The organism is Nitrosomonas sp. JL21 (assembly GCF_009833095.1).
Classification (GTDB): domain Bacteria; phylum Pseudomonadota; class Gammaproteobacteria; order Burkholderiales; family Nitrosomonadaceae; genus Nitrosomonas.
In genome coordinates this window covers 1-41,183 of the sequence record NZ_QRCB01000008.1, presented here as the reverse complement: position 1 = coordinate 41,183, position 41,183 = coordinate 1, and the positions used below count along the sequence as shown (strand labels likewise).

The 41,183-nt window shown below is 46.8% G+C and carries 43 protein-coding genes, 1 tRNA gene and 1 pseudogene; 24 read left to right on the top strand and 21 right to left on the bottom strand.

Translation table 11 applies throughout. The features are described from left to right. Positions 1 to 364 precede the first annotated feature (364 nt). Positions 365 to 640: pseudogene (locus ABF87_RS14735) on the top strand (ISKra4 family transposase); the annotation flags it as partial. A 238-nt stretch (positions 641 to 878) separates the two neighbouring features. On the opposite strand, the gene ABF87_RS03620 reads toward ABF87_RS14735, so the two are convergent. From ABF87_RS03620 to ABF87_RS03600, 4 genes are all read right to left on the bottom strand, one after another. Next, positions 879 to 1,955 carry an HAF repeat-containing PEP-CTERM protein gene (locus ABF87_RS03620; RefSeq protein WP_160827775.1) on the bottom strand — a complete coding sequence of 359 codons (1,077 nt, stop codon included), beginning with the start codon at positions 1,953 to 1,955 and terminating at the stop codon, positions 879 to 881. A gap of 329 nt (positions 1,956 to 2,284) precedes the next feature. Continuing rightward, positions 2,285 to 3,244: a tyrosine-type recombinase/integrase gene (locus ABF87_RS03615; RefSeq protein ID WP_160827774.1), complete on the bottom strand. Its 960-nt coding sequence runs from the start codon at positions 3,242 to 3,244 to the stop codon at positions 2,285 to 2,287. 1,282 nt (positions 3,245 to 4,526) lie between these two features. Then, the gene (locus ABF87_RS03605; protein WP_036526706.1) at positions 4,527 to 4,829 is read right to left on the bottom strand and encodes a helix-turn-helix transcriptional regulator; all 303 of its coding nucleotides are present in this window, start codon (positions 4,827 to 4,829) and stop codon (positions 4,527 to 4,529) included. A 19-nt stretch (positions 4,830 to 4,848) separates the two neighbouring features. After that, positions 4,849 to 5,151 carry a type II toxin-antitoxin system RelE/ParE family toxin gene (locus tag ABF87_RS03600; protein ID WP_160827772.1) on the bottom strand — a complete coding sequence of 101 codons (303 nt, stop codon included), beginning with the start codon at positions 5,149 to 5,151 and terminating at the stop codon, positions 4,849 to 4,851. Positions 5,152 to 5,252: 101 nt separating this feature from the next. Between ABF87_RS03600 and ABF87_RS03595 the strand changes: the two genes are divergently transcribed. After that, on the top strand, positions 5,253 to 5,522 hold the full coding sequence (locus ABF87_RS03595) for a hypothetical protein (protein ID WP_160827771.1): 270 nt from the start codon (positions 5,253 to 5,255) through the stop codon (positions 5,520 to 5,522). A gap of 108 nt (positions 5,523 to 5,630) precedes the next feature. Here ABF87_RS03595 and ABF87_RS03590 read toward each other — a convergent pair whose 3' ends face one another. The 3 genes from ABF87_RS03590 to ABF87_RS03580 all read right to left on the bottom strand — a co-directional run bounded on the left by ABF87_RS03590 (position 5,631) and on the right by ABF87_RS03580 (position 7,193). Then, positions 5,631 to 5,825, bottom strand: coding sequence for a hypothetical protein (locus tag ABF87_RS03590; protein ID WP_160827770.1), 195 nt, complete (start codon positions 5,823 to 5,825; stop codon positions 5,631 to 5,633). Between the two features lie 196 nt (positions 5,826 to 6,021). Next, entirely contained in the window at positions 6,022 to 6,765 is a 744-nt protein-coding gene (locus ABF87_RS03585) for a glutaredoxin (RefSeq protein ID WP_160827769.1), read from the bottom strand. 35 nt (positions 6,766 to 6,800) lie between these two features. After that, a complete protein-coding gene (locus ABF87_RS03580; protein ID WP_160827768.1) occupies positions 6,801 to 7,193 on the bottom strand; it encodes a YciI family protein in 393 nt (130 codons plus the stop codon). A gap of 217 nt (positions 7,194 to 7,410) precedes the next feature. Between ABF87_RS03580 and ABF87_RS03575 the strand changes: the two genes are divergently transcribed. Both ABF87_RS03575 and ABF87_RS03570 read left to right on the top strand, forming a co-directional pair. Further along, positions 7,411 to 7,815: a DoxX family protein gene (locus ABF87_RS03575; protein ID WP_160827767.1), complete on the top strand. Its 405-nt coding sequence runs from the start codon at positions 7,411 to 7,413 to the stop codon at positions 7,813 to 7,815. Positions 7,816 to 7,871: 56 nt separating this feature from the next. Then, positions 7,872 to 8,477, top strand: coding sequence for a class I SAM-dependent methyltransferase (locus ABF87_RS03570; RefSeq protein WP_160827766.1), 606 nt, complete (start codon positions 7,872 to 7,874; stop codon positions 8,475 to 8,477). A gap of 255 nt (positions 8,478 to 8,732) precedes the next feature. On the opposite strand, the gene ABF87_RS03565 is transcribed toward ABF87_RS03570, so the two are convergent. The 3 genes from ABF87_RS03565 to ABF87_RS03555 form a co-directional block, all read right to left on the bottom strand. Beyond that, positions 8,733 to 8,987: a hypothetical protein gene (locus ABF87_RS03565; protein ID WP_160827765.1), complete on the bottom strand. Its 255-nt coding sequence runs from the start codon at positions 8,985 to 8,987 to the stop codon at positions 8,733 to 8,735. 59 nt (positions 8,988 to 9,046) lie between these two features. Beyond that, entirely contained in the window at positions 9,047 to 9,472 is a 426-nt protein-coding gene (locus ABF87_RS03560) for an integrin alpha (protein ID WP_160827764.1), read from the bottom strand. 671 nt (positions 9,473 to 10,143) lie between these two features. Further along, positions 10,144 to 10,299, bottom strand: a complete 156-nt coding sequence (locus ABF87_RS03555) for a hypothetical protein (RefSeq protein ID WP_160827763.1) — start codon at positions 10,297 to 10,299, stop codon at positions 10,144 to 10,146. Positions 10,300 to 11,271: 972 nt separating this feature from the next. Here ABF87_RS03555 and ABF87_RS03545 point away from each other — a divergent pair. After that, positions 11,272 to 11,559, top strand: coding sequence for a hypothetical protein (locus ABF87_RS03545; protein ID WP_160827761.1), 288 nt, complete (start codon positions 11,272 to 11,274; stop codon positions 11,557 to 11,559). A gap of 467 nt (positions 11,560 to 12,026) precedes the next feature. Then, complete coding sequence (locus tag ABF87_RS03540; protein ID WP_160827760.1) at positions 12,027 to 12,353, top strand: hypothetical protein; 327 nt, start codon at positions 12,027 to 12,029, stop codon at positions 12,351 to 12,353. A gap of 142 nt (positions 12,354 to 12,495) precedes the next feature. Here ABF87_RS03540 and ABF87_RS03535 read toward each other — a convergent pair whose 3' ends face one another. Together ABF87_RS03535 and ABF87_RS03530 are read right to left on the bottom strand one after the other, a co-directional pair. Next, entirely contained in the window at positions 12,496 to 13,743 is a 1,248-nt protein-coding gene (locus ABF87_RS03535; protein ID WP_160827759.1) for an OFA family MFS transporter, read from the bottom strand. Between the two features lie 16 nt (positions 13,744 to 13,759). After that, entirely contained in the window at positions 13,760 to 15,367 is a 1,608-nt protein-coding gene (locus ABF87_RS03530) for an ABC-F family ATPase (RefSeq protein WP_160827777.1), read from the bottom strand. A 314-nt stretch (positions 15,368 to 15,681) separates the two neighbouring features. Between ABF87_RS03530 and ABF87_RS03525 the strand changes: the two genes are divergently transcribed. Next, positions 15,682 to 16,644 carry a DUF5677 domain-containing protein gene (locus ABF87_RS03525; protein ID WP_160827758.1) on the top strand — a complete coding sequence of 321 codons (963 nt, stop codon included), beginning with the start codon at positions 15,682 to 15,684 and terminating at the stop codon, positions 16,642 to 16,644. 79 nt (positions 16,645 to 16,723) lie between these two features. After that, on the top strand, positions 16,724 to 17,209 hold the full coding sequence (locus ABF87_RS03520) for a VOC family protein (protein ID WP_160827757.1): 486 nt from the start codon (positions 16,724 to 16,726) through the stop codon (positions 17,207 to 17,209). 16 nt (positions 17,210 to 17,225) lie between these two features. Here the strand turns inward: ABF87_RS03520 and ABF87_RS03515 are convergent, their stop codons facing one another. From ABF87_RS03515 to ABF87_RS03505, 3 genes are all read right to left on the bottom strand, one after another. Beyond that, complete coding sequence (locus ABF87_RS03515; RefSeq protein WP_205012653.1) at positions 17,226 to 17,600, bottom strand: type II toxin-antitoxin system VapC family toxin; 375 nt, start codon at positions 17,598 to 17,600, stop codon at positions 17,226 to 17,228. A 12-nt stretch (positions 17,601 to 17,612) separates the two neighbouring features. After that, positions 17,613 to 17,846: a type II toxin-antitoxin system Phd/YefM family antitoxin gene (locus ABF87_RS03510; RefSeq protein ID WP_160827755.1), complete on the bottom strand. Its 234-nt coding sequence runs from the start codon at positions 17,844 to 17,846 to the stop codon at positions 17,613 to 17,615. A gap of 350 nt (positions 17,847 to 18,196) precedes the next feature. Further along, on the bottom strand, positions 18,197 to 18,376 hold the full coding sequence (locus ABF87_RS03505; RefSeq protein WP_160827754.1) for a PIN domain-containing protein: 180 nt from the start codon (positions 18,374 to 18,376) through the stop codon (positions 18,197 to 18,199). Positions 18,377 to 18,577: 201 nt separating this feature from the next. On the opposite strand from ABF87_RS03505, the gene ABF87_RS03500 reads away from it, so the two are divergent. Both ABF87_RS03500 and ABF87_RS03495 read left to right on the top strand, forming a co-directional pair. After that, entirely contained in the window at positions 18,578 to 19,054 is a 477-nt protein-coding gene (locus ABF87_RS03500; protein ID WP_160827753.1) for a hypothetical protein, read from the top strand. Positions 19,055 to 19,204: 150 nt separating this feature from the next. After that, the gene (locus ABF87_RS03495) at positions 19,205 to 19,795 is read left to right on the top strand and encodes a hypothetical protein (protein WP_160827752.1); all 591 of its coding nucleotides are present in this window, start codon (positions 19,205 to 19,207) and stop codon (positions 19,793 to 19,795) included. 31 nt (positions 19,796 to 19,826) lie between these two features. On the opposite strand, the gene ABF87_RS03490 is transcribed toward ABF87_RS03495, so the two are convergent. Both ABF87_RS03490 and ABF87_RS03485 read right to left on the bottom strand, forming a co-directional pair. Next, positions 19,827 to 20,771 (bottom strand): alpha/beta fold hydrolase, encoded by a 945-nt coding sequence (locus tag ABF87_RS03490; protein WP_160827751.1) that lies wholly within the window; start codon positions 20,769 to 20,771, stop codon positions 19,827 to 19,829. 14 nt (positions 20,772 to 20,785) lie between these two features. Further along, positions 20,786 to 21,178, bottom strand: a complete 393-nt coding sequence (locus ABF87_RS03485; RefSeq protein ID WP_160827750.1) for a hypothetical protein — start codon at positions 21,176 to 21,178, stop codon at positions 20,786 to 20,788. Between the two features lie 120 nt (positions 21,179 to 21,298). Here ABF87_RS03485 and ABF87_RS03480 point away from each other — a divergent pair, with 120 nt between their 5' ends. After that, positions 21,299 to 22,516 (top strand): RtcB family protein, encoded by a 1,218-nt coding sequence (locus ABF87_RS03480; protein ID WP_160827749.1) that lies wholly within the window; start codon positions 21,299 to 21,301, stop codon positions 22,514 to 22,516. A 196-nt stretch (positions 22,517 to 22,712) separates the two neighbouring features. Here ABF87_RS03480 and ABF87_RS03475 read toward each other — a convergent pair whose 3' ends face one another. Then, a complete protein-coding gene (locus ABF87_RS03475) occupies positions 22,713 to 23,522 on the bottom strand; it encodes an NYN domain-containing protein (RefSeq protein WP_160827748.1) in 810 nt (269 codons plus the stop codon). Between the two features lie 280 nt (positions 23,523 to 23,802). Here ABF87_RS03475 and ABF87_RS03470 point away from each other — a divergent pair, with 280 nt between their 5' ends. From ABF87_RS03470 to ABF87_RS03460, 3 genes are all read left to right on the top strand, one after another. Continuing rightward, the gene (locus ABF87_RS03470) at positions 23,803 to 26,307 is read left to right on the top strand and encodes a hypothetical protein (RefSeq protein ID WP_240143506.1); all 2,505 of its coding nucleotides are present in this window, start codon (positions 23,803 to 23,805) and stop codon (positions 26,305 to 26,307) included. A gap of 92 nt (positions 26,308 to 26,399) precedes the next feature. Continuing rightward, positions 26,400 to 28,229 (top strand): Ig-like domain-containing protein, encoded by a 1,830-nt coding sequence (locus ABF87_RS03465; RefSeq protein ID WP_160827747.1) that lies wholly within the window; start codon positions 26,400 to 26,402, stop codon positions 28,227 to 28,229. An 18-nt stretch (positions 28,230 to 28,247) separates the two neighbouring features. Further along, positions 28,248 to 28,385, top strand: a complete 138-nt coding sequence (locus ABF87_RS03460) for a hypothetical protein (RefSeq protein ID WP_160827746.1) — start codon at positions 28,248 to 28,250, stop codon at positions 28,383 to 28,385. Positions 28,386 to 28,393: 8 nt separating this feature from the next. On the opposite strand, the gene ABF87_RS03455 is transcribed toward ABF87_RS03460, so the two are convergent. Both ABF87_RS03455 and ABF87_RS03450 read right to left on the bottom strand, forming a co-directional pair. Then, positions 28,394 to 28,666, bottom strand: a complete 273-nt coding sequence (locus ABF87_RS03455; protein WP_160827745.1) for a hypothetical protein — start codon at positions 28,664 to 28,666, stop codon at positions 28,394 to 28,396. Between the two features lie 204 nt (positions 28,667 to 28,870). Continuing rightward, positions 28,871 to 29,074, bottom strand: a complete 204-nt coding sequence (locus tag ABF87_RS03450; RefSeq protein WP_160827744.1) for a hypothetical protein — start codon at positions 29,072 to 29,074, stop codon at positions 28,871 to 28,873. 512 nt (positions 29,075 to 29,586) lie between these two features. Between ABF87_RS03450 and ABF87_RS03445 the strand changes: the two genes are divergently transcribed. The 6 genes from ABF87_RS03445 to ABF87_RS03420 all read left to right on the top strand — a co-directional run bounded on the left by ABF87_RS03445 (position 29,587) and on the right by ABF87_RS03420 (position 32,535). Beyond that, positions 29,587 to 29,790, top strand: coding sequence for a CsbD family protein (locus ABF87_RS03445; protein ID WP_160827743.1), 204 nt, complete (start codon positions 29,587 to 29,589; stop codon positions 29,788 to 29,790). A 122-nt stretch (positions 29,791 to 29,912) separates the two neighbouring features. After that, the gene (locus tag ABF87_RS03440) at positions 29,913 to 30,278 is read left to right on the top strand and encodes a hypothetical protein (RefSeq protein ID WP_160827742.1); all 366 of its coding nucleotides are present in this window, start codon (positions 29,913 to 29,915) and stop codon (positions 30,276 to 30,278) included. 4 nt (positions 30,279 to 30,282) lie between these two features. Beyond that, entirely contained in the window at positions 30,283 to 30,432 is a 150-nt protein-coding gene (locus tag ABF87_RS03435; RefSeq protein ID WP_160827741.1) for a hypothetical protein, read from the top strand. Between the two features lie 92 nt (positions 30,433 to 30,524). After that, positions 30,525 to 30,842 carry a DUF1840 domain-containing protein gene (locus ABF87_RS03430; protein ID WP_160827740.1) on the top strand — a complete coding sequence of 106 codons (318 nt, stop codon included), beginning with the start codon at positions 30,525 to 30,527 and terminating at the stop codon, positions 30,840 to 30,842. A gap of 239 nt (positions 30,843 to 31,081) precedes the next feature. Further along, on the top strand, positions 31,082 to 31,720 hold the full coding sequence (locus ABF87_RS03425) for a CHRD domain-containing protein (protein ID WP_160827739.1): 639 nt from the start codon (positions 31,082 to 31,084) through the stop codon (positions 31,718 to 31,720). 353 nt (positions 31,721 to 32,073) lie between these two features. Further along, positions 32,074 to 32,535 carry a PA2169 family four-helix-bundle protein gene (locus tag ABF87_RS03420; protein ID WP_160827738.1) on the top strand — a complete coding sequence of 154 codons (462 nt, stop codon included), beginning with the start codon at positions 32,074 to 32,076 and terminating at the stop codon, positions 32,533 to 32,535. Positions 32,536 to 32,652: 117 nt separating this feature from the next. Here the strand turns inward: ABF87_RS03420 and ABF87_RS03415 are convergent. After that, positions 32,653 to 32,728, bottom strand: a tRNA-Met gene (locus tag ABF87_RS03415). 233 nt (positions 32,729 to 32,961) lie between these two features. On the opposite strand from ABF87_RS03415, the gene ABF87_RS03410 reads away from it, so the two are divergent. The 4 genes from ABF87_RS03410 to ABF87_RS14935 all read left to right on the top strand — a co-directional run. Continuing rightward, the gene (locus ABF87_RS03410; RefSeq protein WP_160827737.1) at positions 32,962 to 34,131 is read left to right on the top strand and encodes a UbiH/UbiF family hydroxylase; all 1,170 of its coding nucleotides are present in this window, start codon (positions 32,962 to 32,964) and stop codon (positions 34,129 to 34,131) included. A 24-nt stretch (positions 34,132 to 34,155) separates the two neighbouring features. Continuing rightward, complete coding sequence (locus tag ABF87_RS03405) at positions 34,156 to 34,905, top strand: DsbC family protein (RefSeq protein ID WP_160827736.1); 750 nt, start codon at positions 34,156 to 34,158, stop codon at positions 34,903 to 34,905. Positions 34,906 to 35,269: 364 nt separating this feature from the next. After that, positions 35,270 to 37,249 (top strand): integrin alpha, encoded by a 1,980-nt coding sequence (locus ABF87_RS03400; RefSeq protein WP_160827735.1) that lies wholly within the window; start codon positions 35,270 to 35,272, stop codon positions 37,247 to 37,249. A gap of 271 nt (positions 37,250 to 37,520) precedes the next feature. Then, positions 37,521 to 41,183 (top strand): integrin alpha (locus ABF87_RS14935; protein WP_240143505.1); only part of this gene is annotated, 3,663 nt, incomplete at its 3' end.

Here is a 41,183-nt window from a genome sequence, read left to right as displayed (position 1 = left end):
TAGGAAATTTCCAGACAGGTCAGTGGGATAGGTACTGGCAAGATTATAACTACCCACGGGCTATATGATAATAGCTATCGTGATCACCCAAATAATCAGGAAAATCCAACTAACAAAAACAGCGCTTACCACTCTGAAAAAATAACTTCAGGTTCCGATTTATCGGGCAAATGGTCTGAAATTGTCTAGGCAGTTACAGATATTGGCGCTGCTGGCTACAACTACAACATGATTAATCACAACTCCAATACCGTTAGACCGAATCGAAGATTGTGTAGTGATTAGCGTTGATGAAACAATTCGCTATACAAACCGAAAAAAATTTCTAAAGCACTTGGACGAATTGGATATTAATATTCGAAATAATCAACGCTTGATCCCAAATTATGGCGAGAAGTGGCGCTATGGCGAAGCAATTTCGACCAGTTTTGTGGAGTCGACGATTAACGAAGTTGTCGCCAAACGAATGGTTAAAAAGCAGCAAATACAATGGACGCATAAAGGCGTCCATTATCTGTTACAAACGAGAACGGCGGTTCTGAATAACGATTTACACCGTCACTTTGAACGCTGGTATCCGGGGTTAAAGATCGAGAAAAATGCGGAAGGACCTGCATCAATTTTGAAAATGGCGGCATGATTTGGAAAAAATACACCCCACTTTTTTATGCTCTCCTTATTGCGCGTCAATGAAGCACCGCTTACAGGTGAATCGCAATCTGTAGAGAAGCACTATGACAAATTAGTCCCGGAAACACTCCTGGCTGAACAGAAAAATACGGTTTTCCTTGGCGCCAACATTGTAAGTGGCTCCAGTTTGCTCCTTTCTATGAAACACTTATTTCAAAACGTAAACAGACCCTAAGACCCTTAATAAATTATGCTGGAGCATGTTCCGGAATTTTGTCCGTATTGCATTCAACCACTTTTTTACGCCGCGCAAAGAAACCAATAAAGCCTAAACCGGTGAGTAGCATCAGGTAGTTTTCAGGTTCAGGAATTGGCGGAGGAATAAATATAGGGATAGGGGTGAATATGGTATCGGGAGTATAGGAAAGCAAAAATCCTTGTTGAACACCATCTAACGAACCGCTTCCGATGATTTGCCCGTTGTTATTGATATCAATCACTTCCAGGTTAGTCCAACCGGATGAAACGGCAGCATCTAATAATGAAAGATCGGTTATCCCACCATGGCTAAAAATGAAAGAATGCTGTTCATAAGGATCTTTTGCAAACGCCACTCCTACGACTTCCCCTAAATCATTAATACCCATGGCTTCGCTATTATTGCCACCCAGCGTACCTAAGTCGGTCATACCTACGCCATCAGAGCCTGTTATGAAAGCGTGACGCTCAAACCATAATCCGTGGTAAGTGAATGAATATCCTACCACTTGGCCGGAATCATTGATGTCATTTGCGGCGCTGTGATATCCACCCAAAGTATCTAGCCAAGTAACACCCATTCCGTTCGGCCCTGTGATGAAAGCAGGTCCGACCGTTGATCCTACCATTTGTCCGGAATCATTGATAGCACTGACGTCACCGCTCCAATAACTAACATCTATATCTTTCATATCAACCCCATTAGGGCTAGTGATGAAAGGATTATCTCTAATTATAATTATCTCATCAGGCGTATAATATTCTCCGGCTACTTGACCCAAATTATTGATGGCAGCAGCGTCACTTCCATATCCACGAGAATCCAAGTATGTAATACCTACTCCATTTGGACCACTAATAAATGCTTGGTGAAATAAACCATTAGCTGGCTCTGAAGACCCCACGACTTGGCCGAGATCGTTAATGTCAGAAACTATGGTATGACTTTCACCTAATGTTTCAAATTTTGTTATGCCCGAACCGTTAGGACCTGTAATGAAATAATCGCCGTTAGATGATCCTAATACTTGACCTGAGTTATTAAGCGCAATAGGGAAAATGTCCAATCCTCTGATTGACTAATTAGCATAAGAAACTGCAGGTATTAAGGCAGTCGAAATGCTAGCAAATATGAGTGCAAAGTGCTTAAGAAGTGGGGAAAATTTCATTTACGATACTCCTCTTATTTGTAAGAGATCTCAGGGTTGTTTACAGAGAGATTGATTGAAATAGAGTTGAGTATTTCATAAGGGGTAGCATTATTCAAACTCTTATGAGATTTTTACGGTATAGAGTTGCCCTATTTTGACGGATAGTTTTCTCCCCGAGCCGAGAGAGTCTTGAGCTTTAAAGGTGAATTGCAGTTTATCTGCGATTTAATAAATCTTAACACCATTTAGATCATAATTCTTTCGACCTCATCGAGCGTCATTTCATCGCGTCGCCGGTCATATAATTGTGTCGTTCGAGTACTCGAATGATTGGCCATAATTGCTGCTTTTTCCAAAGTTCCGCCATTTTTTAGGTATGCAGTAATACCAGTCGCTCTGAAACTGTGATTGCCAACTTTTGTGGCTATGCCAGATTTATTAATGTGTCTTTGTATCATAGCATGGGCATTGGCTTGCATTAGGGGAGAGGAGGTTAGTTGTCCGGTTCCTCGGCCAATAGTACGAAATAAAAAACCTTTCGGGTCATCACGTAAGTTGGTTTCATTAATATATGCACTTAAATATTCTTCCAAATTATGGTGACAGGGCATTTCATGCCGTTTGTCACCTTTCTCATGCAGACGCACCCAGAGCCTCCTGTTTTGCGTATACACATCTTCAACTTTCATCGCTAAAGCAGCGCCAATCCGTGCAAAGGAATAGACCATCAATGCAATGAGTGCACGATCTCTTAACCCGGAAGGTTTGCTGACATCAATGCTGTTGAATAATTGCCGGGTATCTTCACTATCCAGAATGGGAGTTTTACCGGTTTTAACCCGATGAGCAGGTCCTCTGACAGAAGATGCCGGATTGGTTGCCACAATCTGGCCGACAACCAACCAATCAAATAAATGACGTATGGCTGCAAGATGTTGTTTGACACTTGGCGCCGATAATCGTCTAGTTTGTAATTTAATCCACGCGGCTACATGTAATGGCTCAATATCGATCAATGCGACAACTTGAGCTTCCGTTTGACACCAATTCATAAAATCCATAACTGCACGAACATAAGCACGACGAGTATGTGGATTGCGAATGTTAGATGCGAAGAATTCCAAAAATCTAAGTCTGGCTCGATCACCGGAAGTTGTGACCAGTGCGGAACAGCAAATTTTAGTCAGAGAAGTTAGATTCGACATTTTTTATTGGGTAAAAAAGCAATTTGGATGCTTGAATTTTACTATGATTCATACATGTGATAAAGGACACTATCACATGTATGAATATCATTATGCGGATTAATAGATCCTAATATTAGAACACCGTAAAGTATGATCGTATTGTATTTATTTTAAGGCGAACATCTTATAAGACCTCCATCGATAATTACATCGGGTAATGAGAGTTTTACATGATCAACTAATATAGTTGGTCAGAATCGTAATGCATACATCAATTGAATCATTTTAAGTAAGCTTTGCTTAAAGTAAACCAGAATGAAGCCGCGGATCCTGAGTATCAGATGGATTTGCAAATGACAGAGTTTTATCGATCTGAATTAGAAAGAAACTAATTTATTAATGAGAATAATTATCATTTGCATTTAATTAGAACAAAGAGTATGATTCATTTGCACTTACGTATCTTCGTAGATGCAGACCGCAGCTACCAGCGCATTAATTTTTGCGTAGACGGATGGTAGCTCCTTCTAATTTACTTTTTCATATTCCTTGCTTACAGCCCAGCACATTTCTTCCTCCTTTGCGTGCTGGGTTTCTTTCATATCCTGCATTTAATAACATGTATCTCCTGATTCGATTCATCAAGCTGATTCAGTTGTCCTTTACTGACTCAACAGCATGCCAGGCAGGATTTCTTCCGGTTCAAGAATTAAAGGAATGGAACACAGTTCTATCAGATGGACTGTCAAATGACTGAGTTTAGCCAACTTGATATTTACTGGGTTGATTTGGAATCATCACTGCCGAGATCCGGAAACACAGCCATATGCGTATGGAACCGCTGCTGGAACAGAAAGTAAGAATGAAAGCACGGCATCAAACTGAACGGCAAAATCTTACTGAAACGCAACAACGACGTTGGTAACAGGAAAGCGAAGACCGGCACGGCCGGTTAAATAAGGCATCCGGGGCCTGTGGGATCGCCTGACCGGACAACATGGCCAAGTGGTGGATTAAAACGAACGGAAGCCTGGCAGGCATTAATATGCGACACGTAGGAACGAGACAATCTGATTCAGCGCCAGCTGGAAGAGCGTCGTGCTTTGCAACTGAATATCAAGAATGTGCGGCACGACCGGAACAAAGAAATCGAACACCTGGAAACGATGCTGTTTCAGCATTGCCGCCAGAAATGAAAGCCCGCTTCAAGAGCAATTTGAACTGCATCAATCCAGGCATAACAAACCATCACTTCACCGAAACAACGATTACGACCTGTCGATGTAACGGCACACGAGATTCAGTGAATGCGTGGCTCAAATGCTATTTTTATCGAATAACCGAGTGCACGGGCGTAATCCTCGACGGTAGCCAGTTTCGGCGAAACATTCGAGTGCAAGCTTTCCAGGCGCGAGATATTGCTTTTCTTGGTACCCAGCAGATTGGCCATCTGCTCCTGCGTTACACCGGCTTTTTTACGCAAAGCAATCATCTGGCGTTTCATTTCGAACGCCGTTGAGAGTGCGTCATATTCGGTTTTGACTTCCGGATCTTGTAAAGCCGTTTGCCGAAATTTTTCGAATGTTGGACGTTTATTGGTCATTGCTTTGTACCTCTTTTAATCATTTTTGTACCGTTTCCATATAATATTTCGGTATTTTATTGTCCTTCTTGATCACCGTTAACAGAATCACGATTTCCTTGTTTCTGACGGTACAAAATACCGACTGGGAAATGTCTTCACGTCCCTTGGCTCGGACTCCGGATAATCCTTTGCCCAACGGGGCAGTATGAGGATGTCCCAAATCGAGACCGAATTCCTGGATGAGTTCTGCGATACGCAAGAAGTTGGCGAGAATCCCAGCTGGCAATGCCAACGTTTCCGCTTCGACCTTCTCGTTATAGAACTTGATCCTCCATGTCATAATTAAAGTTATCAAATATGAGATAACAATAGTCAAGACGGTCTTTCGAGTGACTGCCTTATTTCAGGCCAACCAGCAACCTCCAACAGAAAAACAAATCAATGATCAAGGCGTTCTTCCAAAAGAAGAAACGACTGCCGCTGTTTCTCGTACCTAAAGTGCGCAAGCGTCATGCGCTACCCATTTACAAAGACCATGAAGCGCAATGGAAGCTTTTTGCCGAAGGGGCACTCAGGAACCAAGTGTTCTATGACGAAATGATGTACCGGGGACACAAGATGCTACTAATACCGGGCAAAAAAGAAATAAATAAAGCTAGATTGTCGAGAAGAATCAGTCAGAAAATGATTTATAAATTATCTGTGAAATAAATGTGAAAAATTTGTGAATTTAATGTAAACTTTTTGTTAAGTTTGAATTCTAATTAGTTCAGATGTTTTTCTATAAACTTTTTCTGGAGCGCTATAGATGAGTACGAATTACGCTGGTAATAGCACAGCAATTACTCTTGGTTTGGTTTTGATATGTGTTCTAGCCTCAGCCGCTTTGATTTTATTTGAAGGAATGAGCACGGGAATATTATTTTTCACAGGATATCTGGTGATAGCTACTATCAGTAGCGCTTTTAAAGATAAAAGATATTCCTTGCGTAGAGCAGCTTTGGGTTGATTCATTAAACTCAGATTAGACCAATATTGTATCTGAGTATTGGTCTTTTTGTTTATAATCCTTAGAAATCGTTTCGAGTAATTAGAGTTAGATCAATTCTTCTATGAATCTCTTCGAGTTTAATTCCTCCGGGACAAAAGGTGGTTGAAAACCAGCAGATTGAAAAGTGAAGTTAATACTCCGCTGCTTGCGGAGAATACTTTATTTAAGCCACATCCAAACTCCCATCGCTATCATCATCAGATTTTCGGTTAAGGACACAAAGCCAAGCGGAACCTTGCTATTGCCGCCGACGCAAGCACATTTTAATTCGCGCTTATCGACATAGACGGCCTTAAACACAGAAATCGCACCAACAGTGCCGATAAACAGCGCTATCGGAGAAGATAACCAAACCAATGCGCCTGAAATCATCAAGATGCCAGAAGTTGCTTCTCCAAAGGGATAAAAATAGCTGTATCGCACCCACTTTCTAGCCAGAAGATCGTAGTTCAGGAACATTGTGGAAAAGCTCTCGATGTCCTGCAGTTTTTGAACTGCAAGCAAACACATCGCAATCGAAATAAACCATTCTATAGTGTGGACAGTCAGAAATGTGTCGTAAATTTTCCAATTCATCGCCACGGCCATTAGAAAGGAAACGGAGAATATAGCTATTACGGGCTTATAGTTGGTTTCGTCATCTTTTGTAATTTTTTCACCAAAATACTCACGTAACTCATCGTATCCACCAATACGTTTACCATCGATCCATGTTTGAGGCGTTGTTTCGACATCGTGCTCTTTCCGGAATGCATCGGTCTCTTCACGCGTCTTAAGATGGTGATCTTCGACATCAAAGCCCTTGCGTTCCAGTAAATCCTTCGATTTGAGGCCATAAGGGCAAATATGATCTTTCATCACCATACGATAGAGTTTGGCTTTTTTTTGATCAGTTATGGACATTTTATTTTTCCAGTGAAGTATTGTATTGAAGCGCTCTAAGTTCCAATGTGTGGTTTCTCAAAATCAGACATCTCATACAGCGGGCGAATTTCGATTTCACTCGGCCCTGGCATGGGATTGGGACAGCGCTTCACCCAGGCAATCGCCTCCTCCATATCTTTGACCTCCCAAAGCCAGAAACCGGCAACCAACTCGCGGGGGTGAGAGAAAGGTCCGTCGATAACCGTACGAATAGGACCATCGAACGCGACACGTTTACCCTGCGATGAGGGCGTAAGACCGTCACAGTTCCCATCTTTCATGATGCCTGCCTTGACCAGTTCGTCATTAAATCTGCCCATTGCTTCCATCATCTCCATCGTATCGGCAGTTCGGACAAAGCCTTTTTCGCTATCTTCAGTCGCTTTCACTAACACCATCACACGCATCGTCGATCTCCTTGTTCGGTCGGCCCATCAGCCCAGCATACAAACGAAAGGCTATTTCCGGTTTAATAAAATTTCTTCAACGGTTAAAACGCAGGGCACTTATGGCGTTTGAAAACCGTCACTATTTTAAATAGAGACACACGAATACCTATCAATGTTTCCTTTAAATTAGCGGTTCAATATAATCGACACTCACAAAGCTCAAGGAGAAAAGCATATGAATCTTCCATTTCAAAGTGATACCCTGGGTAAATTGACATTACGTCTCACCGTTGGCGTACTGATGCTGTTTCATGGCGTCCATAAGGTACTCAATCCAGGCTCTCTCGATTTTATCGGCAAACAGCTTACCAGCATGGATTTACCCCAGGCTTTGGCGTACGGCGTTTATTTGGGAGAAGTGATTGCTGCGCTGATGATCATTCTTGGAATCTTTTCTCGGCTTGGCGGGTTGCTTGTTTTCGGTACTATGATCTTTGCAATCGTGCTGGCCCATCGCAGTCAATTATTCACATTAACCGATCACGGTGGCTATGCGCTGGAATTGCAGGTTTTCTTTTTACTGACAGGACTTGCAGTATTCTTTCTTGGAAGTGGTAGATTTGCCGTTAAACCTGATTAGAAGCTTTAGCGATCAGGCAAAAAGTACTTTGTGCAGCGCGTATTACGCAAACACAAATGGAAAAACAAACCGTCCTGTCTATATATGACGATATCGCCGAGTGGTTTGATTCTGCACGCAACAAATCTTTGTTTGAGCGTTCATGTCTGGATTTTCTTTTATCTCATCTTCCTGAAAAAGCATCCGTTCTGGATTTAGGCTGCGGAACGGGAGAGCCTATCGCGCAATACCTGATAAGCATGGGGTGCCGGATAATAGGTGTGGACGGCTCTCCCCGCATGATTTCATTATGCCGGAAGCGTTTTTCGGACCATGAATGGATATTGCAAGATATGCGGCAATTTCAAAGCCCGGAAACTTTCGACGCCATCATCGCATGGGACAGCTTTTTTCATCTCAACCGCGATGACCAGCGAGAGATGTTTACCGTGTTTACAAAATATTGTCGACCGCAAGGAATTTTGCTGTTCAGCAGCGGTTCGGAAGACGGGGAAGCATGGAGTCCAATGTTCGGGCATGATACCGCGCGGATGTTCCATGCCAGCCTTGATACGGGTGAATATCGTGTCCTGTTAGAAAAACATGGATTTGTCATTCTTAAACATACGCAGTCCGATTCCGCTTGTGGAGGGCATACTTACTGGATAGCGCAGAAAATTTAAGCTGCACCGGTTTCATCATAAACATCATTCAGCCTGTAAAATTTACCATCACTCTTCTGGATAGGTTTCCAACTAAAGCATATAAATGCTTGCCAGCAAGGTGTCGGTTTATTTTATGTGAACTTAGGAATAATCGTCGGCAACTTTGTTGCCGTTTCGTTTCTGACTGGCTCATTCCATGCGGAATAAGCTCATAAGCCTGCTCAATTATCGCGATTTTGTTGAGATTTATCATTACCGCAGCACATACATTGGCTAGGTATACCAAATAGCTTTAGCACTAAAAACGGGGGTTACTGCAATATTAGGAGAATCAGAAGGAGCGGCAAAGCATGCTCTCGCGGGTAAAATATCGCCTTGAGGAATCAGCTTCATCATTGAGCGCAGCTTCGGCCATATTTTCTCATCCAGTAGGGTTTTGGGCGTTAAGTCATTTAAAAATGCTCTAACCCAGTCTGTGTTATCGTGTCGCTCGATACTTTTTGCTAACAATAACGATTGATTAGCCATCAATGCACATTTCAATAAGTTCCTAATGCCGGACGGGAATTGTACCCGTAGAGATTAAATTAGTATAAGAGTTCATGAATAGATGCAATGTACGAGAAGCCACAAAACAGCCTAATGCATCGATTCGATGCCGCCAGCAAGATAAATCCATCCAGCCCGGCACTGCTGACTGATCTACCAGATCGATCATCTGTTACCGCCCCTTCCAAATGTAAACAATTACTGCCATCGAGGCTTGATAAATCCACTGTAGCACCAAAACCGGAAGCCTTACCAAAAACTATGTAACTTGAGCCGGGTATATATTCATTCTCGGGAACTGAAGGGAAGTGAGGAGAGCCGATTATTACATCGTCAAAACCGTCACCGTTGAAATCACCTGCATTGCTGACCGAGAACCCCGGTAAACCAGGTAAAGATTCTCCTTTTATAAGAAAACCGTTGCTACCATTGAGGCTGGATAAATTAATTACCGTAGTTGCCATGATTAGAGACTCCTTCAGAGAACTCCTTACTAACTTATTGGTTAAAATTGCCTTTCTAACTGTTTAGTAAAGCAAACCAGAAGATACTATGCCCAAATAATTTCCTTGGCTATGGTTAATTTATGATTTGCAATGCGTTTATGAAGATAAGCTCAATCTTGGAAGATACCATACCACGTCGTTTTGTCTGTCTATTCATTATTTAAGACAGAATAATGCCAATAAAAATCACTGTGTCAAATTTGTGCCAAACTATGGTAGAAATACCGCCATTTGAGGCTGAATGACACTGGGTTTGTGCTTGGCAAGCATTGTAAGTGGTTGATATAATTGATGCTGTATTTGTTATCTGCGTCTCATAATCCCTTGGTCGTAGGTTCAAATCCTGCCAGATTCACCAAATAATCAATCACTTAGTGAATAACATCCTAAGTGCTTTTTTGTTTATTAGCTTTGTGTAGGGGCAGTGTAAGGAAATCCCGAAGATAGCAATGAATAAAAACTACCTATATTGTGACGATGAACCCGGTGAGAGAGAGGTCAAGATCGGAGGAGGGCACACCGGGTTCTTTAGCTTCCAGCCATCCGGCTACGCTTTAGCGCTGGCCGGTGCGGTGAGTCATGTGAATAGAGACTGCATGACGGCTTCATTATTCCACCCTTTGACTTAATTATCTGTAAGGGGGATTGCGTAAGTGTATGCACTGATTCTTAGCTTGCCTGTAAGTTTCTTTATTACTAAAACCTGATTTTTCTGCAGCAACTTCTGCTGTTCTTTTTCCTTGCTTATTTCCTAATTCATCTTCAACGGCTTTAGCTATTTCCACCTGCTCTTCTTTTGGTAATCCCGCAATCTTCGCGGCTGCGCTGACGGCTATCTCACCAGCATCAATTTTTTCAATAAGCTCTTCTGGGCCTTGGTCAAGTACCTTTCTGACAAACTGAGCTGATCAGTTGATACGTTAGCATTTCCGCTGCCTCTGTTTGAGAGGCGCTGAAATTTCGGTATGCTGATTTGACCCAACCTCAAGCGTAGCCAACCGACTAGCCACCATCGCACGCTGGGCAGTATCCAAATGCCTGCGTTTTAGATTTAATCTCTGTGGGTACAATTCCCTGCCCCTTGGGGGGAAAGCTGGTTGAAAACCACCAGGTTGAAGGGCGCAGTTAATACCCCGCTACTTGCGGTGGGATACTTTATTGAAACAACGAACCCGAGCGGATCTTCACCAACATATTCACGGGTTCTGATTGCGGTTCTGGTTTCAATACAAGCTCTATATCTATTCCTGCCATCAAGAATTTTTCCTTCAAATAACCAGATAGGCTCTCTCAATCCGTTGTGATCAGTACGTTATCGCACATTCTTTGATTTAAATGTTCACTAGAATCAGTAGCTGAGTTTTCATTTAAAAAAGGAAAAGAAGAAAATGGGTAAATATATTCTTGCATGGCTTCTGGGGGTTCCGTCTATTGTTTTAGTAATTATTTATCTTTTAAATAATTAGAAAAATTTCTGAATTGCTCCAAGGATGTGCAGCGTGGGCAGTATCATGGTGTCTGTTTTATAGACCAGTTCTGCAAATGGATGGCCTCGTACTTTCAGAGCAAATTGAACTGAATCGGTAGAAGCATTTGGTAATGCTGCGGTTTTAGGCTGGGTCATTCCTAAACGGATTTCTGGAGTAAGACTCCCAGTTCGGTCAAAAAGAGAGTCTAGGAACTATCTTTAATTGAATAGAATGAAATTCAGATTTGTACCATCGTTTTTATTACCAAAAGTTAAATGGAGAACCGGAATGATCAAAAAGTTAACGCTAAGCCTATTGATTTCATGGTTTTGGTTAATGATTAGTCTGGCCGTTTTTGCGCAATCTCACGCGCCGGAATTGATTGATAAACGGGATCAAAGAGAAAGAAGCAAAAAGCGTGATTCCGGGAATGAAGCAGATATGAAAAGTGATTTTGGATTAGCGAGTCCTAATGATCCAGTCAGAATTGATCCTAGTGATCCGGCTGGGGTTACCACAAATACCCCGCGACCACGAATACCATCACCTAGCGGCAAGCCTGGAAATCAGCATTGAGGTAAGGTCGTAATGCACATTTGTACCTTTCTGACAAAATTGGACTGAATCAGTGGAAACATTTAATAATGCGGCTGCTTGCGGTTGGGAGCACTGTTTTTTCACTGTACAAATAGCTTAAAGATCCCCATGACAAGCAAATAAATCGGAAATCACAGGGAAATAGAAAATTTTCTGATTTTGCAAAGGTCTCATTTCATCAGAATGATTGTTAATTTCTAAATACCATACAAATTTTGCCGATAAAAGTATTGCGTTTTATGAGGACGCAATAAGCATAATTTCTTTACACAAAAACAGTCAGGAGGAGTCTTTAATCCTTCTGACTGCCTCAAATAAGCCGTATTCATCATTTCCTGATCTCAACTTTCCTCTTAATCCGAGCAAGATATAAAGTTAAGTTCCGTACAGATAAACATAAAAAAGATAAATATAGTTCTTACTCTTTTTTATGCGAGGTAGTAAAAATGAAATTTTTAAATTTATCAGTAAGTATATTTCTGACGCTATTTTTCTCTTCAATCGCCATGGCTGTAAATCAAGATCCTGATTTTGACAAAGAAAGAGATCGTGAAATTTCAAGAGGTAAGGAAAGAATACAAATAACAGAAGATCGCATTAAGTGTCTCCAGAATTCAAAAGATTTTGAAGGCTTAAAAAAGTGTAATGACACTGCGGACAAAAGAGCGGATGCATTAGAGGCCAAGATTAAATCACAAGCTCATGAAGGAAAACCAATTAAAGATAATAATCAAAAAGAAATGAAACATTCTGAGAAGAATAAACAGAATTGAATGTCGTTAACCTTTGCTAAAAAGTCAGAGGTTTGTTCATAAGATACTGAAATATAATTACTTGATCGGGCGAGGATTGAGGCCGGGAAAACTATTAGGATCAACTGCTTAGCTTAGTAGCGCCCAACCCCAAAGCCGCTTATTAGTTTTTTACAGGCTTTAACCCAACGGCAGCGACAATCATTCCAAGAATTGCCAGTGCGGCAACGATCGGAAATGCGCCTAAATAGCTACCGGTGATGTCCTTGATGTTGCCGGATATCAGGGTTCCTAGGATGGCGCCTGCGCCATAGGCTGTGAAAATGAGTCCGTAATTTTGCGCGTAATGTTTTTTTCCAAAGAAAATTCCTGTGGCCGTGGGTGCTATCGCAAGCCATCCTCCGAGGCACATCCATAATACGCAGAATGCGAAAAAGTACAGCACTGCGTTGCCGTGCCCGAACAAAGAAACCAGCAAAGACACGCTAAGTATCATCGCAAATGACGTCATTGCAGTATGCCTCGGGCCGATCTTGTCGGTGATGGCGCCGAACAAGGGCCGTCCCAAACCGTTGAATATGGCAAATAAAGAAACGGCGAGCGTTGTCATGGCCGCATCCAGCTTAGCCACTTCCGTTCCCATTGGAGATGCTATCCCAATGGCCATGAGTCCCGCCAGGCATCCGATGGTGTAGGTCGTCCATAGCGCATAGAAATGGCGCGTCTTCAGCATTTCTCGTCTGCTCAGGTTCGAGCTGGGTAGAGAAACGGCCCCGCCGATTTCCGTTTTTATGTCAGCAGAACTCCAGTTGGCAGGTGGAAAACTCAATAGCTGCGCTAACAGCAGGATTACCGCAAGGAAAGCGATGCCCGCATACAGAAAGGTATTCAGGATGCCAATGGCGGGGTTGTCGATCATTGCTTTCAGAAGAGGAGCTACGATCAGAGCGGATACGCCAAAACCCATCACCGTTAAACCGATCGCCAAGCCGCTTTTTTGCGGAAACCATTTGGCGACCACCGCAATCGGGCATCCGTAGACGATGCCAGCGCCAGCGCCGCCGGTGACGCCATATAATAAGGTCAGGGTCATGATATCTGGAGAAAAACTGGCGGCAATCCATCCTCCTGCGGCCAGTGAACCGCCCAGCATGGCGGTATTTCTTGGGCCCCATTTCGCCATCAAGTTTCCTGCAATCGGCATCGCCAATGCGAATACCGCTAAGAAAACCATGAATGGATAGCCGCTTTGGCTCGACGTGATGCCCCATAAGGATTCCAACGGTTTTCTGAAAATGCTGAAGGCGTAAATCGATCCCAGGCAAATATTGATCAATAATCCCACCACAACCAATATCCATCGACCTTTCTCGGCATCGATGCCGAATAATTTGCATCTTGTCTCAGCCATGCCGTCCGTGCCTTTTTTATGATTCGATGCCTTGCGATCTCAGATAATCGTCGTAATTGCCTTTGAAATCGTTGATGCCGTCCGGTGTCATTTCGAGAATCCGCGTAGCCAGTGAAGAAACGAACTCGCGGTCATGGGAAATGAAAACCAACGTGCCGGTATATTTCTCCAGTGCGCTGTTCAGCGATTCGATGGATTCCATGTCGAGATGATTGGTCGGTTCATCCATCAGCAACACGTTCGGTTTTTTCAGGATCAGCTTGCCGAACAGCATGCGGCCTTGTTCGCCGCCGGAAATCACGCGCGTGGATTTCTTGACATCGTCGCCGGAGAATAATAACCGGCCCAGCGTAGCGCGGATGGTTTGATCGTCGTCACTGCCCTTCCGCCATTGATCCATCCATTCCGTCAATGACAATTCTTCTGCGAAATCGGCCGCGTGATCTTGCGGGAAGTAATCGGGGTTTGCTTTCTCTGCCCATTTGATTTCGCCGTGATCCGGCATCAATTCACCGGCCAGGCAACGCAGCAGCGTGGTTTTGCCGATACCGTTCGGGCCAATGATGGCGACTTTCTCGCCGGCTTCGATATTCAGACTCAAGTCTTTGAATAATGATTTTTCCATGCCGGGGAAACGCTTGCTGATGCTCTGGATGGAAACCGCCAGGCGATGTAATTTTTCCTTGTCGTGAAATTCGAAGCGGATGAATGGATACTGGCGGCTTGAAGGCTTGACGTCTTCCAGCTTGATTTTTTCGATCTGCCGCGCACGGCTGGTGGCTTGCCGGGCTTTCGACGCATTCGCGGAAAAACGGCTGACAAACGACTGCAAATCGGCGATCTGCGCTTTCTTCTTGGCGTTATCGGTCAGCATGCGTTCGCGCGCCTGGGTCGAAGCGGTCATGTAATCGTCGTAATTACCCGGATAGATGCGCAGCTCGCCGTAATCCAGATCGGCCATGTGCGTGCACACGCTGTTCAAAAAATGCCGGTCGTGCGAAATGATGATAATGGTGTTCCTGCTGGCGTTGATGACATCTTCCAGCCAGCGGATGGTATTGATATCGAGGTTATTGGTCGGCTCGTCCAGCAACAGAATATCAGGATTGGAAAACAACGCCTGCGCCAGCAACACGCGCAATTTGTAGCCGGGTGCTACGGCGCTCATCAACCCCTGATGCTGGGCCGTAGGAATGCCGACCCCAAGCAGCAGCTCCCCGGCGCGCGCTTCTGCGGAATAGCCATCCAGCTCGGCGAACTCGGATTCCAATTCAGCAGCGCGCATGTAATCGTCCTCAGTGGCGTCCGGGTTGGCATAAATCGCATCGCGCTCCTGTTTGATGCGCCATAACTCCGCGTGGCCCATCATCACCGTGTCGATCACCAAACAATCTTCAAACGCGAATTGATCCTGCCGCAATTTGCCGACCCGCTCGCCGCTGTCGACCGAGACATTGCCGGCGGTCGGCTCCAGATCGCCGCCGAGAATCTTCATGAACGTCGACTTGCCGCAACCGTTCGCGCCGATCAACCCATAGCGGTTACCCCCGCCAAATTTGACAGAAACATTTTCAAACAGCGGCTTGGCGCCGAATTGCATGGTGATATTGGCGGTTGTGATCAAAACGGGTACCTGCGGATGATGGTTACAAGAAAGGGGCGCACATTTTAAACGTTTTTCAATGGGTTTGCTGGGGTATGGTTTGAGTTGAGCCACAGAATCGATGACCGATTGCATGAAACGGCGATTGGGGGGTATGCTGCGTAAGTTTGGAATTTTGGGGTAGGGATTTAAAGTCTGCTTGTGTTGCAACTTAAAGCAGTAATAAGTCTATAAAGAATAAGGAGATGGCAATGAATGCTTCAGGATTAATTTTTACACTTGACGTAATAGATCGCAACATTTCAGACGTCTAATTTTAGTTAACTAGTAGTGCCATGTCGCTCGAATCTACGCTAGCCGCGATCGAAAAGACACGAATAGAATGGACTGACCTTGCTTCCTTCACTCGTGAAAGCAAGCACTTCGAAGTAGCATTCAACCTCTTTCGCGAAGCCGCGAGCTATGTATGCGTTCTCGCGAACATTTGCGTCGGGCCCATCCAAGCGTGGAACGTGGAGCAGGCTGTCCTGGGTGGTAATTTGGTTCGCATGTTCAAGCTGATGCGGTTCGCGATGGAGGAATCAATTGAGCACCGGGAGGAAATGCTCTCAGTGTTGGTTCGACTGCTTGCCGAGTGTGTCATCAACCTTCGGTTCTTGGTCAGAAACTCCTCTCCTGAGTTAATCCGCTCATACCTCTTATACTCACTGCAGCACGAGAAAGAGCTCGCCGCTCTTATTAAGTCGAATATCGACGCCCGTGCTGGAGAGGTGCTTCCAATCGAGGAGCGAATGCTCCGCTCTATCGCAAGGACATTCGAGAACTCACTCCTGAAGGAAGAGGAATTGCCGGCGAAGAAAATTCGGAACTGGGGTGAGAAGAACTTGTTTGAGAAGGCGAAGGATATCGGGCTTGGAGATGCCTACTTGGCAATCTTCGGCGGTCCGTCACGGAATGTTCACGGTGGCTGGCAAGATCTTCTGCAATATCACCTTGAATGTGAATCGCCTGGGATTTTTCGACCGAGGCTCGAATTCAAGAACCCAAGACCGCAGGCCATTTATAGTCTCACTCATTTGATTGCCGAAACTCTGATGGAATATGTGGAGCTGCTCAACCATCCTAGTCTCGACCCTGTATTCGATGTGCTCGAAGACCTAAAAGAAAGGAACTATGCTGCTTCCCAAGCGCACGAGGGATACCTCGTAGCCAAGATGTCGGCTAACAGATCGGCCAGTCCGTGTAAGGCAGAAGCTGAAAGCGTTCCGCCGGATCAAAATGATGGCGGCATTGAATGATAGGCTGGCGCTGGTTCTGATTTAACAGATTATCTTTTATGCATCCGTCTTACGTAGCTAAACGCAAAGGAGATATGACATGACCAAAATTGCAAAGAACACGATCTGCCTCTGGTACGACAACGATGCTGAGGGTGCTGCGCAATTTTATGCCGAGACGTTTCCCGACTCGTCAGTCGGCGCGGTGCATCGCGCACCGGGGGATTATCCATCGGGAAAGGAAGGGGATGTATTGACTGTCGAATTCACCGTCATAGGCATCCCGTGCATCGGACTCAACGGCGGACCTGCGTTCACGCACAACGAAGCTTTTTCGTTTCAGGTGGCGACCGAGGATCAAAGTGAAACGGATCGCTATTGGAACGCGATCGTCGGTAACGGCGGCCAGGAGAGCGAGTGCGGCTGGTGCAAGGACAAGTGGGGTATTTCCTGGCAGATTACGCCGGTTGTCCTGACGAAAGCATACACCAGTCCTGATCGCGTAGCCGCCAAACGAGCGTTTGATGCGATGCTGACGATGAAGAAAATCGACATTGCCGCAATCGAAGCGGCATTTCGCGGTTGAGATGCGGGCGATCTGATTACCAAATGCGTTGGATACCATAGTGATCAAACAGATGCTCGTTACTGATGAGCGGTATGTTCAAGGCTTGTGCTTGTGCAATCAGCATGCGGTCAAACGGATCGCGGTGTGGACCGGGTAAGCTGCCGGCACGTAGGGGGTGATCGACTGTGATGTCGAGCGGCGTAAATGCCTGGTTGATCACACAGGCATGAAAATTTGCTGCCACGGCTTGAGCGCCGGGTAATTTACCGATACGCACTTTGGTGGCAATTTCCCAAGCGGATGCCGCACTGATCAGAATGCGGTGCTCATCCGTTTCAATCCAACGGCGGACAATGATTGATAAATGTTCGTCGCCGTCCAACCACCACAGCAAAGTATGCGTATCCATCAAAGCTTTCAATTATTGTTCCCAAGCTGCCAATTCTTCGTCCGGCAACGGTTCAAAAAAAGCCTCAGTGACTGTGGCTTTGCCGCGCATGGCACCGAATTGCCGCTTGTGCGGCGCTGAAGCCACAGGTACCAATTTAACGATGGGATTCTTCCCTTTGGCGATCACTACTTCTTCACCCGCGCAAGCTTGCTCGATGAGCTGAGAAAGATGGGTTTTGGCGTTGTAAATGGTGTAAGTTTTCATTGATTAACTCCAATCTGACCAAGAATGGTGGTCAAGAATTATACTTTTTGCTATTCGCCTCAGCAAAAACAAATAAGGTCGTACTTTACTTTCACATGAAAGTTACAAAAAAACGGGGCAGTTTCAGGCAAGGTGCCAAGTCATGATAGGTTAGGATGACATTAGGAATTCCAACGAATTTCCAAGTAATTCAGACAGGAAATACTGTAACAGTAACTGATGGAGAGTTCGTAATCGGTGATTTTGCTGGGCTTTAGCAGCATGTAACCATCCTGGATATCGATTGTACGGACATAGCCGGTCACCGCGTCAGCTTATCGGCTTTTTTATTTGTGAGATCTCTTCCCAAATCAATCAACAAAAGGATTCTTAACCAGCAATCCCTCGATTTGGGCCGTGCGGCAAATCTTCCGTGTACAACGCGTGCTGCCGGATTCAAGGGCTGCAGCAACCATCAAGGCATCGTAAAAACTAAAATCATAGCGCGCTTGCAGATTAAGGCCGCGTTGGTAAAGCGTCAGGCTGGGCATGATCCGCCAAAGGGGGATAGAATCTGTTGCAGAAAACGCTGAGAATTTTCGGGGCTCATGCGCTTAATGTAATATTTTTCATCGATGATCCTTTGCTAATACTGTGTACACAATCTGAGTGTACACTTTGGTATGCAAGTTGGGCATGATGGTACTGACGTTCACTTCCACGTTATTTTTCATATTGGGGAGCGCTGAATAATGAATACTGAGTTTGTGAATAAGCAGGGAACGCCTACAGCTTCTGAATATCTTTCAGCTTCGGTAGAGGAGATTATTGAACGCGCCAATAAAAGCTCAGTGGAGAGTGAAATACCGTTTGTTACGGCGTTATTCGCCGCAAAATCACATCAGGATCAAAAGAGAACATCAAGCAAGATGTTCTATGTCGCCGTGATAACCACAATGATTGCTGCAATGTCTCTAGGCCAGAGTTATATTTCATCACGTCAAGACGCCGACAAAATTAACGAGATCAATTCAATCAGAAGTGAGTTAAAAGGTCAGGAGAGTTCTATTTTTGAGTTAAAGGAAAAGCTGATAGCCATAGAATTAGCTGCGGATGCTTTAAAGGCCGAAAGAGAAGAACACCTCAAAACGATCGAATATTTGATGAAAACAGTGCAGCGGTATGAGTATAAAGACAGCAAGTCACCAAAACCTAACAAGTCAAATTAGCTCATAGACTTCAAAAATTGCTACGCGCTTTTTGCATTTAATAATTGGGTTATTAGCAACGGTTGGAGATTATGCTGTACAAGAATATAGGTTCCGAGTGATGGGCTTACCGGCTGAGCGTATGTTCCATGAATGTCTTAAGGAGGGTTGATGATGCGAATTATTTCTTCATTAGGTGCACGAAAGAATTCTTTGATGTTCCGACTGGCATCGATGATGGTCGCGATGATTATCAGTTTCTCGGTTTCAGCCAATCAGAATTCTGGTGTGGAAAAAGATGCTTTGAAAGCAATCGAAATCGCAGGTATTTCCTTGAATACGCCAGCGGAAGCGATAGCGAAGATTCTGCAGGCTAAAGATTATGTGCCCGTCAATGAGACTGTGTATACCAAGCAGGAGGCGGCACCGAATGGGCGCAGCACGATTTACCGCATGGAAGTCGAAGATACGCCAACTTTCCGTCAATTGAGTTATTCCAGAAATATAACCGGCGGGCGTAATAAAAGCCCTTCTCCACGCGATGCCGCTATTCCTACTGATGAAATAACCGCGGCGCAGCAACTGTATGAATTAGCCTGCGCCGTTCCGGAAGAGCAGCAAACACAACGCGCATGCATGCCGCCGGCGCCAGCGAATATTATTGTCGGGCACGGACAATGGGTTGCCATCGATCAGCATCGTTCGGTATTACTGAAAGCTTCGGATACAAGTACATCCATGATGATTCGATATATCAAGTGATTTCTGTAATATCTCTCACTCTTACAGGAGCTTAGTGCCTTGGTGCAGCGTGATGTTGTGTTTGGTCATCCAGGAAATGTTGCAAATGCGGCAACAACAGCGCTGGTTTCTCTTCTTGCACGGCATGACCGACATCGCTCAGGACGACGAGTTTGGAATTAGGCAGATGTTCATGCAAACGTTGGCCGATAGCCAGAGGTACGATCTCATCCTCGCGGCTCCAGACAATCAAGGTGGGAATTCTCAGGTTAGGGTAATTGTTCGAGAATTCCTGCAAATCGCGGGGTAAGATTTGCCGCGCAGTGGTGAGTAATGCGTATTTGGCATTCGGCTTGCCGAGATCGGCGGCATAGTGATCAATGGCGTCTTGCGGGATCAGGTCGTCGTTGAAATAGACTTTTTTCAGCAGGTCTTTGACTTGGAAAGTATCGGGAAGCGTGTGGATGAGCAGAGGGCCGAGAATCGGGGTGGCGAGTATTTTTACGAAGTCGGGCAATTCCTGCGGATAGGCGATATTGTCCATCAGCACCAGGCTTTTTTGCAACTCTGGATTCGATGCCGCTAAATAAATCGACACAGCCAGCGCCACACCGCCGCCATAGGAATGGCCAACGATATGGAGATTCTTGAGATCGTTGTCGAGAATGAAGTTGCGAACCAACCGGGCCTGTTCATAAACGGAATAGGCATCATCGCGGGGTTTCGGCGAATCGCCGAAGCCTTTCAGATCGATCGTGATGACACGGTACTTCTGCGCCAGTGGCGCAATGACATGCCGCCAGCTATAGCTGCTCGCGCCAAAGCCGTGGATGAGCAGTACCGGCTCTCCCGTGCCGGTACTGCTGGATGCCAGCCGCAGGTCATCGGATTGATCTGGTATGCGATATTGCGCCCAGCCGGGGGTATTTTTATCCATGACCGCGCAGCCGCTCAAGCTCAAAGCTGCAGCCAGGCACATAAAGATAACTATTTTCATGACGAAATTATTCTTCATTTCAGTGCTCGAACCAGCATGACCATATCGAATATTCCGCCCACAGCAAACGATATCGCGCCAAAAATGGGCAGCACGGCGATTGCGACGCAAGCGGTTTTTAGGCGTTTGGCTTCGGCATCGTCATCAATTCTCATGTGGTGTGGGATGGAGAGAATCACATAGCTGATCAAGCTGAGAAAAATGATGTTGCCCAGCGACAGCGGCAGTAGATTGGTGAAATAGATTTCGATCGGCCCGAGCGTTTGCTCCAGGCAATAGCCGCATTTGTCGATCAGGTCGAACATCATGTCGCGCCGGGCATTGATGATCTGAAAGAAGCTCAGCGTCGTATTGACCGCGCCCCATAACGCCGCCAGCAGAACGATTGGAAGTCCAAGTTTGTCCATGTCATTTCTCCTTCTGTGCAAAAGAGGCAGTAGGCGATTAGTTTATGATTCCGTCCGCAGGTAAGATGGAGATTAGCACGAGGATACGCAAACAAATGGAATTTTTGAAACAAGCGAACAATGGACTATCAATTACTGGAAGTTAAAAACGGCAAGCCGATCAAGATGTGGACGTACGGGGTGCCGGTTGAGGATGATGCCCGCCAGCAACTGATCAACATTGCGGGCTTGCCGTTTATTTACAGGCATCTGGCGGTCATGCCGGACGTGCATCTGGGCAAGGGATCGACAATCGGCAGCGTCATTCCGACGCAAGGCGCGATCATTCCCGCCGCGGTCGGCGTCGATATCGGTTGTGGCATGATGGCGGCACGCACGACGCTGGTTGCTGCCGATTTGCCGGATGAATTGTTCGGATTGCGCAGCGCGATCGAGCAGGCGGTACCGCATGGCCGCGTTGTGAAGCGCGGCAGGCGCGACAAAGGCGCGTGGGAGACGCCGCCGGAACCGGTCAATGCTGCATGGGCTGGGTTGTTGCCTGGCTTCAAGCGCATTACCGAGAAATATCCGCGTTTGAAGGACACTAACCATCATATTCATCTCGGCACTTTGGGAACGGGCAATCATTTTATCGAAGTTTGTCTGGACGAGGCAGATCGGGTCTGGTTCATGCTGCATTCGGGTTCTCGTGGCATAGGCAATGCCATCGGCAGCTTGTTCATTGAACTGGCGCAAGACGACATGCGCCAGCATATCGCCAATCTGCCGGATCGCGATCTGGCTTATTTCGAAGAAGGCAACCGGCATTTCGACGATTATGTCGAGGCCGTCGGCTGGGCGCAGGAATTCGCGCGACGCAATCGTGCGGTAATGATGCAGCATGTGATCACGGCGGCCCGGCACGTCATTGCCAAGCCTTTTTCCGCAGATATCGAAGCGGTCAATTGCCATCACAATTATGTGCAAAAAGAAACGCATTTCGGCGCGGAAATTCTGGTGACGCGCAAGGGCGCGGTGTCGGCGCAAAAAGACGAACTGGGCATCATTCCCGGTTCGATGGGCGCGCAAAGCTATATCGTGCGCGGCCTCGGCAATAAAGAAGCGTTTTGCTCCTGTAGCCATGGCGCCGGACGTGTCATGAGCCGCAATGAAGCCAAGCGCCGCTTCACCATCGAAGATCAGATCGCCGCCACCGCCCATGTTGAATGCCGCAAGGATGCCGATGTGATCGACGAGATTCCAATGGCGTACAAGAATATCGATGCCGTGATGCGAGCGCAGCGCTCATTGGTTGATGTTGTGCATACCTTGCGGCAGGTGGTGTGCGTCAAGGGGTAGGCAAAAATTGCTCATCACGACTCACTGAATCGCGCGTATTTGATTCACGATAAGTTTCGGTGAGATGGCGGTAGTCAGAGTGATTCCTGAGCGCTAAGTACCACTTCGCTCTGTCATGCTGTGTTGAACTCAGATCATGGATTTAAAGATAACCAGAGCAGTGTTATCGCCAAATTCGGGATTTTCTCGGTGTTTTTTAGTTCTTTGCGCGAAGATATAAAACTTTCCGGTTTGATCCAGCAGTTTGCCGTTCTTCAACTTCAAAAAGGTCCTTCTTGGCTTTGACCAAATCGGAGAGCTTCTTGTAGCCATACAGCCTTGAATCAAAATCCGGTTGCAATTTGGTCAGGTAGCTACCAAAAACACCCAAACTCGTCCATCCATTGTCATCGACCGATTGTTCAAGCGCGGACAGCACAAAGGCTTCCGGAAACTCCGGTTTTTGTTCAACCGATTTTGCCGTAGTCTTGGTTTTGGTGGTTCTCTTTCTCGTCTTTTCTTTTGCTGCGGACTCAGCCGATTCTGCGGCCGGGGTTGAGCGCAGAATTTCTGTGAATACAAATTTGTGGCAAGCATTGCGAAACGCATCGGGCGTTTTTTTCTCGCCAAAGCCGTAAACGGTAAGTCCTTCCTCACGTAGCCGCATAGCGAGGCCAGTGAAATCGCTATCACTGGTAATCAAGCAGAACCCATCAAATTTGCGCGTGTACAGTAAATCCATCGCATCGATGATCAATGCGCTGTCGGTAGCATTCTTGCCGGTTGTGTAGGCAAATTGTTGTACCGGCTTGATGGCGTACTTTTGCAAAACCTTTTTCCAGGATGCGCTGGATGTCGCTGTAAAATCACCGTAAATACGCTTTACGGTCGCTTCTCCGAACCTCGCGATTTCTGCAAGCAGCCCTTCAATGACAGCTGCCTGCGCATTATCGGCATCAATTAAAACTGCAAGCCGAAGCGAAGATTCTTCAGATTCATTTTTTGCTATTGCGCGCGAAGAAGCCAAAATAAACTCAAACTATGTAAGTTATTCATCCGTCATCCTTTCGTAAGCTTAACATACCTATCCACACTTAGACCTAAATGCTTGTCTGGCTTTTGTGAGCAGCGCATGAAGTCAGCAGGCATTATCTTCCGTTTGCTTATCGGTTATTCGTGCCACCCTTTTTGTTGATTTGACAGGACATATTCATTCAAGTACTTTCCCACGCGTGGGAGAGGGTAATTTTTTCTTCAGTGATCTGAACTTCGAAGCTACTGAAACTATTCAATGAAGGGAAATTTATATGACGCTGACTACCCAGCAACAGACTGCAATTCTCCAACTTAGCCAAGTCATATTCGGCACGACCCCGGGTGCAATTTTTGTGGATGTATTGGGAAGGCAACTGGAGCAGGGAAAATCATTTGCCGATTTGGCGCAAATGTTATCTCAGACCAATTCATTTTTTGGGAAATTTTACAATGATGAGTTTCAAGGCACGTTTGCACAGAATTTTGTGGAAGATTTTTTGGGTGATTGGGTATCGACAGAAAATAAAGCTTTGGTAATCAATTACATTAAGGACAAAGTTTCTAACGGTGCAACACAAACCGAAATGATTGCGGAATTGACTCGGGCGCTGTCAGCCGTCCCTGCTTCAGACCCTGACTGGGGACAAGCCTCAACAAATCTGAATACCCTTATCGCTGTCAAAATCCTCTCAAGGCTTGCAGGAGACACCATTACAGGTGATGAAGCAAAGCCGGTCATTGACCACATTGTTGCTCAAATAGCCGCTGGTCAAACGGTGGGTGAGATGATCGAATGGGCGATCACAGCATTGGATAATATGGATCATGCCGATCCGACCTGGGGCGATGCGGCAGCATTATTTGATAACCGCGTAGATGTCTCGCGTTATTACTCGATTGATAAGGTTGGCACCGCTTCGGCTTTCGTTATGCTGCAATATCTTCTGACCACGATGCCACCGGGGCAAACACTGGCTGCATTGCTGAAATATCCGGTAACGTTGTTGAGCAATGAACCCGGCGTTGTATCCGATTCTGCCGAAAGTACAAATCAGCTGGCATCAATCATGGCGAAGATCTCTGCAGATAAGGAATCCGTTGCGGGCGCCAAAGCTGCGGTTGACGATTTCCTCAAGGGCAACATCAATCTTCATGGACTCGATGGCAGCAACGGCTTCCGTTTCGAAGAGGGGGTATTGGCCTCGAGTTATAAAGTGGGTAGTGCCGGAGACTTTAATGGCGATGGCTATGACGACTTGATTATTGGTGCTGAGCATCATGATTTGAACAATGGGGTAGCTGACGCAGGTTACGTTATATTGGGCGGACCTGCCGAGTTCGGGGCTAGGTTGAATTTGTCGAACTTGGCGGGTAGTGCTGGTTTTCGCATCGATGGGATGACAGAAGATAGCGTCGATGAATTTCTTATCAGCCGGGCGGGAGATGTCAATGGCGATGGTTTCGGTGACCTGATCGTTGGAGCCAGCGCGTTCAGTGCTGTGGGTGGGCGCTTAGATTCTGCTTATGTGATATTTGGCAGAGCGGAGGCTGTCAGCATACCGTTAGATTTGTCCAACTTGAGCGGCAGCGACGGTTTCCGCATGCAAGGATTGAATCTGGGAGAAGATTTAGGGCATTTTATCAGCAGCACCGGAGACTTCAATGGTGATGGGTATGGCGACATCATCATCGGTTCTCCTATGGATGAGTCGTGCTATCTGATATTTGGCAAAAAGTCCGGATTCGATGCTGTGCTGAATTTGCAAGGCCTTAGCGCTGATCAAGGTTTGCGGCTGAATGGCGCTGGACTGGGGAACACTGTCAGTAGCGCCGGCGATATCAATGGCGATGGTTTGGATGACCTGATCATTGGCGCTGATGATGTCAGCTTAAATGACAGCAATCCTGATTCGAGTTATGTGGTATTCGGGACAGAACGACCATTCAACGCACCGCTGGATTTGGCCAACCTCGATGGAAACAACGGCTTCCGGCTCGATGGTTCGGCAGAAGGGGATGGCGCAGGATTTTCGGTGAGCAGTGCCGGTGATATCAATGGCGATGGTTTGGATGACCTGATTATTGGCGCTCCTGATGCTGATTCGAATGGAGTAAGCGCCGGTTCCAGTTATGTGGTATTTGGCCGAACTTCAAAATTCAAAGATGTATTTGATTTATCGAGTTTGAATGGCCGTAACGGTTTTCGGTTGGATGGCGGAAGAGAATTATATAACTCAGGATTTACGGTCAGCGGTATCGGGGATTTCAATGGCGATGGATTCGATGATGTGCTGGTCGGAGCGCCGGGTGCTGATCCGGATGGATTTGGAGTAGGCGCTAGCTATATCGTGTTCGGCAAGGCTTCTAATTTCAATGCGACGCTGACACTATCCCAATTGGATGGGGAAGACGGCTTGATTTTAAAAGGGACTCAGATCTTTGACCGATTTGGCGAATTCATTAGCGGGGCTGGGGATGTCAATGGCGATGGATTCGATGATTTAATCGCCAGTGTTTCAAGCTATTACTCGCGCAATGAAAACTTGCTGGATTCCGGTTCAGGCTACGTGATATTTGGCGGCTCCTTTAAAGGTGAAGCGGCATTGTCAGGATCGCAAGACGCGGACAAAGTTGAGAAAGCTATTGCGGAATCAGAACGTTTGGTAACGGATGAAAGTGAATGGATGGATAGGGGAATGAGCGGGGGATATCATGCATATCATCAAAATGCAGCAGTTTCATTAGTCGGAATTGATGTTCTAACGAACTTCATTTAGAACTATCAATGACTGTTGAATATTCATCAAATATTTGTAATTGTAATTTTTTTAAATGTATCTAACTGAAACCAGTCAGCGAGGAAACGACGATGTCCGATGAGATTAATTTCGATTTTACGGTCAATGATTTGCTGAGACCGAGTATTTCAAACACTGTGCTGGGCGCAGAACCTAGAGGAAAAGCTCTGTGGTTTGTACGGGATCTATTTCCGAATATGAACGAACTTTCTTTTAATGAGAGCGGCGCTGATCGATTGACTTCTGTCAAATCCACTTTTAAGGTCGATGACGACATTGTCTTTTTTTATTTCGATGAGATGGTTAAGGCAGGGACAGGAAGCATCGTGCTCAGCAGCCCAACCGATACCCGTTTAATCGATGTGAATGATGCGACACAGATAACCTTTGGCGCACCTGATTATCGGTCTTTTAATCCTTTTTTCCAAAACAGAGAAGAATTCGGTGTGGTTACGATCAATCCATCTGCTGATTTGCAATTGAATACTGAATATACCATCCAGGTTGCGGATGGCGTGTTTCTGGATAGAAAAGGCAATCCGCAACCCGGCTTTAACGATGCATCCTTTACAACGATAGCGTCGACGCCGCAGTTTGCCTCCTTTAATGAAGTTATACCGGTTGATGGGAATCTTCAGCTTCATTTTGATGAAACCGTCAAGCCTGTAAAAGGTGAAATCATTCTCAGCAACGGCAACGATGTGAGAACGATAGACATCAATGATGAGAGTCAAGTGACATTTGAAGGCGATGTGATCACTGTCGATCCCGCGGAAGATTTATTACCCGATTCGACGTATGACCTCGAAATAGAAAGTGGCGTCATTACCGACGAGGCAGGGCATCCGATGGCCGAGCCGATCAGCGTCTTTTACGAAACCTATCCTCCCGCTCCTGAACAATTCATACTCTATGTCACCCCGCCTGAGCGAGGGTGGGAGAATTTTAAAGCCGACGCAGACTTCGAGCTTCAGTTCAATAAAACCGTCAAAGCAGGGTCTGGCAATCTGGTGCTAAGCAATGGTACGGATTTGCAAACCATTGCGATGAATGATCAAAGTCAGGTGACTTTTGAAGGTTCCCGCATCATTATCAATCCAGCAGAAGATCTGGTTGCGGGCACGACTTATACCGCGCACATGGCCAGCGGGGCAATCACCGATTCATCCGGCATTTCTTACGAGGGCTTTACGGATGCTCATTTTTCTACAATAGAAGCTGGGCCGCTCTGGCCTTTTTTACCCGGCGAGCGATTTGAGAATGTAAAGATTAATCAGGTTCTCAGGTTCTTTTTTGATGAAAAGGTTGTGCCTGGCAATGGAAATATTACAATCAGTAATGGCGTGGATATTCGTAGCATCGATATTCATGATATCAGCCAAGTGACTTTTGATGAATCAGTCCCTATTGTAGCCATTCGACCTGAGCTGCCCTTGCAGCCCAACACGACCTATACTTTACAAGTTCCGGCGAGCGCAATTACGGATATCGATGGCAACCGGTCAGCGGCTGAGTCGAATCAGCTCACGATCGACACCATAGATTCTGCACCGTTGGTTGTAGGCAGCTATCCCATCGATGGCGCCAGCGTTCGATCGGATCAGCCGCTGATATTGAGATTCGATGAAAAAATTATTGCGGGAGAGGGGAATCTTATTCTCAGCAATGGAACGGATCAGCGCACGATCGCAATCACCGATCGCGATCAGGTGCTCTTCAATGGTAGAAGCGTCATTTTCGATCTGGACGATGATCTCGTGCCCGGCACCCTCTATACCGCCCAGATGGCAAACGGAGTAATTACGGATGTCGACGGCAATGCGTATGGGGGTTTTTCGAATGCCTCGTTTACTGTTCAGGAAGCAGCTTTGGTGGGAATAGATCAGGCTGCTTTCATTTAGAAGCCTGGAAATGATTGAATGCACCGATTTCCTTGGGAATTGCTCCCTTATCTCGAACTTCCCAAGGAGATTCTGAAGAATTATTCCGATCGCGTTCAGTCAGGCTGCGCGCATCAATCAGGCATCAAGCACAGAACCCTATGCCGTGCGTTCTAAACCGGGTTTTATCTTCGAATATCATCAACATTAGCGGGCGTATAAGCCGGATCGATGTTGGGGCTTTGCGGATGATTGATATCGCTATCAGGAGAGTTCTTTTTAAGCCTTTTTTTATCGATTTTTTCTTGGATGCGCCCTTCTTCTGTCATCTGAGAGAGAGGGGGTTTTTCTATCGGTTTATCCAAAGGAGGAGTCGATTGAGAATAGGCTCTGGAATTCATGTTCAGGATAATTCCGATAATTGCCATGTAGAATGCCACGCGGAACAGTAAAACCATAATAACCCCCGTTCAGTTTTTTGAAAGTCAAAAAGAAAACCATAGGGATAATTTGTTTCTAAGTCTGTACGGTGGTTAACATGGAAGAAAATGAGGATGAAAAAATCCAATCTCAAGAAAAGTGGGTGCTCGATGATTTGGCCTTGCCATTTCAAGCGCATTTTTTATCAAGGTGTGCCTCTCTTTATGGAGAGCTCTGATATTTCATTCGATCACGATCTCGAATTTATATTTTTCACGATGATCCTGATCGACCAATTTTTCTTCCACAGCCAGTCGCCAGGCTTCTTCAATGTAGTCTTGGTCTAGCAGGTATGGGTCTATATTGCCCAGATCAACCATGAAGGTCTGAATTTCCCGATTTGAGAATGTGTCTGAAATTCTTACTTTCTTTGGGGTTTGTGTCATGATTTTATGAGATTTAGTTGGATTTGCACGAGATGGCGTTTTGTTACCCGACCGGGAATTTCACGCGCTCGCTTTTATTTTCTATTGATGGGCTTGTACATTGAAGCATACCAATAGTATGTTGTTTTCTTCACAGTCATACAGTTTCAGATCGGGCTCAACGGGTGTACTGGTGCTCTTACTCAGTTTCAGTTCGTCAGAGCTTGATTTTTTGCCTTTCTCAGCGTTTTCCTGATTGTTCAGATCGAGCAAAGTTAGCTTCCGCACAGACGCTCTCAGCAGATAATTCCATACTTCGCTCACAGTATTTCATTCACTGTTGAGTGTATCTCAAGTCTTGTATCAGAGCCGGAGCATTTGTCGACGTGACAAGAAAGAGTGAATGAAAGAAGGTGCGCTGCTGTTGGGAAAATACTGAGCAATCATTTTTAACACAAAACGGCAGTATTTTTATGACGTTGATATTGATCGGTTCAATATACAACGATTGAAATCTACTCAAGGAGAATCACATGAACTGGGACGAAATCGCTGGCAACTGGAAACAATTAGCGGGTAAAGCTCAACAACAATGGGGAAAATTGACCAATGATGATTTGGATGTCATCGATGGTAAACGCGAAGAGTTGATTGGCAAAGTGCAAGCTCGCTATGGCATATCCAAAGAAGAAGCCGAGAAACAAGTGAATGATTTCTCAAAAGGCTGTGGTTGCTGATTGAATTGTGACTACGTTTGAGAATATCTGAAGACAAGGAGCGGCGCGAGCAGCTCCTTGTCTGCTGAATACTGAGACACCATGATGTGCCTACATTACTTTCAACTGAAAGGAGAAATGTCATGATTAACATACAACATTCAGCCATTGCGATGTTTGTCGCGTTGGCACTGATGACCCCGAGCAGCGTCGCTTTTGCTGATTCGACGGGCATGGGAACCAATGATCCGGTGACGGTTCCTCAATCGCAAGCAAATCCTTCCACCCGCAATCCGGCGTTAGTGAATCCGAGTGATCCAACCGGCGTTAACTCCAATATTCCCGGCGCGCGCCCCAGCACGCCTGCGGGCGTAAGCCCCTCCAATCCGGTGGGCACAAGCCCGAATAGTTCAACTGCGCCATCAGGGACGAGTTCCGGCGAATCGTCGGGTATGAATTCAGGCGCTCCTTCCGGGGCGACGAGTGGCGGAGCAGGGTCTGGATATTGAGGGGATGCTGGATAGGCTTACCCAAACCGCCAGCCCGGCGGTTTTTTATTGCGGGAAACATTGGTATCGTGCGGCTGCACTTCGTCATGATTTTACAAGCGCAGCCCAGGCACACGGGGTATGGGGGGCGATGCGCGCGATTGACGCGGCGTAACTGGATATTGAAGTCTGGTTCCCACGCAACCGGTTCGAACAACGTAGCGGTTTTCAAATATTTCCTGGGTACTTTTCGGTGAGGAGAATCTTATGCTCATAACGTTTACTACCGATGCTCATGCTGACATCACGATGTTTGGGGAAAATGCATTGACGTTCATAACAATGATGGGGCACAGCAAAACAGTGCCGGGCGCAATTCTGGCGGCTGATGTGCCGATGGCGCTCGATCGATTGAGAAAGGCTGTCGACGCTGAGATGGCCTCGCATTCCGCCGAGAATACCGCGCCCGATGAAGATGACGATGAAAAGGATGAACCCACCGTGAGTCTATCTCACCGGGCGCTGCCTTTGATCAGCTTGCTGACCGCTGCTGCAGAAGCTGAGACCGATGTAATGTGGAAATAACTATCATCGGCTTCATCTGATTCGTCAGCGAAAATGTACTGAGGAGGATTGCGTAATCACTCTTTTTTGTCTCATTTCTCTTACATACCCATCACTTATCAGTGATGGACACGCTCTATCTGAGCATTAAGTTGGCAAGCGTACAGTTCGCCACTCCTAATCGCGATACCTTAACCCTAATTTGGAGTCAAGTTCCAAATTATCTGCGATATCAATTCAAATATGGAGGAGGAATAAAAATGAAAAAGACGACTTTACTGGCAGCGGCAATCGCTGGACTGAGCTTTTCCCACGCAAGCATGGCTGAAGTATTTGCGTTTATTGAGATGCCCTTGACGCCCAGTCAGGAGGCGGTCACTACCCCTACGCCGACACCTGCGCCAGATTCGATGGGATATGGCCGGATCACGGTTTTTTACGACAACACGACCAAGGTTCTTACGTACAACGTGAACTGGAAACTGCAGGATAATGCCGTTCCAATCATACGAGAGGGTGGCAATAATCATTTTCATGGGCCGGCTGATGTGGGGACATCCGCAGGCATAGTGCTGGCGTTGCCCGATCTGCCGGAAACTAACACGGGCAATGTTTCAGGTTCCGTAACGCTCACAGAAGAACAGGTTGCAGCCATCGAAACGGAGTTGCTGGCAGGCCGGATGTATTACAACATCCACAGCACTTTGGCCAGTGGCGGTGAAATCAGGGGACAGTTACTCCAAAATCGCGACGATGCCCGCAATGCAATTTATCAAAATTCCCAAGTCACGCTGACGAATGTATTAGTACCGGGCATACAAGGACCGCAAACCTATGATGCGGTACTCGAGTTAGTGAATGGAGTTTTCGTGCTGACCACAGCTACGCCGTTACGTTAATAAATTCCAATTTAATATAACGCTCCTGCGGTCGTTTTGCGGAGCTTTTCTTAGAAAGGATTGGCGGATCACAAACGCTGATCCTTTTTTTTCGACTGTTGAAAAATCGTGGTCTTAAATTCAGGAACAGTGGATTAATCGACAGGAGTTCAGTGCATGATATTAAAAGAAGGATCAATTTGAGGAGATGTATCCTAGCGTACTGACGAGCGAACGATTTTGCCTGATTATATCCATAACCATTTGATTGGATATGCTAAAGAATTTAAGTAGACAATCAATGGCTAAGTTAGCCTATTTTCAAGGTCTAGGCCGATGTTAAAAAACGTGAGATTTAATTTCGGGAGAATGATATGACTCATAAAAAAAGTATTGATGTATTAAATGACCTCATTGAAACTTCTCGCGATGGCGCAGAGGGTTTCAGAAAATGCGCGGAAGATGCCAATGATCCCCAATTAGAGAGCTATTTTCTCGATCGGGCGGAGAGTTGCGAACAAGCGGTTCAAACGTTGACTGAAGAAATTAGAAAATACGGCGGTAAGCTGGATACTTCGGGCACTTTCAGGGGAGCCTTGCATCGATTGTGGATTGATGTCCGGACTGCGCTTACCGATAAGGATAATCTTGCTGTGTTAGAAGAATGCGAAAGAGCGGAAGATGTTGCCGTCAAAACATATCAAGATGCATTAAAGGAAGAAATGCCCGAATCTCTTCGTTCTTTGATCACCCGGCAATTAGATGGAGTAAAGAGAAATCATGATCGCATTCGGGAACTTAGAGTTGAAGCAGAGAACAACCCTATGAAAGCGTAAAGTCTCAATTATTGATTCTATTCCCGCCAGTAGAAATAAAACGGCTGGGGAGGGATCCACACTGGCGCGGAATAATGGAATGAAGATATAAGTGTATAAATTAACTTATTGGATTCATGGTGGCGAATCAGGGATTTGAACCCCGGACCAACGGATTATGATTCCGCTGCTCTAACCACTGAGCTAATTCGCCATGTGCTGAACGACAAGAGGCAGCATTTTGCCTTCGAGAAAATGGCTTGTCAAGCTTAAAAATGTGACCAGACAAGGGTTTATGCGTGTTTTCAGGGGATTGGGTGTGAAATGGGTGGACGGTCCATCTCGACGAGATGGTGGGTTCGGGTTAGGGTAGACATTTCAAGCCAAGTCGATCAGATTTCAGTTTGAGTTAGCCACCTGTCATAAAGCGGCTGTATAATCAGTTTCATGAACTTCGATATGGTAGTGATAGGCGGTGGATTGGTCGGTGCAAGCCTGGTAGCTGCATTGCAGGGCAGCGGTTTGAGAATCGCATTGATTGAGCCGCACGAGACTGCGCCGTTACCGCAGGACGAGAGCTGGGATAGCCGGGTCTATGCGATCAGCCCGGGGAGTGCGGAGTTTCTCGAGAACCTGGGAATCTGGCAACGTATGGCAGGGGAACGCCTGACGCCTGTGCACGAAATGTCGGTATGGGGTGACGATCAAAGCGCGCAAATCAATTTCAGCGCCTATGAGATGGGTGTGGCGGAGCTGGCGTTCATTGCAGAGAACCGCCAATTGCAAACGGCCGTCTGGGAAGCGCTCAAGCCGCCAAATGAAAATATCCACATTTTTTGTCCCGCCAAATGCACATCCATTGTCTGGCGGGAATCGCATGCCGAAGTGCAACTGGCCGATGGTACCCAGCTCGATACACTGTTGGTGGTAGGTGCCGATGGCGTCAATTCATGGGTGCGTAACCAAGCCGGTATCGAAGCCTCTCGCCGTCCTTATCACCAGATAGGCGTGGTGGCTAATTTCACGGCGGAACTACCGCACCGTCATATTGCCTACCAATGGTTCAGGCGGGATGGGGTATTAGCATTGTTGCCGCTTCCGGGCAAGCGCGTGTCGATGGTCTGGTCGACGGGCGAAGAGCATGCCGCAGAGCTGCGCAATTTACCGGCAGAAGCGCTATGCCGGCAGGTCGAAGAAGCGTCACTTCGTACCCTGGGTAAACTGGAGCTGATTACTGCGCCGGTCGGGTTTCCATTGAATTTCGTGCATGTCGAGACGTTGATCAAGCCGCGTCTGGTGTTGATCGGTGATGCAGCGCATGGCATACATCCATTGGCCGGCCAAGGCGTCAATCTGGGATTGCGGGACACCCGCGAACTGGTGGCGGTGCTGAACAGTCGCGGTGCCCTCATGGATTGTGGGGATCACCTGCTGCTGCGGCAATATGAACGGGCGCGCAAAGAAGATATCTGGGCTTTGGAGCAGGTCACGGATGGCTTGCAAAAATTGTTCAATAATTCCAATCCTACACTGGCCCGGCTGCGAAATCTTGGGCTGGAGATCACCAACCGCTGGCCGCTGATTAAAAATCAATTGATGCGGCATGCGCTGAATTGACATTCTTTTTTTACTGGAGTCGTTATGACGATACGCTGGAAGCTGTTTATTTCTATTCTGATGTTTTTTGTAGGTTCGCAGGTCATCTGGGCAGGTGAGGAGGCTGTGAAAAAGGCTGTCCAGCAGCATTTCGAAGGCCATGCCATCGATAGCCTGAAGAAAACACCTTATCTGGGGCTTTATGAAGTAGTGGTCGGGGATGAAGTGTTTTACACCGATGAGAAGGCCAAATATTTTTTCTTTGGCCATATGATCGATACCAGCACCCGCACCAGCATGACCAACGAGCGCATGCAGGAAATCAAAGCAGCGCGCCGGGTACCGTTGGACTCGTTGCCGCTGAAATCGGCGATCAAAATCGTCAAGGGCGACGGCAAGCGTCAGGTGGCCATTTTTACCGACCCGAATTGCCCGTATTGCAAGAAACTGGAAAAAGAACTGCTCGAGATCAACAACGTGACCATTTATACCCTGCTGTATCCGGTGCTGAATGGCTCGATGGAACTGGCCAAGAAAATCTGGTGCTCGGATAATCAAATCAAGGCGTGGGATGATTTCATGCTGAGAAATATTGCTCCGACCGCCAAAGAGTGCGAAACGCCGTTGGATGTCCTCGTGAAATCGGGCCGTGAAAACAAAGTCTCCGGTACACCGACGCTGGTGTTTGCCGATGGCTCGATCGTCGGCGGCATGATTCCGGCTGCCGTGATTGAGGAGAAACTCAACAGCGCCGCCAATGCGATCGACAGTGCGAAGGATGGAAAAGGCAAGTAGCCACAGAAACCTCACTGTATGCATGAGGAAATTCTGGAATAAGTTGTGAGCGATGAATGGCAGAGCGATATCGGGCGAAAAAATACAATTTCTCTTGGTACATGAGCATCTTGAAACGTATATCCGCGCAGCATAATCGAGTACAGTAGTTTTCAGGGTTTTCATTAAAAGCCTGCCAGATTCAACCGGTAGGCTTTTTTTATGGTTTCCCATCGACCAAAAGTAAACCAATTGGGCAGTCTGGCTATGATTTCATGAAAGAAATTTCAAGGAATTCATCAATTGCTGACAGGGCTTATTGGAAGTAACATTCGAAAAGAGGGTGGAGAAGTATTTTATGATCTAATTTTTATGAGGTGTGAACATGGCAACTGTAACTATGGATTTAGGCAGCCTGGATGGCAGTAATGGATTTCGTTTGGATGGTGTTCCGGGTGGCGGATTGGGTAAAGCGGTCAGCAATGCAGGAGACGTCAATGGCGATGGTATAGACGATGTGATTCTCAGTGCTCCTTATGCCCTCACTGGAGGCCCTTATGATGGATCTGGTTTCAGTTATGTAGTGTTTGGAAAAACTACGGGTTTCGATGCCACCTTGGATGTATCTACTTTGAATGGCAGCAATGGTTTTCGCCTAACTGGGATAGAAGGTTACGACTTTGGAAGTGCGGTCGGCAGTGCTGGAGATGTGAATGGGGATGGGTTGGATGATTTACTCATTGGTGCTCCTTTTGCCAACAAGGATCGACCAACTTCTCTAGGTACTGGATCCAGTTTTATCGTATTTGGAAAGGCTTCGGGATTCAATGCTGATGTGGATGTGTCCAATCTTGATGGTAACAATGGTTTTCGCATAAATGGCCTGAGGGAGTTTGACAAGATCGGTGCTTCTGTCAGTGGTGCAGGAGATGTGAATGGAGATGGGTTTGATGATGTAATTGTTGGCGGTCCTAATTTTGATCCGAACAATTCTATTTATGAAGGAGGAGCAAGCTTTGTTGTGTTTGGTAAGAGCTCAGGTTTTGATGCAGTGATGGATGGTTCCAGACTCGATGGTAGCAATGGTTTTCTCATTAATGGAAGAAAAGAATCTGATCATGTGGGGAGTGATGTAAGCAGTGCGGGAGATGTGAATGGAGATGGGTTTGGTGATGTAATTATCGATGCCAAAGATTCTCTTTACCTGCTGTTCGGCAAAGGTTCTGATTCTGACGCTACATTCGATCTTTCCAGTCTTGACGGTACGAACGGTTTCAATATAGAAGGGGACTCTCGCGTTAATTCGGTCAGTACTGCTGGAGATTTCAATAGCGATGGGTTTGATGATGTGATTGTTGGGGCCTTTAATAGCTCGAGCTTAGGATCTACTTATGTAATCTTTGGAAGAGCTTCGGGCTTCGATCCAACCTTAAATTTATCTAGCTTGGATGGTAGTAATGGATTCCGTTTAAATGGTGAAAATATAAGTGATTATTCGGGTAGCTCGGTCAGCAATGCAGGAGATGTCAATGGTGATGGGTTTGATGACCTGATTATCGGGGCAGTTAGTGCAGATTTTGACGGTAGTAATTCAGGTTCCAGCTACATCCTATTTGGTAAAGCTTCAGGGTTCGAAGCGACAATGAATCTTTCTGATTTGGATAGTAATGCTGGTTTTCGTATCGATGGTGCCGGGACCGGAGATTTCTCAGGTTCTTCCGTTAGCGGCGCAGGAGATGTTAATGATGATGGATATGACGATTTGATTATAGGTGCTCCTGGCGCTAATTCAGATGGCACAGGTACAGGTTCTGGAGCTAGCTATATCATCTTTGGGCGCAGCGATTTCAATGGTGGAGGTTTGTCAGTCATCCCTGGCACACCCGATGACGATGTACTGCGCGGCACCTCAGCCGCTGAAATCTTTGAAGCAGGTGACGGCAACGATATGATGATCGGCCGCGGCGGCGCGGATGTGTTTCATGGCGGCGCTGGGGTTGATCAGATCAAAGTGCCCGACCTCAATTTTGCATTGATCGACGGCGGAGCGGGTACCGATATCCTGCACCTGGACGGCAAGGATCTGCATCTGGATTTAGCGAATGTGGGTGACAAAATCCAAGGCATCGAAACCATCTGCATTTACGGCCGCGGTGACAACACATTGTCATTGACTGCGGACAGCGTGCTCAATCTATCCGATACGTCCAATACCCTGAAGCTTCACGGTAATGCCGGAGATCTTGTGACGGTGCAGGATAACGGCTGGGTCGATGGCGGCGTGAAGGGTTTTTATCACACGTATACGAATGACGATGCGGTGTTGTTGGTGGGTGCAAATTTGGCGATTGATTTTATCGCGTAGCCGACAAGCTGCGCTTTTTTCTTCTCACTCAAGCCTGCCAGATTCATCTGGCGGGCTTTTTTATTGTCGAGTGTAAAACACGTCCTGATGTATTCGGATTAACCTTGCTCAATCTCATGGTATTTAAAGAAAAATGGTTGAGTTGTGATCGGATTGTATTCGGCGTAGCATGCAGAATGGGTTGAAGGATGGATGAAGAGGGCAATTCATGATGTGCCATTTTTTCTTGCATCATTCATAAGTCGGCAGTTGTATCAGGGGAGATGAAATCATGAGTATTCCGGTTTTTAATTTGTTCAGTATTAATGGCAGCGATGGATTTCGTCTGGATGGGGTGTCGGAGGGCGATTATGCGGGTGCATCAGTCAGCAGCGCCGGGGACGTCAATGGCGATGGTTTTGATGATGTGATCATTGGCGCACCTTTAGTTAATGCGGGAGCAGACGATTATGGCGCTAGTTATGTGGTGTTTGGCAAGGCGGGGGGATTGGATGCAACCCTGCCATTATCGGCTCTGGATGGCAGTAATGGCTTCCGGCTGGATGGTGGGCATAGCGAACGGAGCTATCGGGGGGCAGTCAGCAGCGCTGGTGATATCAATGGTGACGGATTTGACGATGTAATGGTTAGAGGGTCCGGCTCCAACTTTGTGGTGTTTGGGCGGGCATCAGGTTTCGATGCACAGATCGATCTGACGACTCTGGATGGCAATAACGGTTTTCGCCTGAAAGGGGGGCATTTCTATGAAAATGTTCAATTCGTCAATGGTGCAGTGGATGTCAATGGCGATGGTTTTGACGATGCGATCGTTGAAGCCGTTTATGTGGATCAGGACAACAATGCAATCAGTTCGAGCTATGTTGTGTTTGGCCATACGACGGGTTTTGATGCAATGATCGATCTGTCGAATCTGGACGACAGTTCCGGTTTCAGGTTGACGGATACTCATGGCGGCGGCGATTTATCGGTGACGGGTGCAAGCGACATCAACGGCGATGGTCTGGATGATCTGCTGGTGGTCACCGATTCGACTTATACCATCCCGTATGGTGGCGGTGGGGGTGAAGTCAATAATTACGTGGTATTCGGCAAGACATCCGGTTTTGCCGCAGCGGAAGATCCCGCCGATCTCGATGCGAGCGAGGGATTGCACCTGAATACGGATGCCATTTCGATAAGCAATGCGGGCGATATCAACGGCGATGGTTTGGATGATCTGGTCTTTTTCTCGGATCCTTCTCCATTTGATTCTACCTTGTTCAACTATGTCGTGTTTGGCAAAGCCTCCGGCATAGACCCCAATCTGGATTTGTCGCAACTGGACGGTAGCGATGGCTTTACCCTAAAGACAATGCCCTTTCGTGAAAGAATCACGACACCCCTAAAAGCTGCCGGCGATGTGAATGGCGACGGTTTCGACGATCTGATCGTCGGAGCTTCGGAGGCTACTCCTTATGACATGGCTTTTGCGGGCTCCAGTTATATCGTTTTTGGTCGTGCTTCAGGCTTCGATGCGGTTGTGGATTTACCCAACCTCGACAGCGACAATGGAATTCGTCTGGATGGTGTGGCTGGAGATTCGGCAGCCGTGATCGGCGGTGCTGGAGACATCAATCAGGATGGTTTCGACGATGTGATCATTGGCGCTCCCGGAGCAGACGCCGGTAGTCATAACTCGGGTGCGAGTTATGTGCTGCTGGGCAGTGATCATTTCAAGGAAACCCCAGTATTGATGGGAACTCATGCGCGTAACGAGTTGAATGGCACGCCAGCGATGGAGTATTTCACGGGGAAAGGAGACAACGATATCCTGTCTGGGGGAGGAGGCGCAGATGCCATCAGCGGGAACAACGGCGATGACATCATCCGGGTACCCGATCTGGATTTTCAAAGCGCAAATGGCGGTGCCGGTAGCGATACGCTGGCGTTTACCGGTAGTGACATCGATCTGAAGCTGGCCGACTACATCGATCGGATTGGCCAGCTTAACCTGGCAAGCCGGATCGTGGATATTGAAACCATCGATCTGACGGGGAGTGGTGACAACACGCTGACCCTGACCGCGCAAAGTGTGCTGGATGTGTCGGATAGCAGTGATACGCTGGTGGTGAAGGGCAATGCAGGCGACCGTGTGGTCGGCCTGAGCGAGGGTTGGATCGATGCCGGCATGAAGAATGGTATGCATGCTTTTACTAAGCAGGGTGCGGAATTGCTGATCGATACATCGATTGGTACCGATCCGCTGGTCATACCCAGTGTAATCGATTTGTCCAGCCTGGACGGTCAGAATGGATTCCGGCTGGATGGAGCCGCCAGCTTTGATCGGTTGGGTAGTTCAGTCAGTGATGCCGGTGATATCAATGGCGACGGTTTCGATGACGTGATTATCGGTGATTATGAGGCTGCATCGAATGAATTTTTATCCGGCTCAAGCTTTGTAGTATTTGGCAAGGCGGCGGGGTTCGATGCGAGCATGAGTGTATCCAGTCTGGACGGCAGCAATGGCTTTCGACTGGATGGAGTTCATGAATCCGGTAAATCAGGTTTTTCGGTCAGCGGTGCCGGTGATGTCAATGGCGATGGCTTCGACGATATGATAATCGGAGCACCGGGGCCTTTTACCAACGATGATACATTTGGTTCCAGCTATGTGGTGTTTGGCAAGGCGGCAGGCTTCGATGCACGTATCGACTTATCGAGTCTGGATGGCAGTAACGGTTTTCGTCTGATTGGGGAAAGTTATGATCAAATGGGAAGATCCGTTAGCAGTACCGGTGATATCAATGGCGATGGTTTTGATGATTTGATAATGAATGGGGGTTATACGGGAGCCAAGGTGGTATTCGGGCGAGCATCGGGCTTTGGTGCTGAATTTGATACCGCTACGCTGGATGGAAGCAATGGTTTCCGTTTAAAAAATACGGTTTACGCTGATTCGGTCAGTGCAGCCGGGGATATGAATGGCGACGGTTTTGATGACATGATCATACCGGGGAGTGTGGTGTTCGGTCAGGCATCCGGTTTTAATGCCACGGTTGATGTTACCAGTCTGGATGGCAGTAACGGTTTTCGTCTGGAAGGTCCAAGCAGTGTGGTCAGTAACGCAGGGGACGTCAATGGCGATGGTTTTGATGATGTCATTATTGGCGCAAAGGATGCCAGCGAGAATGGCTTTTCTGCAGGCACCAGTTACGTCGTGTTCGGTAAAGGCTCGGATTTCGATGCTGTGCTGGAACTGGATAGTCTGGATGGCAGCAACGGTTTTCAGTTGACAGGATCGTATGAAGGTGACCAGTTGGGTTTCAGTGTCAGCGGTGCGGGTGATGTCAATGGTGATGGTTTCGACGATGTGATTGTGTCAGGTTACAGTTTTTCACAAACCCCGGACTTGAGTTATGTCGTGTTTGGCAAGGCATCGGGTTTTGACGCCATACTGAATGTGACCACGCTGGATGGCAGCAATGGCGTGATTTTGAAAGGACTGGCAGGTGAACATTCTGGACGCTCGGTCAGCGGTGCCGGGGATATCAACGGTGACGGTTTTGATGACCTGATCGTGGGTGCGCCCGGTGCTAGTCCAAAAGAAGAGGGCGCCGGCGCTAGCTATATTCTCTTTGGTAGTAGCCATTTTGGCAACGGTGGTGGCGGCGAACTGCCGGAAATCCCAGGTACATCCGATGACGATGTACTACGCGGCACCTCAGCCGCAGAAATCTTTGAAGCCGGGGACGGTAATGACATTCTGATCGGCCGTGGCGGTGCGGATGTGTTTCAAGGTGGCGCTGGTGTTGATCAGATCAAGGTGCCCGACCTCAATTTTGCATCGATCGACGGCGGAACCGGCACCGATATCTTGAATCTGGACGGTAAGGATCTGAATCTGGATTTAGCGAATGTGGGTGACAAAATCCAAGGCATCGAAACCATCTGCATT

Coding starts and splice junctions, on each gene's coding strand:
- ABF87_RS03615 (WP_160827774.1), bottom strand. CDS start 3,244: ATGTCGAATCTAACTTCTCTGACTAAAATTTGCTGTTCCGCACTGGTC.
- ABF87_RS03605 (WP_036526706.1), bottom strand. CDS start 4,829: ATGACCAATAAACGTCCAACATTCGAAAAATTTCGGCAAACGGCTTTA.
- ABF87_RS03600 (WP_160827772.1), bottom strand. CDS start 5,151: ATGACATGGAGGATCAAGTTCTATAACGAGAAGGTCGAAGCGGAAACG.
- ABF87_RS03595 (WP_160827771.1), top strand. CDS start 5,253: ATGATCAAGGCGTTCTTCCAAAAGAAGAAACGACTGCCGCTGTTTCTC.
- ABF87_RS03590 (WP_160827770.1), bottom strand. CDS start 5,825: ATGAATCAACCCAAAGCTGCTCTACGCAAGGAATATCTTTTATCTTTA.
- ABF87_RS03585 (WP_160827769.1), bottom strand. CDS start 6,765: ATGTCCATAACTGATCAAAAAAAAGCCAAACTCTATCGTATGGTGATG.
- ABF87_RS03580 (WP_160827768.1), bottom strand. CDS start 7,193: ATGCGTGTGATGGTGTTAGTGAAAGCGACTGAAGATAGCGAAAAAGGC.
- ABF87_RS03575 (WP_160827767.1), top strand. CDS start 7,411: ATGAATCTTCCATTTCAAAGTGATACCCTGGGTAAATTGACATTACGT.
- ABF87_RS03570 (WP_160827766.1), top strand. CDS start 7,872: ATGGAAAAACAAACCGTCCTGTCTATATATGACGATATCGCCGAGTGG.
- ABF87_RS03565 (WP_160827765.1), bottom strand. CDS start 8,987: ATGGCTAATCAATCGTTATTGTTAGCAAAAAGTATCGAGCGACACGAT.
- ABF87_RS03560 (WP_160827764.1), bottom strand. CDS start 9,472: ATGGCAACTACGGTAATTAATTTATCCAGCCTCAATGGTAGCAACGGT.
- ABF87_RS03545 (WP_160827761.1), top strand. CDS start 11,272: ATGATCAAAAAGTTAACGCTAAGCCTATTGATTTCATGGTTTTGGTTA.
- ABF87_RS03540 (WP_160827760.1), top strand. CDS start 12,027: ATGAAATTTTTAAATTTATCAGTAAGTATATTTCTGACGCTATTTTTC.
- ABF87_RS03535 (WP_160827759.1), bottom strand. CDS start 13,743: ATGGCTGAGACAAGATGCAAATTATTCGGCATCGATGCCGAGAAAGGT.
- ABF87_RS03525 (WP_160827758.1), top strand. CDS start 15,682: ATGTCGCTCGAATCTACGCTAGCCGCGATCGAAAAGACACGAATAGAA.
- ABF87_RS03520 (WP_160827757.1), top strand. CDS start 16,724: ATGACCAAAATTGCAAAGAACACGATCTGCCTCTGGTACGACAACGAT.
- ABF87_RS03515 (WP_205012653.1), bottom strand. CDS start 17,600: ATGGATACGCATACTTTGCTGTGGTGGTTGGACGGCGACGAACATTTA.
- ABF87_RS03510 (WP_160827755.1), bottom strand. CDS start 17,846: ATGAAAACTTACACCATTTACAACGCCAAAACCCATCTTTCTCAGCTC.
- ABF87_RS03505 (WP_160827754.1), bottom strand. CDS start 18,376: ATGCCCAGCCTGACGCTTTACCAACGCGGCCTTAATCTGCAAGCGCGC.
- ABF87_RS03500 (WP_160827753.1), top strand. CDS start 18,578: ATGAATACTGAGTTTGTGAATAAGCAGGGAACGCCTACAGCTTCTGAA.
- ABF87_RS03495 (WP_160827752.1), top strand. CDS start 19,205: ATGATGCGAATTATTTCTTCATTAGGTGCACGAAAGAATTCTTTGATG.
- ABF87_RS03490 (WP_160827751.1), bottom strand. CDS start 20,771: ATGAAAATAGTTATCTTTATGTGCCTGGCTGCAGCTTTGAGCTTGAGC.
- ABF87_RS03485 (WP_160827750.1), bottom strand. CDS start 21,178: ATGGACAAACTTGGACTTCCAATCGTTCTGCTGGCGGCGTTATGGGGC.
- ABF87_RS03480 (WP_160827749.1), top strand. CDS start 21,299: ATGGACTATCAATTACTGGAAGTTAAAAACGGCAAGCCGATCAAGATG.
- ABF87_RS03470 (WP_240143506.1), top strand. CDS start 23,803: ATGACGCTGACTACCCAGCAACAGACTGCAATTCTCCAACTTAGCCAA.
- ABF87_RS03465 (WP_160827747.1), top strand. CDS start 26,400: ATGTCCGATGAGATTAATTTCGATTTTACGGTCAATGATTTGCTGAGA.
- ABF87_RS03460 (WP_160827746.1), top strand. CDS start 28,248: ATGCACCGATTTCCTTGGGAATTGCTCCCTTATCTCGAACTTCCCAAG.
- ABF87_RS03455 (WP_160827745.1), bottom strand. CDS start 28,666: ATGGTTTTACTGTTCCGCGTGGCATTCTACATGGCAATTATCGGAATT.
- ABF87_RS03450 (WP_160827744.1), bottom strand. CDS start 29,074: ATGACACAAACCCCAAAGAAAGTAAGAATTTCAGACACATTCTCAAAT.
- ABF87_RS03445 (WP_160827743.1), top strand. CDS start 29,587: ATGAACTGGGACGAAATCGCTGGCAACTGGAAACAATTAGCGGGTAAA.
- ABF87_RS03440 (WP_160827742.1), top strand. CDS start 29,913: ATGATTAACATACAACATTCAGCCATTGCGATGTTTGTCGCGTTGGCA.
- ABF87_RS03435 (WP_160827741.1), top strand. CDS start 30,283: ATGCTGGATAGGCTTACCCAAACCGCCAGCCCGGCGGTTTTTTATTGC.
- ABF87_RS03430 (WP_160827740.1), top strand. CDS start 30,525: ATGCTCATAACGTTTACTACCGATGCTCATGCTGACATCACGATGTTT.
- ABF87_RS03425 (WP_160827739.1), top strand. CDS start 31,082: ATGAAAAAGACGACTTTACTGGCAGCGGCAATCGCTGGACTGAGCTTT.
- ABF87_RS03420 (WP_160827738.1), top strand. CDS start 32,074: ATGACTCATAAAAAAAGTATTGATGTATTAAATGACCTCATTGAAACT.
- ABF87_RS03410 (WP_160827737.1), top strand. CDS start 32,962: ATGAACTTCGATATGGTAGTGATAGGCGGTGGATTGGTCGGTGCAAGC.
- ABF87_RS03405 (WP_160827736.1), top strand. CDS start 34,156: ATGACGATACGCTGGAAGCTGTTTATTTCTATTCTGATGTTTTTTGTA.
- ABF87_RS03400 (WP_160827735.1), top strand. CDS start 35,270: ATGGCAACTGTAACTATGGATTTAGGCAGCCTGGATGGCAGTAATGGA.